This window comes from Micromonospora sp. CPCC 205558 (genome assembly GCF_036902955.1).
Classification (GTDB): Bacteria; Actinomycetota; Actinomycetes; order Mycobacteriales; family Micromonosporaceae; genus Micromonospora.
Genome location: NZ_JBAKHR010000047.1, coordinates 1 through 45,149 on the forward strand (window position 1 = coordinate 1; position 45,149 = coordinate 45,149).

A 45,149-nucleotide genomic window follows, 5' to 3' on the forward strand; every position below is an offset into this window, starting at 1 on the left:
ATATCCGCTGGTGAATACCAGTCGGGACGGCCGGATTCGAACCGACGACCCCTTGACCCCCAGTGAACTAGCGGGCCTGTCGGGGCTTGCCGGACGATGCCGGCTCGTGCCGACCACGCAGGTCGATGGACGATCGGAGGTCCGCGTCACGTCAGGCTGTGTCGGGCCTTGCCACACCGTCCGTGAGACGGTTGTGAGATCTCACGGGAGCCCTGGCCGGGAGATGCGTTGGAGGTCATCAGCCAGCGCCTCTCCACACGTTGATGATCGGATCCTGTTCACAGATTCGCACCGCCGTAACGGTGCATGCCATCGTCGGCAACGAGCCTGCGATGTCGGCGGACGGGGATGCCCCAGTCCGCGGCGATCAGATGCCGCGTCACTCTTTCGTTAGGCGGCCGTGCGCAAGTCGTCGCCCTTCTCAGTAGGCGCTCACCGCGGCTGCGCGTCGGACCAGCGCCGCAACGTCATCGAGAATCTCGTACGGCTGCCTCAACAGATCGAGCGGGTGATGAATGATCTCTATCGTCGTATTTCGGATGTGCTTGCGCTCCGGCGGAGTCGTTCCCTTCGCGTATACCAGCCATCCAGTTCGCACATCGAGGGCAGCACAGTAGGCAAGCATCTGGTAGGTGTCTCCGTTCGGAAAACCCGACGTCGGATGCTCAAGCTTGTACTTTGCATCGAACACCGCGACGGGCCGGCCGTCGACCAGATAGACCAGGTCTGGCCGAATCGGGATGCTGTGCTCGGCATCCAGATACGTCCGATACTGCTCCTCCACCACTCCCGGACAGGATCCGAGCGCCTCGCGGATCGCGACGGCGACAAAGTTTTCGAAGACTGTGGCCATGTTGACGGCAAAGGCGGCGATTGCGATGCCGCCGGCATCGGGCTCAGCGGACTGGTTATCGAGGATCACCTCGGCCAGCCGGAGTGCGGGCACATACCTCATGTTGATCCGACTGGGGCTCCACAGGGGAACCGGCGCATGGGGTGGAAGGATGGATACCCCGGCAAGGCGTGCGTCCAGCCGCTCCAGCCGCTCCCGTGCGGACGGCAGGAGCCGGGGCACGGCCAACATTCGGCGTACAGCGGTGCGGAGCAGGCGGTTCTCGACGATGTCGACGGTCCAGTCGTCGAACTGCACCTCAATCGGCAGCGGTATGGCCGGCCGCCGGGCGAACTGCTCGGCGAATCGAACGCGCCCCCGGATCAGCGGAAGCGCCTCCTCGAACGAGGTATACCCCTGCAGAAGACCACCAGCGAGGGCCCGCTCGGCCTGCCGGATCAATGACTCGGCCACTGCCGGCCATAGTCCTGACGCTGGTGCCGCAGTCACGTCCTCCGGGCGGAACCGCGGATCTTTCGCGTACCCGAGAAAAAACAGCAGCCTCACCACGCCGACCTTCGGCTGCACCTGGACGTCGAGGTCTCCGGCGCGGACCGCACCCACCTTGCCGCCGGGTCGAATACGCCAACTCCTGCCCTCGGAGGTCAGCTTGACCAGGCCGGACGCCCGGAGTATCCGCACCTGAGCGTCGTCGAGGGGCCGCAGCACACCACTGGTATCCAGTTCCGGCAGGATGACCGCATCCACGCTGTCCACTGCTACCGCACGTCATCCGAACTATCGGCAACGTCGACGGACGCGGCTTGCGCACGGACCGCAGCCAGTCCGAATCGGCTGTGCACCTGCGCCCTGCTGAGTCGCCCGTAGTAGTGCTCCTCGAGCAGCGGCAGCAGATCGTGCCGCCAGACCCGCTGGAGCGCAGCCTCGTCGTCGAGGCCGGGCCGCATGAGATACGACGGCCCGATCTTGAAGTCGTGGTCTTGGGCACCGATCAGGGTGTTGAGTGAGACCAACAGCCCGGCACGCTCGTCGTCCTCGCGACCGTTGGTGGCAAGCCAACTCCCGAGAACATCGCGAACCGGATCCTCGTCAGGGTGCAGTTCGACGAACGCGAAGCGGCGTCGGATGGCGGCGTCGATCATCGCGATCGACCGATCAGCCGTGTTCATCGTTCCAACGATGAACACGTTGGGCGGCAAGTTGAAGGCCTCGGACGGCGAGTACTGCAGCCGCACCGTGGATTCGCGGTACTCGAGCAAGAAGTACAGCTCACCGAAGACCTTGGCCAGGTTCGCCCGATTGATCTCATCGATGATCAGCACGTACGGGCGGTGCCGGTCGTTTCTTGCCTGCGAAGCGATCTCCCGCAGTGGGCCTGGTGTCTTAACAAAGCTCACTGCGCCACCCTCGACGTTCTCGACCGGCCGGAACCCTTCGAAGAAGTCCTCGTAGGCGTACGACGGGTGGAACTGCACGAGGCGTATCGCGTCTCGCTCGGCCACGTGGCCCGCCAGCGCGCGGGCCAGGTAAGTCTTGCCGGTACCTGGTGGGCCGTACAGAATGATCTGCGACCGCTCCTGCCAGAGCTCGACCAGCCGGCTGAGCCAGTCGGTGCTCATGTGTACATGCTCCGCCAACGCCACGGTGGCGGCGTTGAGCTTCAGGGTGGTGGGGCCGACTGCTCGGTCCACGACATTCGCCGTGCTTGCCGTGCCGGTTTCCTGCTCTACCTGGCTGATTGACTCGAAGAGCTCGATCAGCACTGGCAGTGCACCGGTCAGATCAACCACGTTTCCCTGCTGATCCAGCTCCGCTGGCAGGGGCGCGGGAAGCGCGGCAGCCTCGAGCGACGCGACAGCCCACTCGGCCGGCCGGCGCAGCTCACTACCGGCTGCGGCCAGACGAAACTCCGGCCCGCCGGCGAGGATTCCCAGATACATCCGGTCGTCGATGAGGGTCGTCACGATGTCGTCGCTTTCCATCTGGCTCAGGAAAGCATGGAACTCGTTGGCGTGGCTGACACGTTGGGCGTAGTCGAGATGCTGGTATCCGCTGTCCACGGCCGACCGAATGTCGGCTCGGGACGCGCCCAGCGCGACCTCCCCGAGATGCGCGGCGCCGAGGGATACGAACGATTCTTTTAGCCAGTCAGCCAACAGGCTAGGACCACCTTGACCCGGACGGATCAGCCAGGCTCGCCGTTCACCGGAGGGCCTCTCCTTTACTCGCCACTGATTCACAAATGGCGGCAGGTAGTAGTCCACTGGCTGGCCGGTCTCGCTCTGGATTCTGGCGGTGATCCCGAGCAGATCGCGGTTGATAGATGGTGTGCGATCGCCTGGGTCGCTGAAGGCGTCGCGGATCGCCCGCTTGTGTCCAGTGTTAACGATCGGCAGGAAGTGCGTGGGAAATCGCAGATAGAGGAGCGACTCTCGCAGGGATGGAACGATGCTGGCCTCGTCCACCAAGGCCTGCCACTCCCAGGGGTCGGCCAGCGCACGATGCCGGCGGTCGGGCGAGATGGTCCACCACTCGCGCAGTAGAACGACTGCATCCGCCAGCCACTTCCAGATCATCGTGTGGCCGCCGATGCCACCATTCCAGGTTCCCTGCTCAAACGCGGCCAGCACCTTCTCGGGGATGGCAGCTGGTTCCTTCATCCAGCCGAGCACTGTGCTTACCCGCTCGCGCAGCTTGCCGGCGCTCAGGTTTACCAACGGGAGTCCCTGCAGCGTCAACAGCTCCGCTGCCAGTTGGATCGCGAGGTCGGATCCAGCGTCGAGCTGCCTGTGCAGCTTGACCATGAACGAATCCGTGCCGGTATCGACCCGTTCGTTGTACAGGTGGAACAGCTCTTTCGCTGTTTCCGCACTCCAGACTGGGCGCCCGGGCGTGAAAAGGGATCCACCTCGATTCAATCCCTGCTCGAGGAGATCCCAGCCAACACGACGGACCAATTCGTCGTCGCGCGGAGGGATAATCGCAGCACTATCGTTCATGATCCGCTTATCCCCTACCGATCGTCAGGACTGTAGGCACAAAGCCCAGGTCGGGTGAGGCTGGGTCGACCTGTGAGGGGCGACCAGCTTGACGAACCGCCTGCTCTACACCAACCTCAGGCACACAGAGAGAACCGAGGTCGAAAGAATATCCTCTGGATTCGGCCGGTCAAGCTCTACAAGAGAGCCGCCGGGACGGGCTGTTCGTTGGGCAGAGGCAACTGCCGCCACCGTGCGGGTACTGCCAAGTATGGTGGGCTCAAGATCATCCCGGCGATCACCTTCTCGCCAAGTACAAATCGATCTTGCAGCGTCAACTCCTCCCGCGCAACGAACACTGCCCGACGCAAGCTCCGGGCGGACTATTCGGCTGCTTTAGGATGAGTAGTGCCGGACGACAGGATCCCGGCTCCCCCAGGGCGATGCGGTGACGCTCTACGAGCCGAGCGTTCGCAAGGCGCTGCCACGACCTATTGATGCGGGCGCATACCCGCTACCGTAATCCTGTCGGGGATCATCGTTGGGGGGGTTGGTGCGGCCGAGTCGACGTCCACCCATCGCCCTTCAGCTGTCGCTGCTGATCATCGCCGTTTTGCTGGAGATCGCGGCGAACTTCTTCGCCAACGCCGACACTTCACCACTGACCGCCGGGATCCGTCAGGTCGCCGGTCCGGCGCTGATCGTCCTGCTGGTGGTGCTGATCGTCGGGAACGGCCTGGTGCTGTGGTGGCAGGCGCCCCGCAGTCCACGGCCGATGTGGCGTTCGGATCGCAGCCCCTATCCCGGGCTCTCCGCCTTCACCGAGCAGGACGCGTCGGTGTTCTTCGGCCGAGATGAGCAGGTCACCGAGCTGGTGCGACGCCTACACGAACTGGGCCTGGACGCGTCCGCCCGGTTCGTCTGTGTCACCGGCGCCTCCGGCAGCGGCAAATCCTCCCTGGTCCACGCCGGTATCATTCCCCGGCTGCGAGAGGGGCGGTGGCAGGTGTTGCCAGCGGTCACGCCTGCGGGAGAACCCCTCGGCGTGCTCGCGGACCTGGCGGTCACACTGGGCGCAGCCGACCGAGCCTCCGCGCTGCGGGAGGTACGGTCCCGCCCGGACAGCCTCGCCCGCCACCTGACCATCTGGCGGGCTCGAAAGGGCCATCGGCACGGACGCGTCCTGCTCATCCTCGACCAGCTCGAGGAACTGATAACCCTCTCCAGCCCTGCTGAACAGACCACGTTCCTGGAGCAGATCGCGACGGCACTCGACGCCGACCGGAGGCTCTGGGCTGTCGCGACGCTCCGCGTCGAGTTCCTCGCCGACCTGCTCGCCGGGCCGCGCCCGGAGCTCTTCGCTAGCCCGGTAACGCTGGGGACCATGCGGCCGGCGGACCTCGTCGCGGTCGTGGAGCAGCCCGCCCAGCTCGCCGGACTGCGCTTCGAAGACGGACTCGTCGACCAAATCGTCGCCGACACCGCTACACCAGACGCGTTGCCACTGCTGGCGTACCTTCTTCAGGAGCTGCACCGTGCGGCAGGGTCGGGCCAGACGGCTACCCGCCAGGCGTACCAGGCACTCGGCGGCGTCGCCGGAGCGCTGGGCCGCCAAGCCGACAGCGTCATGACGGACGTGCGCCGCGACAGCAGCACCGAGGACGTACTGGACACTCTGCTCCGCCTAGTAGCGATGGAGGGCACCGAACCGACCCGACGCCGGGTGCCATTGCGAGACCTGTCCGACAGTCAGCGTCGGGTGATCGCCGTCTTCACCGACGCCCGGCTGCTCACCACCGACGTGATCGACGGTGAGTCGTACGCACAGGTCGCCCACGAGGCGCTGTTCCGCCAGTGGGCGCCACTGCGACAGCAGGTCGAAGCGCGGGCGGAGCAACTGCGGCGGCGTACCGAGCTGGAACGGTGGGCAGCGGACTGGGTCCACGCCGGACGCAGCGCGGACTACCTGCTCACCGGGGAACGGCTTGCGCTGGCCGGGCAGTGGCTGGAAGCAATGGAGTCGGCCGGCCAGGACAGCCCCGCCGCACGCGCCTTGGTGAACGCCTCCCGCAGCCGAGACACCGCATTCCTGCACCGGGTGTCGGAGACGATTGGTCAGTTCGCGCTCGGCAACGTCGACCGGTATCCGGAGCTCGCGGTGCTGCTGACCTCGGCCGCCCTGCAGGAGTGCCCGCCAACGCCCGTCGCCCGCCGGGCCCTGATGGCAGCCTTGGCCTTCAGCCACACCGAGGCGCTACTCGCCGGACACACCGACGCCGTCCGCGGAGTCGCCTGGTCACCCGACGGCAAGCATCTGGCAACTGCGTCCCGAGACGGCACCGCGCGGATCTGGCACGCCGACACCGCCACGGTCGTCCGGGTGCTGCGCGGGCACACCGGCATGGTGGACGCCGTCGACTGGTCCCCCGACGCCACCCGGCTCGCTACCGCCTCCCGAGACGGCACGATCCGGGTGTGGGACGCGGCAACGGCGGAAACGGTCGCGGTGTTGCTCTGCGGAGACGTGGCACGCGGTGTTACCTGGTCACCCGACGGGTCCCGCCTCGCCGGGTCGAGCCGGGACCGAACGATCCAAGTCTGGGACACCGCCACCTGGGAGCTTGCTGCTCATCTGGTTGGCCACGAAGGGGACGTGTGGGGCCTGCGGTTCGCGCCCGACTCCCGCCAGCTGGCCTCCGCCTCCCACGACCGGTCCGTCATCGTCTGGGACCTCACCAGAGGTCAAGCGGAGCAGCGGCTGACGGGGCACGGTGACTTCGTCGAGGCCGTTGCCTGGTCCCCCGACGGCAGCCAGCTCGTCACCGGGTCCGGCGACCAGACCGTACGAATTTGGGATCTGACGACCGGCGAAACCCGACACGTCATCGGCGGTCAGGGTTCACCGGTTTGGTCGGTCGTCTGGTCTCCCGACGGCCGCACCGTCGTATTCGCCAGCGGCGACGGCAGCATCCGCGCCTGGGACATCCGCCGGCTGCGTGAGGTAGCCGAGCTACGCGGGCACTCCCAGGTCGCCTGGTCCATCGCACTGTCCCCGGACGGACGTCGGGTGCTCAGCGGTTCCGGTGACGGCACTGCTCGGGTGTGGATGATCCAGCCGCGTGGCGCCGAACGTCGGCTCCTCGCCGGACACGACGGACCGGTCACCGCCCTCGCGCTGGATCGGACGGCGAGGATCGTCACCGGTGGCGCGGACGGCACCGTACGAACCTGGCAGTCGGACGGCACGGCCGCCGTCACGGCGTGGCCGGAACCGGTCGTGGCCGTTGCCTGCTCACCGACAGCCGGCGTGATCGCCGTGGCCCTGCGCGACGGCTCGGTCCACCTGATCGGTGACGACAGCAACGTGCGCTTCGGCGCTGAGGTCGAATCGCTGGCCTGGTCACCGGACGGGTCCCGGTTGGCAGCAGGCTGCAAGGACAACTCAGTACGAGTCTGGGACGTCCGCACAGGCAGTTCCGCCGGCGTCCTGCGCGGACACGCCGACTGGGTAGGAGCGCTCGCCTGGTCCCCGAGCGGCCGCTACCTTGCCTCCGGCTCCGACGACCGAACCGTCCGAGTCTGGGACATCGAACACCCCGGCGACAGCACCATCCACTCCGGTCACCAGAACTACGTCGACGCGATCAGCTGGGCGCCCGACGAGCGTCGGCTCGCTACCTGCTCCGCCGACTGGACCATCCGCGTCTGGGACCTCACCGGCACGGACCAGCCGCAGGTTCTGACCGGCCACGACAAGCGCGTCCGTGCAGTGGCATGGGCACCGGACGGCCAGCGCCTCGCATCCAGCTCCGACGACCGCACCGTGCGGGTCTGGGGCAACGCGGACGACGACCACGGCGAGGTGATCGGCGTACATCGTGACGGCGTGACCAGCCTGGCTTGGCTGCCGGACGGGCGGCAGGTCGTCACTGGCTCAGCGGACGGCACTGCCCGCGTCTGGGAAGACTCCGTCGACCTGGCCAAGCTGACCGCAGTAGCACACTCGAGGGTGTTCCGCGCCCTCACCGACGACGAGCGGCAGGCGCACCTACTACCCGGCGACCCGGACTCATAGCGTCTGCTCAACCTCGCGGGTCTCCTCGCCCACCAGGTAGTCCTCCGGGTCCAAGCCGAGCGTCTTACGGCGCTCCGACGCCCAGTAAGCCGCGTTGGCCTCGTCGAACGACTCAGGGCCCTCGTGGGAGATCACCCAGATGTGTTGACTCCGCGCGCGGTCTTTCCACGACCCATGGATCTCGAAGCCGAGATCACGGCGCAGCGGAACGACCAGCCGTTGCCACCTGTCCACCCACTCGTCCAGCAGCCCCGCCCGGACCGTGTAGGTACGGATCTGCACAGTCCTTGCCATGCCTGCCACCTCACCCGTGCCGTGACCCAGGGCCTAACGCCATCGACCCTAGCCGAAGCCGCGGAACCAGGCCGGTCACACGGCCCAGCACCGGCCGACGTCGGGCAGCGCGGCGAAGTGCTCCGCTCCATCCGCCATCCGGTCTGCCGCCACCACCCTCGGAGCCGGCAGCCGCAGACGGCCTCCGGCCATCCAGGAGCCGGAGCGCCCCGCCGGAGGCGAATTGACCGCAAACCACGCGTCGCGCGACATGCCGACGCAGCCGAAGCCTCTCCCTCACATCGCGCATGGTCACACTCCCGCCCCGCCCGGAGACCGCGCCCGACCACCGGGGGCCGCACCCACGTATTGCCGCCCGTCTGGCCACGCGAGGGCCGAAGCACTGCTGACTCCGACTCGCGACATTCGGGAATGCGTTCCCACCTCACATCTCGCACCCGGCGTGCGGATTAGAACATCCGTACGCATTTGCCAGGCCATTCGCTTGCGCGTGTCGCTGGCATGAGGTCGGCGGGCGGGATATGTTGTGCGGCTCGCTGCTGGGCCGACCTTCGGCCCACCCCATTCGTTGTCCGGCACGAGACAAACGCGGCGACTGTCCACGGCCGGTATGCCGAAAGGGCTTTTCGTGGTCGCCGAACACCCGTCGCAGCGTGTCCTGCTCACCTGGGCTGATATCATCACCGCCGCCGCCGAACTCGAGCCGGATATGCGGGACCTACTTCTGGAGCTAGCCCGGGCCAAGAACCCGAATCTGGCAACGAGCGTCACCACCGCTGACGGGCCTTGGTACTTACGGAACGTGCATGTGCGGGGTCACGTCGGAGTCGGCGAGGAAGCCGTCGACCTGCCCCTGAAGCCAACTGCGGGCCTCACGATCATCACCGCGCGCAACGGCACCGGCAAGACGAGCATCGCCGACGGCGCCCGACACACCCTAAGCAGCGGAACCAAGCGGTCCTACCAGGTACTAGCGAACAACATTCATTACCCGCACCGCGACATCGTCGCCACAGTCAGCAACGGACGACGCGACATAGAGATTTTCTGCGGGGCAGATGAGGTTGTTCAATGGCGCAACCCGGACGGTTCGCTCAGTACGCCGCCTAGCGAATGGACAGAGGCATTCGAACGCTACATGCCAGTGCTGCTGTATCCGGAGATGTCCCAGGTCATTCAAGATCCGAGCAATCTGCACACGTTCCTAAAAGACGCGCTTGAGTTGACCGCACTCGAAGAACTGCAGGCCCTGCTCAAAACTGGCTCTGGCACACATTTTATGATTGATCTTGGTGGCGGTTCATGGTGTGGCGAGGACTCGTTTGCGGAGGAGGTCGAGGTTCGCTCGGCCGTACATCTGTCGTTTGATGGTTTTGATGCGGTTGACGTGGCCTTCGACGGGGCCTGAGCTCCAGTGTTGGGTGAGGCCGGCGACGACGGCGTCGCGGTCGCTGACCAGGCCGGCGGCGAAGCCGCGGAGTTCTGGGTATCCGGCGTTGCGGGCACGGTCTATCCAGGCGTCGAGGTGTTGTCCGGTGCCTTTGTGGCGGACCAGGGCGGTGAACCCGCGGGCGAGGTCGCTAATGGTGTCGAGGTCGGGGCAGCGGGTGCGGGCGTCGGCGAGGTTGGTGCGGTCGTCGTCGGTGAGTTTGTGGCCGGGTCGCATGATCCAGGCGGTGATCCGCCGGGCGGATGGCACTCGGACTGCGGTCGCGGGGGTGGGTCTGGTGCGGTTGGTGGTGAGCCAGTCTTTCAGTACGCGCAGGCTGCCCTGGTAGCCGCGGGCCAGGATCTCGGCGTGCAGGTCGGCGGTGTGGTGGACGCCGTCGGTGAGGCGTTGCCGTAGGTAGGGGTGGAACGGGGCGAGGACGCTGGGGCGGCTGCTGGCGTTCGGGCCGATCAACGCCTCGGCGGTAGCGGCGTGGGCGTACTTGCGGGCGGTTCTGACGTTCATGTCGAGTCGGCGGGCGGTCGCGCTGATCGAAAGTCCTTCGGCCCGTAGGGCGTGCACGGCCGCGTGGCGTTGGCGGGTGTTCGCCGCCCGTCGTCCGGTGGTACCTGGCTCGGCCGTGACCGGCGCGGACAGCGCGGATATCGGGTCGGTGTGCTCGCGTAGGCATCGGCGGTGTCCACGGACGATCTTCTCGATGGTGTCGCTGAGGTTCTTCAGCAGGTGCCACCGGTCGGCGACCTGGACCGCGTTAGGTGCGCCTTTGCGGGCGCCGTCGGCGTAGCTGCCGCCGCGATCCCGGCAGATGATCTGAACGCCGGGGTGTCCGCGCAACCACGCCGCGAGGGTGTCGGCGGTGCGGTCGGGTAGAACGTCGATCGGCCGGCGGGTGCACATGTCGATCAGCACCGTGGCGTATCGATGCCCACGACGTCGGGCGAAGTCGTCCACACCCAGCACCGTCGGAGTCACCGGCGGCGGGTCGGGTATCCGTCGGATCATCCGGATCAACGTCATCCGGGACACCGACACTGCCACCCGATGCGCCAACCGGCTGCCCGGTCGACCGCCCAACGCCACCGCGACCGCCTGCAGGCCACCCGCTGCCAGGACCGTGTGACGGGCATACCGGCGGGTCAGCCCGGGCACCTGCTCGACGAACGTCCGCCGCCGGCACCCGCCGTTGACGCAGGTGAACCGGCGGACCGTCAACGCGACCAGCACCTCATGGCCGCCCAGCCTGACGTCGGCCAGCCGGCGCACATAGGAACCATGCAGGGTGGTCGACCAGGTGCCGCAGGCTCCACACGCGGCCCGAACTGTCTTCGTCGCCGCGTCGATCCTGACCCCGACGCCGCGGACCACCACCGCTTCCAGCCGCAGGCCAACCAGGTGCGGAAGCAACGCCACGATGATCTCCACCCCGGCACCCCACCCGAACCCTCAGCGAGCACGACTCACAAAATGTGTGCCAGAGCCAAAGTTCAGCCGGCGTTGACATGTTGTGGCGAGACACCCTCAATGAGGAACCATCAAGGCAGTCCGTTGACGCCTTCGCAGGCGACCTCGCGCAGTGGTGGGCCGGCAACCAGCACTCGCACGTAGCGTTCGTCGCTCGACTCCTCGGCTCAGAGATCGTCGGGATGGCCTGGGTCGCACTCCTCCCTCGGGTCCCGAGACCTGGAGCGACAACTCGGCTATCCGCAGACATCCAGAGCGTCTTCGTCATGCCAGAGCACCGAGGACAGGGGATCGGCTCGGCGCTCGTGGAGGCTGCTTCGGAGTATGCGACACGCCTCGGGTCCCTTCGTGTTACGGCCCACTCTGGCCGTAAGGCAGTGCCTGTTTACGAGCGGCTGGGCTTCGAGTCGTCTCGGCAGTTGCTGCAGCGACCGGCGCGTTAGATTAGTAGAACGTCCGCTCATCGACATGAGCGGACGTTCCGTGTAGAGACCTTCGGCTGTGGAGTGGTTCGCTGCAACGTGCTGCGGCAGCGGTTTACACCTGCCCGACGCAGCGCCGACAGCCTACGTTGCGGGAGTGTCGACCGTGGAGGCGTGCCGGATCGGGCGCTCTAGCGGTTTAGGCTTCAGGAGCCCGACCGTGTGCGTGGCGGGCGTGGTGAGGATGCTGCCGTGAGGATGTGCGGGACGCCGAGTTCCTGAGCGGCGGCGCGTAGCGCCCGCTTGTGAGGCTTGTGCAGGCTCACCTCGCTAAAAGCCCGACCGGCCCAGATCAAGGCGCAGGCCACGGCGAAGGTGGCGAGGGTGTCAGCGTGCTGGCCATGGCGGGGCTGGGCCAGGTGGACCAGGTCGTCTTCCGGTGTGCGGGCAAGGTGACGGATTAGTCCGATGGAGGTATGTGCCTCGTCGGACAATTCCCGGTACATCAGGTATAGGCCGGCGCTGTAGTCCAGGTCCCGGCACATGGCCTGGATACTGCGGGCGCGATCCCTCAGCTGCGGTGGCTGAGCGAGCAGCGGCGCGGTGTCGACGGTCTCGCGGACCGCGTCGGGTACGGCGTGTCCCGCCTCGTCGAGCTGGCGCAAGATGACTTGGCTCTGTCGGGCTCGTTCGTAGAGGTATGCCTCTACGCCCCTGCGGCCGGTCTGCTGTGTCCACGCCGCGCTGACGCATGCCTCGAAGCAGGTACGCACGTTAGGCATCGACTCGACCAGGAATCCGCCGTCCCACAGGTGCACCGCACCTCTGGCCATGTTGTGCGCTGTCGCTGCCAGGACGAACACCACCCGCGCGGTTGGGATGTCGCGGGTGCGCGAGGCGTACTCGTCGAGCTGATCCCACTCCCGCAGCCGTTGGTCGATGACGCGGCGGTAGGCCGCCGCGGACAAACTCGGCGGTTGACGTACGGCGCTCACCCTGACAGTGTGCCGCACAGGCTCGATGACTGGCCGGTGTCCGGCCGGGGTGTCCTGTCCCGTACTCAGCTAATCCGCCACCGTCAGCGTCCCTGGACGTCGCCGGCCGTTGTACGCGGTGACGCGAGTCCACGGGCGACCGGCCAAGCAGCGATGTTCAAAGATCCCCTTCCGTATCGTACGAATGTTCGACAGGATAGTCTGGCGGGGAGGTGATGTGGTGGCGGACCACAGTTCCATCGAGTGGACAGAGGCGACGTGGAATCCCACCACCGGGTGTGATCGCATCTCCCGGGGCTGCGACAACTGTTACGCCCTCGCGCTGTCGAAGCGGCTGAAAGCCATGGGCTCGGCCAAGTATCAGACCGACGGCGATCCGCGAACCTCCGGCCCCGGCTTCGGGGTCGCTGTTCACGAAGCCGCGCTGGACATTCCCCGACACTGGCATGGCCCCCGGATCGTATTCGTGAACTCGATGTCGGACCTCTTTCATGCTCGGGTGCCGTTGCCGTTCGTGCAGCGGGTGTTTGAGGTGATGCGGGAGACGCCGCAGCACACCTACCAGCTGCTGACCAAGCGAGCTGCCAGGTTGGCGAAGGTGGCGCCGCAGTTGCAGTGGGCCCCGAATGTGTGGATCGGGGTTAGTGTGGAGGACGCGACGGAGTTGGCGCGCGTTGACGACCTGCGGCAGGTTCCAGCCGCAGTTCGCTTCGTCTCGGCGGAGCCGTTACTCGGACCGCTGACCGACTTGAACCTAGCCGGGATCGACTGGCTCATCGCCGGCGGCGAGTCCGGGCCGAACCATCGCCCCGTCGACCCGCAGTGGGTCCGAGACCTTCGGGACCGATGCAGCGCTGCGGGAACAGCGTTCTTCTTCAAGCAATGGGGAGGTCGCACTCCGAAGGCGGGTGGCCGCGAGTTGGACGGACGGGAGCACTCCGAGATGCCTGCTCGCCTCGTCCCTGCCGCCGTGCCTGCAAAGTGACGGCCGGGACCTGCCCGTCCACTGAGCTCAGCCAAGTTAGCGGGTTCCCTCAGGGGAACGGCGGTGCGAAACTAGCTGCTAACACTCAGTAGGCGGGGGGTGCGATGCCGGTCAAGGGTGAAGTGCCGTGGGCCTGTGCTCCACACACGGGCGCCAAACACGACATCTACCAGCGCTACCTGGAGCGGTGGTTCCCGATTCTCCTGGCCGGCTCGAACGCCTATCCGTCGGTCACCTACGCCGAGGGCTTCTCCGGTCCCGGGGTCTACAAGGGCGGTGAGCCGGGCTCTCCAGTCATTGCGATGAAGGCGCTCGTCACCAAGGTGCCTAAGACCAAGGGCATCGCCCGCTTTGCCTTCATCGACGACGACGAGCGCTGCGTAGACATGCTCGGGACCACCCTCACGAAGACGTTCCCTGAACGGCCGCGCACCGATGCTGCCATGCCCGTGAAGATCGTTAAGGGCACCTGCGCCACGCATCTGGAGGCCACCCTCGATGAGATGCGTGCGTGGGGACAGCCGATCTTCGCGAACCTCGACTCCTGGGGTAACGCTCCGGTGCCGTATCGCCTCCTGCGGCGTCTGGCCGGGAACATCTCCAGTGAGGTCATCGTCACCCTGTTTCCACAACACTTCGTCCGCTTCGTCAGCGACCTCGGCGAAGCTGGCGACGCGGTGTTCGGCGGCGACCCCACCTGGCGAACCGTGGCAGACCTGGCGCCAGAAGCGAAGAGCCGGCACATCCTCACTTGCTACCGGCAAGCTCTCCGCGCGGCAGGCTTTCCCTACCTTCTGGACTTCGAGCTGATCCCCAGGAAGGGACAACCGCTCTACCTGATCTTCGGCACCGGCCATCGCCTCGGCGTACAGAAGATGAAGGACAGCCTCTGGGAGGTGGACCGCGCCCAGGGCGTCGGCTTCCGCGATCCCCGCGACGAGCAGGCCGAGACGCTGTTCGACATCGATGAGCCACAACTCGGACCGCTGACCCGACTACTCACTCAACGGCTAAGAAACAGCGGGCCGGTCCGCGTGGAAGACCTGCGTCAGTTCGCTCTGCTGGAAACGGTGTACCGACCGGAACACGTGATCAGGGCGCTGAAGCCACTCGTGGACCGAAACGCCCTCAGCGTCGAAGGCGGCGGAGCACTTCGGCGCACCTCCATCGTCTCCCTGGTCCCGGCATCTGCCGTCTAGCGTCTCGTGATCTTGCTGTCTTGACCTGAAATCGGTAGGGGCGGGTGGGTGTGCTTCGTAGAGTCCACGTCGCATGAACCAATGAAGCTTCGGGCGTGGATCAGCAGCGCTGAGGTGTCGGCGGTGGTTGATACGCAAAGTGCTGGGGCGGGGTGACTAGCGGTGAGCCGGTCAGGGCTGCGTCGGCGTACGGCTGGTAGCGCCACGATCGGCCCCGAATCTGCGGGAACGTGGTTCGGGTTCTGCCGCATTGAGTCCACCAACAGCACGTGAGCTGGGAAGACGTGGACCAGCGTGGGCGGTACGCAAACCGTCTTGGCAAGGCGCGTGTCGCCGTGACCTGGGTAAACGTGCACGTCCCGGTGGAGCGGTCCGTGGTTGTGCGGCGACGGCCGAGCAGTCTGAGGGGACACGGTGATCGGCCGAATCAGCTAATGGCTCCGCGTTTGGCCGTGCTCGTGCGAGCGGTCCCGGAGCAGCGCTCCGGGACGGTGTCTGGCGCGACGCCGGTGGAGAGGGGAGGCCGAAAGTGTGGTAAGTCGAGACAGAACTCGCTGCCTTCGGTGTCTTGCACGACAATGCAGACACTATTGATGCTGTTGGTTTCGAGGCCGCGAAGCCGACGTGCGCCTAGGGTGAGTAGACGAGCGCACTCCGTTTCTAGGGCGTCGGCCCTGCCCTCAAGCGGTACGCCCCGACTGGCGCAGTCGTTGGCAGGGCCGCAGCTGATATTTCCGTGATTGGCTCCAGGGACTTCCGTTCCCGGATCTCAGTCTCGATCGATCTCAGGCACGCCCGCGTCGTCGAGCATGGCGAAGAACTCGGCGATGCGCCCGTGCCGGGCGTACGGGCTGGTGGTCGTGAAGATGATCCGCTGGGCAGCGCGGGACAGCCCTACGAAGAAGGTGGAGGTCGATTCGATGGGATCTCGAGCGTGTGCCCACCATTGTTGGTCATCGAGGCCAAGGAAGAACACGGTGTGGTATTCCAGGCCCTTGGCACGGTGGGCGGTCAACAGGACGACCGCGTCGGAGCACTCGAACTGATCGGCCGCATCAGTCCAGTTGATGCTCGTCGAGATTACGGTAGCAAGCCGGGCCTGGAATGCGTCGGTGACGAGGTGCAGTTGCTCGCCCGGCGTTGCTGACTTGACGTATCGGCGCAACGCGGCCACGTCGAGCATGCCGAGTAGGAAGCTGGCCACGTCGTCGGCAGCAGTCTGTTCTGGTGGATGGGCCCTGAGCCAGGCTCGCAGGCCGACGATCAACGTGGACAAGTCGTCACCGACGCGCCGTTGCGCCGTGGTGTCGCCCTCGGCGCCGTGGATCCGGGTCAGTGTCGCCAGCACCTCGCGCCACACCTTGGGTAGTCCCCGCGGCTGGTCGGCCAGCCGTAGCAGGCCCAGCAGCAGGCGGGCGATCTCGTGTTTCAGTAGATCCTGCAAGCGCATCGTGGCGACCAGGGCGTCGTCGTTGCGCACGTTGATGCCGTGGCGGGACAACTGCGTACGGAACCGGGTCTCGAAGTCGGCGATCTTCTGCCGGGCCAGCAGGGCGAAGTCCGCCGGCGCCCGGCCAGAGGCAGCGATGTCGCCGGCGATCCAGTCCGCGATGACGGCGGCCTCCCGGTCGAGGCTGGAGAAGGTCCACACCTCGGCGGGGTTGCCGTCGATGTCGTTGTCGGCCTTCGACATCACCGGTACCGCGTTGGGATCGAGTTTGGTGGCGATGACGTGCTGTACGTCGACCAGGGCTTTGGTGGACCGGAAGTTCCACGTCAGCGGGTGAGTGGTCGCGTCGAACGCTTCGGCGAACCGCTCGAGGGCCTTGGGTAGCGCGCCGGCCCAGCCCATGATGCGCTGTTTGCTGTCGCCGACAGCAGTGGCCGTGGGACCGCCGGCGAACACCGAGACGAGGAACGAGAACTGGGCGCTGGTGGTGTCCTGGAATTCGTCGACGAACACGTATGGATAGGTCATGCGCAGTGCCCGCCGCAGCTTCGGCACGCACCGGACGAGCAGTTCGGCCAGCCGGTTGAGCATGACGAAATCCACTCTTGCCGGGCCGCGCCCGAAGTAGCGTAGGCGCCACCACTGCAGCGCCGCATACACCGCGGCGTCGTCCGGGTCGGAGTCCGGCGCTGTGACCGGCAGGTCCCAGCTGCCGACGGTGTCGGCGATGAAACGGCTCGCGTGCAGCTGGGCAACCTGAAGACGTATCGGTCGCGGAGCAGCCGGGATGATGTCGCCAAAGAAAGCCTCGACCTGACGTTCGGAGGCATAAGAGATCTCGTACCCGTATGGCATCCGCCAGCTGTCGGGCAACGCGGAGGCGAACCGGTCGACTAGGCCTTTGGTGAACGCGTCGAAGGTCATGGACACGAAGCGGTCGGCGTGTTCGGGAACACGGGCAGCGACCCGCCGGCGCAGATTGGCGGCGGCGTCACGCTTGAACGAGATCGCCAGGATGCGCTGCGGCCACTGGCAGTTGCCCGTCTGCAGCAGGTAGGCGGCTTTCTGGGCGAGGAACTCGCTCTTGCCGGCACCGGGCCCGGCGACCACTGCGGTGTTCCCTTCGTGGTACAGCGCTCGCCAGGCGGCCGGTTCCAGGTCATCGATCCCGCTCGGCCGCCAGTCGACGGCCGGGATCAGCACAGTAGGCCGCGTCGTCGGCGTGCTCGCCTCGCCGGCGTCGTCGGCGTCGAGTCGGCTCATAGGCCGACCCGGCGGCGGATGTGTCTGATCAGGGCGGTGAGGACCTCCGGGGCACCGCCACGCAACTGTTCGTCGGTGAGGCGGCCTAGTGCCCGCAGATGGCTGCTCGGCTTCGAGTGGGTCAGGAAGAGGTAGCGGTACCAGCGCAGGCGAAGGGCACGATGCGGTTGTTGCCAGAATGCCTCGTCGCTGCTCTCGTCGCCGATGACGCGGGCCAGCGCGTCGTTCGGGTGCGGTCCGGTCTCGCCGGGTTCGAGCTTCGTGTACGCCGCAGGGAACTTGGCCAGCATGATGTAGTCGAGATCGAGCGGCTTGGCATAAAAGATTCCGAATGTGCGCAGGTGCTTGATGATCGGCCACAGTTCGGTGAGTTTCAGGCCATCGTCAATGTCATCAACGTCGGCGTAGTCGTCCAGGCCGGCGAGTGGATCGATGCCGTTGGCGAGGAGCCGGTTGCAGGCGTCGCGCAGCCGAGCCGGGCCTGCGCCGGTGCGGCCGTAGTCGAGGTCCAGCAGCGTCGCGTGCGGGATGCCCAGGTCGTTGAGCAGCTTCCACATGTGGTTGGTGTGCCGGCCGCCGAGCGGCACTAGCGCGACGAAGGAGGGGTCGAGGTCGACGCCTTGGGCCTGGGCGATGCGGGGGATGACTAGCTGTTCGGTGTCGCCCTCGCCGAGCACGACGAACTTGGCGAAGTACAGCTCGGGGTGTGCGCGTACCGCCTCGCGAATGTACTTGCCGGCTTCGGTGTCGTCCGGGGGGAGCGTGATAGGGCGTACCGATGATGTGGCCGCGGTCGGGTTCTTGCGGAAGTAGCGCAGGTCTTCCGGTTCGATGCGGGTCAGCACGCTGGCGGAGTGGCTCGACAGGATGGCCTGGGCCGCTCCGCCGCCGGCAAGGTCCTGCAGCTGGCTGACAATCCGAGACAGGAAGAACGGCGACACGCTGTTCTCCGGCTCCTCAACGCCGACCAGCGTCAGGTTCGGCAGCTGAGACGCATCCAGCGTGAAGTCCGCCGCGTGGGCGCGGTCACAGACTGCGGCTTCGACGTCCAAAGCGGTTGCCGTCAGCGCGAGGTGCAGCAGCGACCGTTGCCCGTCGCTGAGCAGGCGAGCGGGCCGGGCGCGTCCGGTCGGATCCGGCTCGAAAACTAGCTCAGTATCGCGGACGAGCTGGTCGAAATCGTCGTCAAGCAGGCGCAGTTTCGGGACCGCGTGCGTCCCCGCATCGTGCAGCTGGCGCCACCGCGATCCCAACGCGTCCACGACAGCCTTTACGACCGGCTCGGCTGTGAACTGCTGCGCTACCTCCGCGGCGTGCTTCCCTACCATGGTCCGCAGCTCGGCCGACCATTGCGCGGCCCGCCACAGCCTGCTGCTCAGAAACGCGGCCATCTGGCGGGCACCGTCACGCGACGCCGGGATGTAGATCATCTGGATACGGCTGCGTTCGGCCGGAGGAAGCGGTGCGTAGTCATCCTCACTGTAGTCCTCGGCCAACGTGCTCACGACGATACGGGCCTCCGTGATAGTGCCGTCCACGGTGCCGTCGTCTTCCCATGTGGCTTTCAGGACGATGCGGACCTTCAACCCGCCGTTGTCATCGGCAGCCATCCGCGAGAAGAACTCCGGAACCGCCCGCCTGCCAACGGCCGCAGGTTCTGACGTTCGGCCGTCTTCGCCTTGACCGGGATCCTCGTCGTCGATCTCCTCATCGTCGCCGAGCTCTCTGTTGACGCCCTCCTGAAGATCGGTTACCTCGTCGGCCCCGGCATCCGTATCGTCGGTCTGTCGATCGTCCTCATCGAGCTCCGGGAAGGCGAGCACCACCTCGATCGTCAAATCGCGGCTGGTGGCAGCTTCGGACTCGTCGACGGGAACGTGGAAATCATCCACGCGTACGGCACGTTCCCGGCCGGTGATCCCGAACAGCCGCAGCAGCGCTTCGCAGGCGGCGGTCTTCCCGCTGCCGTTGGTACCGATGAAGGCGGTCAGGTCCGGCCCCAGGTCGATCGTGGTGCGGCCCGGCCCGAAGCACTTGAAGTTCTCCAGCACAAGCGTCTCGATGTACATCCGTCACTTCCCGTACGACGAGATCGAAGGCGGCGCTACAGCGTCGATCAGAGTATCTGACCCGCATGATCTTCATTCCGGATGGCGACATCCTGCTGAGCCGATCGCGCCGCAATGTGCGTGGATGAGGGCTACGGGTTCACGCCAGCGACCGGCCGTGCGCGCCCACAACCGCAGCATCGTCGAGCAGCTCGCGTGGACCGCTACGACCTTCCTCCGCCAGTATCCCAGCCGCGACCAGCGCGCCAGGGACTCACGGCACAGCACGACGACGTCCACTTCCTGCGCGACCCAGAAGACAGAGATGTGTTGTCGGGGTCAGCCGACGCCCTCCTCATGCGCCAGCCGATATCGGTAGCGGCGATCCGGTGTTGTAAAGAGGTGATAAGTCCGATCCTCGTGCTCCTCGCGCCGCACCAACGTCGCATCGCTGAGCCAGATCTCGATTACGCCCAGATTCACCTGGGCACCGCCAACGACGAGGTCCAGCGGCCGTTTCATGCCGAACGTGCCGCCGTCCGGAACGTCGACTTCGGAGCCGATCTCCAACACCAGACAGTGGCCCACGGGATAGGTTGCAACGACTTCTTCCCCGCGCAAAAGCCGCGCGGCGAGAAGCCAGCTTGCTGTTCCTCGGGCGAGACGAGGCTGAGGTCTGGAACCCGGATCGGTGTGCTGGTGTGTTGCTGGGTGATCGCCAGCGCCTCAATTGTCAAGGTCAAGATGCGCAGCCTGCGCTCCATTCCTCGGGGAAGTCAGGGGCCCAGGCCTTGTCAATTCTGCCTCTTTCCGGCGGTGTGTGGCGCACGCTTATCCGCCCAGTGTTCGGCGTCTGGCAGACGTTGAGGAACTGCAGCGTCGAAAAAACGGCTGCCGGGGGTTCGCCGGTGAAGTCAGCGAACCGGAACGTACGCCTCAGGCTCGTCCCGGGCAGCCGGTAGCGGTCCTCAATCTGGAAGACGTGGTGGACCTCCTCCAGCACCACCCGGACGCCGTCGGTGCCATGGCTTCGCTCGACCCGATCGAGGTCGGCCGCAGCCAGACTCTCACCGTCGGGGTTCATGATCTCGACGTGCAACTGCGGGTTGGCCCCGAGGCCCTCGCGAGCCGGCAGCGCCATGATTCGCGCGTTGTCCAAGCGTCCGCCGAGGCCGCCGGGAGCGTCGACCTCTCCGGCATAGGCGCCGGCGGGGCTGGTGAACGGTGTTCCGAAGGCGGCGAAGTCGCGCAGTTCGTGCACGAAGTCGCTGTCGTTCTCCGCAACAAGCTGTCCGATAATCGTGATAGGACGCTCATCGGTCGTGGCGGCGCAGCGGGCGATCACGTCTACGGCCACCCAGGGACCGCCGCCGCTGTGGCCGCTGACCCAGGTCATGACCAAGCGCTGGCGCTCGACCTGCGGAGGAAAGTCGTCGCTGCCGAAGCGCAGCTCATAGCGGTAGTGCGGGTCGGCGTCGAGGGCCGGCAGTGCCGCTTGGACGCGAGCAGTAACCGACGGGATGTCGAGCGTCTCCTGCTGGTCCCCGCCGAGAGCAAAGATAGCGGCCACGGCTCTATAGGCGTTGTCGACCGCGGTCTTGCCACCGTGCAGGTAGTAGTCGACGACATCGGGATACTTCGCCGCAAGCTGCTCGACGTACGAGAGACCACGCCAGACCGTTTTCAGCCCATACCGGGCCGCGAGCTCCTGCAACCACGTCTCGGCCTCCGGGGTCGGATCCCACGGGGGACACGAACTCGTTCGCGTCACACCCGGCTCTGCGTCTGACGACTCTCTTGCGCCTGTTAGGTGTCGGTGGGCGGTGATCAGCAGGTGCCAGGTCCGAGTCCTGTCCGGCCTACGCGCGGAGGCGTCGCATGCGGGCCGTCAACGAGTCCGCGTGAGCCGCGAACTCGACCAGCCGGAAACCGATTGGAATGAGGTCGGATTGGACCACCTCCAACGCTCGAGACGGGTCAGTTCGCGGCACAGCGACCACGAGCTCGTCAACGGCGTGCAGGTGCGGTCGCATCGCGGCACCGTGCTCGTGACCGACTACGAGTACGCTGCGCACGCCGCCTTCGTAGGCGGGCGACAGCCACTGCGAGAGGCCGACGTCGATATCGGCATCGGCGGGTAGCGCGAAGTGCGCGCTAGCGTGGCGCCCTGGAATGCCCTCGTCGAGGAGCTTGCCGGCGATGACGAGGTCAGCATTCGCGCGAAGGTCGAGCAGAAGCCGTTCTTCCGCCCCCGACTGATGCTCGCCCTCCGCTGCGAACGCCCAAGTCAGATACGGCCTACGGCGCACGGTTGCGGTCAGCCACGGTTCAAGGACGGTCAGGGCTTCGTCGCGCAACACGTCGGTCTCGACCTCGACGCCTGCGGCGGCGAGCATCGAGGCGCCACCTTCGCCGCGGGACGTTGGGTCCATGACGGCGATGACCACCCGGGAGACACCGGCGTTGAGCAGCTCCTGACGACAAGCCGGCGTGACGCCGACATGGTTGCAGGGTTCAAGCGTCACGACAGCCGTACCACCGCGGGCCGCACCTCCCGCCGCTTTGAGGGCGTGTGCTTCAGCGTGCGGCTCGCCTTTACGGCGGTGAAATCCCGCGCCCACCACCGTTCCGCGCCGGTCGAGGATGACGCACCCGACGGGCGGGTTCGGGCTCGTGGTGCCCAGCCCAAGAGCTGAGAGGGTGATGGCCTGCCGCATCGCGGACAGTTCGAGGTCCGACGCCATCAGGCAGTCTCCACAAGGTCGTCGAGGAACGCACGGACGTCGGCCAGGTGACGCTGCCCGTCAACAGCGGAGCCGATCTGGCCAAGTTGGTGCAGGATCCGGCGCGAGCCTGCTTGCCGGGCGATCGGTAGCGCGATGTGGGCCGTGGCTGCAGCTTGCTCGGGTTGGCCTGCCGCTACATGGGCTGCGGCCTTGGTCAGAAGGGCTGCAGTGAAGTCCTGCCGGTGAAGCGAAGGGATCGACGGTAGCGCGGCATCGAGAACCGCGATGGCCTCGTCCGGGCGGCGCCCGATCCTTAGGCAGGTGCCTCGGTGAACCTCGATATAGCCACTTGTGCAGTAGGAGGCGTGCTCGCCTTCAGGCTTACCTGGGCGGCGGTCCGCCGCCCACTCGTGCGCGCTGTCCAGAAGCTGCATGGCCTTGCGGTGCTCGCCAACCGTCGCGAGCGCATGGGCATGCTGGACGCGAAGTGCCGCCCGCACCGGGCTGGGCACCTTCTTGTCCTGGAGCATTGCGGCCTCAGCCTCGTCCACGGCGCGGCGCGGCCTCCCAGCGAGAAGCCAGTGCTGACTGCTGCGATACGTCGCCCAGGCCTTCATGGTCGGATCAGCGATCTCTTCCGCCCAGCTGAGCGCCCTCCGAGTCCACTGCTGGGCGGCTGGGACGTCGTTTAGCGAGTGGTTCAACCATGCCGCCGACTCGGAATATTGGGCAGCGAGGCGTACGAGGCTGGGGCGGAACGGCGACGGCGCCTCGCTGAGGAGCTGGTTAAGCAGCGTGAGCTGTGCTGTGACCCCGATCAACGCGTACTGCGGCCCGAACAGCTTGTCGTTCTGCACCAGCAGGTGCCACTGGGCTCGTAGCTGATGGATCGTCTCATCCCAGCTTCCTGGCATCGGTTGACCAGTGCTGTGACTGGCGGTGCTGGTGACGTCGGTACGCCGCGGGCTGTAGAGGTCGAGTTCGCCGTCGCTGGCGGCACCGAGGACGTGGCGGAGGGCAGCACGACGCTCTTCGCTGGGCCAACGGTGTTCGCCGCGTTCGAGCTTGCCGATCCATCGCGAGTCAACGTAGTGGGCGGTGAGGACCCTGCCGGGGTAGAGCCGGTCAAGAGCGGCGTTGACAGCGTCGGCCAGCTCACTACGCGACATGGATTGACCTGCCCGCCGAGGGGAAGGTCGACGCCGCCGGGCGTCACTGAGCGCCGTGTTTGGGCTGATTACCGTATCCGGGTGGCGGGGCATTAGCGGTCCCGCGAGGTTGGCCGGTCAAGGCCGAGGCCTTCGTCCCCATCACCGCTGGGCTGGCGATCTCGTACGACAGCGGTGTCAGGATGACGTGACACTGACTCCCCCTCCCACGTTCACCCGTAGCGGGCGCATCGTTGCTGTTGACCGGCTACTCGAAACCATGTGGATTCGATGTCCAGGATGCCAACATCGGGCCCTTAGGGCCATGTTTCATCGGGAGCGAAACCACGCGTCGAAGGCGAGTCGCACCGGTAGCCGCCAGCTGCAGCGCACTCTGGTCAGGATCAGCGGCAGAATGCGCCGGCGCGGAGCCCGCCAGTGAAGGCGCTCCACGTAGCTGGGCGGAATTCCAGTATCGGGCCGGTGACGTCCTTCGAGTCGCGTACGGCGATGGTGCCATCGACGGCATCGGCGACCTCGACGCAGTTGCCATCGTCGCTGCGGCTGGACTTACGCCACTTCGTGTATTGCGGGGTCATGCGGAGACTCCTTTGCTGGGTGACAGGCCCTGCGCCGCGACACGGAGCAGGTGAACGCTGATGTCGGGCGCGAGCGCGGCGGCCTTCAGCCGGCTGTGCAGGCTCAGATAAGACTGGACCTCGTTCGGCTCTGTGTAAATCAGATCACTCGTCAGCGTGTCGGCGGCGACAGCTACGGAGTCCGGCGTGTCGCGATAGCGGTAGATCGAGTACGCGGACCTGGGCGCGCTGTGGCCCTTGATGGAGGCGCCGATCGGCAGCACGCGGACCGTGACGGTTGGGTGTGCTGCGCAGACGGCGACGATGTGCCGAATCTGGTCGGCGACGATGTGCGGGTCGGCGGCGCTGCGTTGAATCGCGATTTCGTCGAGCACGACGTCGTAGCGCGGCCCGTCGACCGCGAGCAGCAGTTGCTGCCGGTACGCCCGGGCGGCGACAGCTGCTGCGGGGTCGAAGGTGTCGGCGTGACGGGCCGGGTCGCTCCGCAACCGGGCGTCCGCAAACGCTGTCGTCTGGAGCAGGCCAGGCACCAGCGCCAGGGCGTACTCGGTAATGGTTTTGGTGCCACTCTCGAGATCGGCGTAGGTGGCTTGCCGTGGGCCCATCCGCTCCGCATCAGCCATCCACCAACCGTGTGCCCAGCCGTCGGTCGCGGCCTCCATGATGGCGCTCCGCCGATTGGCGCCGACGGCCAGGTAGTCGCAGATCGCGCTGACGAGGTCGATGTCGGGGCCGAGGTGCCCATTTTCCAGGGCGCTGAGCTGTTGTCGCGGAAAGCCGACGGCACGTGCGAGTGGTTCGGCCGTCATGCCGTGCTCGTTGCGTAGGCGCCTGATCTCGCGTCCGAGCCATCGCCGTCGGACAAGCGGACTGGGTCTGGTCACCGGCAGCCTCCACGGCGTCGTCTCGAGCCGATCGACGAGGCGACCGGCTCGGTGAGCTCAATGTAACCCCGATAAACGGCAGAAGGATCTTGGCTGCAGCCCTGTGCAGGCCCGAATGGCCAGCTCAGAGGGCGGTCGGACCGCAGGTCGGTACACGAGGTCGGACCAGAGGTCGGCATTCCCAGGTGTACAGCATTCCGTGATCGTTGGTTCGCAATCAGTTATCCGCCGGTCGGCCACAGTCCACTCGGCGGTTGCTCGATCGCCCGAGATCCACCGGGGCAGGCGCCTACCACGGCGTCATCCGGTCGAGCAGGGTGCAGGGCCCGTCACGTCCCCCCGTACGAGACGGTCCCTGCACCCGCCGGACAGGTGCGCGGCAGGGCCGGGGAGGGTCCGGCCTCGCACAACAAGTGAGGGGAGATGACGGTGGCGAAACGATTCAAATGGTTCGTCCCGGCCCAGGACGGTCGGCAGTACCGGCCGTTCGGCATCGACTGCGAAGGCGCGGCGACGCTGTTCGGTCACCGCGGCGAATGGAACCGAACCGGCGTGGGTGGCCCGGATCAGCCATCAGCTCGTGAGCTCGCCGCTGAAAACCGCGCCTTCTGGGCCGATTCTGATCTGCCGCCCGTCGATCAGCAGCTCGCTCTCGGCTCGCGCGTCGACGAGGAGGTCGCCTCGTGAGCGTCCCCCGTGCTGTGCCCGCCATCGAGCCCGGGACGCTCTTGAGGCTCGGCCCCGACGATTGGTATTTCGGGCGGGACCTGACCCCTGGCACGCCTGTCGACGTTGTCGTCGCCTGGCTTCGCACCGACCTCGCGCACCTCAGCGATGAGTGGCTGTGGGTGCGTGGCCATCGACCCGAGTGCGACTACCCGCAGGTTGATCTGCACCCGGCCTGTATGGAGCTACGTGTCAGCGTCGCCGCGCTACGGCGGATTGCGCAGACGCCGTGACCGGCACCGACGAAAGCGCCCGCCCCGTCGACCGTTTCGAGTCGGCCCGCCTGACGGTGCTCCAGCACGTGGATGACGGCACCTGCTTCCACTGCAGCGACAGCGAATGCCCACAGCACGCCTGGGCGATCGAGGAGCTCACTCACCACGCCGGCGGCCGACGCCTCCTCTGCCAACTCGGGCTCCTGCCCGCCGCCGCCAACTCAGCTCTGAGAGGCGAGCCGCGGTGAACAGAGCACCTGGCGCAGCCGATGAGCAGGCCATGCCCGCCCACAATGAGCCGGCACCGCCGCGTCGGCCGGTAAGAGCCATCGGTACCGCCGCCGCAGTCAGCCCTCGCATCGCCGACGAATTCTTCTACATGGCGCACGACGACCAGACTGGCCGGCCCCGCCTCTTCGATACGGCACTGGCCTCGGGCCTCGCTGCCGCGCTGCTGGTCGAGCTGTACTACGAACGCCGCATCACGTTCGAGCACGGGAAGGTCGAAGTCCTCCAGCGGCTCCCGCCGAAGGACTGGCTGCAACACCTCGTCCTCGACCAGTTGATCGCACAGCCACAGCACACCGACACCCGAACCTGGCTGGCGTTCCTGGCCACCACCGCCTACGAGCAGGTCGCCACACGCATGTGGCAGGTCGGGCTCCTTCAGCAGCAGCAGATCGGCCGGCTCTGGCGGCAGCGCACCGTCTACGTGCCGACCGACATCAACACTGCCGCCTGGTCGTGGGCCCGACTGTCCCAGCAGGTGCGCAACTACCGCCAGCTCGACCACTTCGACATCGCGCTGGCCGGCCTGACGCTGCACACCCAGCTGGACACAGCCCTGCTCGACGGAGCGCCGTACAGCGCTCACGCCCACCTGCGCCAACTGGTCAACCAATCGTGGCTACCGCTACGCGACCTCCTCGCCGACCTCAGCAGCGTCATCGGCGCCGGCGTTCTCAGCCACCGCACCTCCTGACGCGCGTTCACACACCCCCTTGACGAAAGAGAAGCCATGCCCCGCTCGAAACCTGACACGGTCACAGCTGTCCTGGCACGCGGCCGACTCGGCATCCCCTCCGTGGTGTTCTTCGTGATCGCCGCAGCCGCGCCACTCACCGTCATCGCCGGCGGAGCAACCACCGGGTACGCCGTTACCGGCGTGACCGGCATCCCCGTGTCGTACCTGGTCGTCGCCGCCGTGCTCGCCATGTTCGCAGTCGGCTACGTGGCCATGTCCCGGCGGATCGTTAACGCCGGTGCCTTCTACACCTACGTCACCCACGGACTCGGCCGCCCAGCCGGCGTCGCCGCGGCCATGGTCGCACTACTGGCCTACAACGCCATGCAGATCGGTCTGTACGGCGGGTTCGGCGCGGTTCTCGCCCAGTTCCTACAGAGCCGGTACGGCTGGGACACCACCTGGTGGCTGTGCGCGCTGGCTGCCTGGGCCGTCGTCGCCGTGCTCGGTCTCCTGCGCATCGACCTGAATGGCAAGGTCCTGGCGGTCATGCTCGTCGCCGAGTGCGCCGTCGCCCTCGTCTTCGACGCGGTCATGCTCGGCCACCCCGCCAGCGGAACGGTTGCTTTCGATACCCTCGCCCCGTCGCACATCTTCGCCGCCGGAATCGGCGCCGCACTGGTCACCGCAATCACGGGTTTCGTCGGCTTCGAGGGCACCGTCGTCTTCAGCGAGGAGACCAAGGACCCCCGACGGACCGTACCGCGTGCCACGTACATCGCCGTGGTGCTCACCGGCCTGCTCTACGGCCTGTCGGCGTGGGCCATGTCCGTGGCCACCGGTCCTGACAGCATCGTGGACGCTGCCCGGGCCGACGGGACCGATCTGATCTTCAACCTCGTCTCACCGCACCTCGGCACAAGCGTCGTCACGATCGGCCGGATCCTCTTCATCACCAGCCTGTTCGCCGCGCTGCTGTCGTTTCACCACACTGTGGCCAGGTACCTGTTCGCCCTCGGGCGTGAGCGGGTGCTCCCCGCCGCACTGGGTCGGACCAGCCGCCGCACCGGCGCGCCGAAGATCGGCTCGATCATCCAGAGCGTCGTCGCGGTGGTCGTACTCGTCGGCTACGCGGCGGCGAACGCCGACCCGATCGTCCACCTGTTCTTCTGGGTCACCGTGACCGGTGGTCTCGGCGTCCTGGTCCTGATGACGGTGACCTCTGCCGCGGTGGTCAGCTTCTTCGCCCGCATCAGGCACGGCGAGGGGCCGTGGCGGGCCGTCGTCGCACCGCTGATCGCCACGATCGCGCTGACCGCGATCCTCCTTGTCACCCTGGACGAGTTCGACACCCTCCTGGGCGTTCATCCGCACTCGCCGCTGCGCTGGCTCTTCCCGGCCGCGTACGCCATCGTCGCCCTCATCGGCGCGACCTGGGCGCTGATCCTCCGCGCGGCCAAACCAGACGTCTACAACGCCATCGGCCTCGGACCGGAGAGCGCCACCGCATCCCTCCGCAGTCCCACCACCGTCCGCCAGCCGGCCTGACCCCTTCCAGGAGCTTCAATGCCCGACATCAGCACCAGCGTGACGGTGCGCCAAGCAACCCGAGGCGACGCGCAAGGCTTGATCTCCGTTCTTGCCAACGCGTTCTTCGACGGGCCCGTCGCCGAGTGGCTGGTCGCTGACCTCAGCGACCGGCAGACCGTCTACCGGCGGTACTTCGAGCTGGCCCTGAACCACGGCCTCGACAACGGCCACGTCGACACCACGGCAGACCTGTCCGCCGTCGCAATCTGGTACCCGCGCACCGATCCGGAACCGAAGAGCGCACTGGAGTATTCAGCGGCGATGGAAGCGGCCACCGGGGTGTACGCGCCGAAGTTCACCCTTCTCGACACCATGTTCGAGGCGTTTCACCCAAGCGAGCCACACCACTACCTCGCCTACGTCGCCGTCGATCCCGAGCAGCAAAACCGTGGGGTCGGCGCCGCGTTGCTGAGCCACCACCACCGCCAGCTCGACGCGCTCGGCATGCCTGCGTACCTGGAGGCCAGCAACCTCCGCAACCGCGAGCTGTACGTCAGACTTGGGTACCGGGCGGGGCCGCCGATGATCCTTCCTACCACCGGGCCGACGATCTGGCGGATGTGGCGCGGGCAACCCAATGCCGCCCGGCCTGCGGGCTTCCCCGAGAGCGGATTGCTCCCACGCCGGAGTGCCAGGTGACCCCTGCGGTGTCGACCCTGCTCGCACGACCCGCTCAGCCCAGCGATGTAGCGGCGATAGCCGCTCTGCTGACCCGAGGTCTCGCCCAGGATCCGGTGGCTGAGTGGCTTGTGCCCGACCCAGCCGAACGGCAAGCCGTCTTCCAGGGACTGCTGGCGATGGAAGTCGACCACGCTGTCGAGTGGGGCGATGTTGACGTGTTACCGGATATGAGCGGCGTCGCGGTGTGGCGTAGGCATCCGGCCGACGACGTGCCCGTCTTGTCGGATCATCACCTAGGTACCTTCACGAGGCGAGGCATGCCTCGGTTCCGGCAGCTCAGCGCCCTGTTGAACAGCTATCAGTCCGACGCGCCCCATCACTGGTTGGCATGGCTCTACGTGGCGCATGACTGCCGCGGGCAGGGCGTTGGCACCGGACTGCTAGCCCGTCACCACCAGGTCGTCGACCAACGCGGGCTGCCAGTCGACGTAGTCGTGACGAACGAGCGCGCCCGGGATTTCCTGGCCGCCCACGGCTACGTCGCCGGGCTGCCGCTGTACCTGTCCAGCGGGCCACGACTCTGGCCGCTGCGCCGGTCCGGGCTGAGCAGCGCGCGGTCCGACCACGCCAGCCGGAATGAGGAGGTGTGATCTGCCGTGGCCGAGACCCCAGAATCCACCGGTACAACCGCTAGCGCGAGCGAGTGACTATGCGCCGCGAGGCCTCCGAGCTGCGTACGAGCCTCGTCGACCGGCTACGCGCCGAGGACATCGTCCGCACGTCCGCCGTCGCGGTTGCCTACGGCACCTCAATCAGCGCGGCGTCGCAGCCGCGGATCGTGGCCATGATGCTCGAACAACTCGCCGTACGCCCCGGCCAGCGGCTCCTGGAAGTCGGGACGGGCGCCGGCTACAACGCTGCCCTCCTCGCAGCCATCGTCGGTGAAGCCGGACGTGTGGTCACGATCGACGTCGACGAGGACCTCGTCAAGAAGGTGCGCAAACACCTCGCAGCCGCGGACGTCACCAACGTCGACGTGGTGCACGGCGACGGGGCACTCGGCTACGCCAAGGGCACCCCCTACGACCGAATCATCGCGACCGTCGGTGCCTACGAGACGCCGACGGCTTGGCTGGAGCAGCTAACCCCGGGCGGACGACTCGTCGTGCCGCTACGCCTACGCGGCGCGGCATCGCGTTCGATCATCTTTGAGAGGTCCGAAGGCGGCTGGCGTGACCAGGGCAGTGAACTGGCAGTGTTCATGCCGCTGGGCGACATCGGCGACGACGCCCGCCGACTCGTCCCCCTCGCGCCCGAACAGGACGTCATCCTGCAGGTGCACAACGATCAGGACGTTGATGCCGCAGCGCTCGCCGGCGTACTGGAAACCGAGCGCCGCAAGGTCTGGACCGAGGTGTTCTTCCCCCAGATGGTGCCGTACGAGTGGATGGACCTTTGGTTGGCCTGCCGCCTCGACAACGCCATCATGCGGATGAACGTGCAGCCCACGGCAGTCCAACGCGGCGCCGTCACGCCGATGTTCGGGTGGGGCGCGATGGCGACCACTCGCGGTGCGGACCTCGCCTATCTCACGACCAGGCCGACGCCGGCCATGCCTGACGGCAGCAGACTGCACGAGGTGGGCGTCATCGGCCACGGACCCAACGGGCGAGATCTCGCGGACCACGTCAGCGAGGAGATCCGCAGCTGGAATACCACCTATCGCTCACGCTCGGTTCGCTTCGAGATTCCCGCCGCTCCCGTTGAAGCGGATCCCTCGGTCGGTCGCTTCGTCCTCGCGCGCCGGCACCACCCCATCACCGTCACCTGGCAATGATCAGTACCGGACTCTGACCCATCTGTCTTCTCTGGGATTGCTCCGTCCTGCAACGCTGAGCAGGTTCAGTGTGGTCTCCGAGATTGGATTCGGCATGCGCTCGCTCTTGCTGCAATTGCCCGCCCTCATCGGTGTTCTCATCGGCGCCCTAGCTACGTACATCGCGACGGCGGCACAGGAGCGAGGTCGTTGGCGCCGGCAGCAGGCGGCCCGCTGGGATGAGCGGCGGATCACTGCCTACTCGGACTACGCACATGCCGTCAAGAAGGTCATCTCAGTCTCGGTACGCCTCGCCGCAAAACGCGGCGTATACGAGGATGACTTCTGGTTCGGTGGGGACATCAACGAAAGAGATCTGCTCACGGCGGAGGATGAACGGACGACTCGATGGGAAGCAGTGTTGATGCTGGGCGACGACGCGGTAGTCGCAGCCGCCCGGCAGTGGCATCAGGTGACCTTCCGGCTCATACGACTGGCCTTGGGTCAGCCCAGTGATCTGACGTGGAACGAGGCGGTCCGCGCTACCGGTCAGGCGCGAGGCCGCTTCTACACCGCTGCCCGTAGGGATCTCGGCGTCAAGTTCGACGAGTCCTCCGCGCCATACGAGTGGCAGATGTCCAAGTGGCTGATTGAGAGACCCGAGGATAGGAATAACGCGGTTGGCGCCGATCCGGTCGCCTAAGAGCCCCTAGCGAAATGATGTTGAGCCTGTCCTCGGGACGCGATGATCGTTCTGTCTGAACATGAAGAGGGGTGATCAGCAGGTCGGAAGGCACTGGCCAAAGTCACCGATAGCGTAAGGGTCGGCCTACCGGGGCGAGCAGCTCGTCCAGCAACTCCAGCTCCGCCCACCCGTTGACCGCGATCTGGCCGGAGGCGTCGACCGTTATCTCTACACGGTCGGGCGTCCGTCCCACAAGATTGAGCAGATGCGGAAACCGGTCGCTCAGCACGACAAACTCCTGGTTCGTCGAACCTACCCACGGTCGAACGGTATCGATCCGGTCGCGGAGAAACGGTCCGGCAACAAGCAGGTCCGTCTCGCCGAGCAGCGCGGCAACATCGCCGCGGCCCGCCTCAATGGCCTGCCGTAGCTGCGCCTCGGTGTATCCCGTAAAGGTCATGATCGATCGGCCAGCGCTCCGTACCGCGCGAGTGACCTTGGACAATGCGGCGGCTTGATCGAACGGTTCGCCGCCGAGCAGGGTAAGCCCGGCGGTGTCCGCGTCGAGGATGCGGGTCACTAGGTCGTCTGTTGCTACCTGCTCCCCGCCTCGGAAGCTCCACATGTGCGGATTGAAGCAGCCGGGGCACCGGATGGCGCACCCCTGCACCCAGACCGCGGTGCGCTCGCCCGGTCCCTCCGCTTGAGTTGAACCAAGGAACCTCGCTACTGACACCACCGCCGCGTTGCTGGTAGGTCGAAGGGCGAGTTCGCCATCAGACATCGAGCACACGGCCGTGGGGTGGTGGCGGCGTCGGGCCAGGCTGCCGCCACTGCGGAGGTGTGCAGGTCAGCAGGTTTCGGAGATGGGCGAACTCGTGCGGTGCAAGATTCGCTACCCCGGCTACCTCCTCTACGCTGCCGAACCCGCGACGCGCCTGCCGCTCGGCGATCACCCGGTGCACGCGGTCTACGTGGAGGTGCGGGAGCGCAGCGAGCTGCTCGAAGGTGGCCGTGTTGACATCAATGGCTGCCGGGCCCCCGTCCGTGGCTGGGGAGACCGTGAAGGGCTGCGGCGGCGGGCCGTACGACTGCTGCGGAGGCGCTGGTACTCCTGCTGGCCCAGCCCCGTAGTAGGCGGCCGGGTTCGGCATGATGTTGGCGATCGACGGAGGCGGGGATGTCGGCGTGTAGCGCGATGGCCCGGGGGGCGCCGGGGGGTAAGAGCTGCCTGCCCAGGCCGGCGGTGGTGCGGTTGGCTGCGCGTACCAGGGAATGTGGGTTGCCCGCCAGCGCAGCCACGCCGAGTTGATGAGGCAGGCGTGCAAGATGCTCGCCGCCCAGATGGCCAAGAGCGTGCCGACGGCCCAGCCGCCCACGGTGGTCGTCTTGTCTGGGTCGTCGAAAAAGGGGATCGTGCCTGCACCGATGACGGTGTAGGCGATGCCGGGGATCCACCAGTCCGGCCGTCGGGCGCGCAGTCCGACGTAGAGGAAGCCCGCTCCGGCGAGGCAGCCCATACCGAAAATTGGGAGCAGAAGCCACCAGCTGTGCTGGATCCGCCATTGCAGGCTCGCGCCTGGGTTGGCGGGAGGCAGTGGAGGCGTCCACGGCCCGTTAGGCACGTTCGACATTGCGCTCTTCCTGGAGGTCCTGGGTATTCACGTTCGTTCTGGTGTAGTCGGCGGTGTAGGCACTCTCAATGGTGCGTGCGTCGAGCAGATCTTCCAGGATCGTGATGTAGTCGAGGCAGCCGCTTCCCGCCAGGCCCTTGGTCTCGGCACTCACAATGCCCGCGCTCGTCACGGTCAGCACGATTCGTGGCTTCTCCGTCATGACAGCCGTCCCTCGACAGCGAACACCATCCGTACGCTCGCATCCTCGGCGACGGTCTCCGACTCGAGCCGAAGTCCAGCGGCCGGTGCGCGTTCCCGCAGCTGCTCGAGCACCGCACGCTGCACCTGCCGTCCGTACTCGGCGTCGATGGCCCGAACGATGTCGACGGCTCCCTGCTCGTCGACGTCACCCGTGAGGTGCGCAGACCACACCGCGTCCGGCCCGCGCTGGAAAGTCGCCTGTACGCGGTCCCAGGACGCCACGATCTCCTGATGGTCGGCGGTGACTACGGCGTTGGTTTGGCGCAGCGCTGCCGAGAGCAACGCCTCATCCCGCATCCGCGTCTGTACCTGGCAGATGACGCGGCCACGCTCATCACGGCTGGCCGTGGCCCCGCGCACGGCGGCGACCGTGGCCACGGCCAGCGGCACCAGTATCAGTGAGACACTCAACGTGGCACTCCCCTCGGTCCCGTCGTCGACATCAAAACTCGACCGATCTTCCACCACTGTGAGGGGGTGGTGCATCGCCGGATTGGGTAGGAGCCGTGGACGCAATGGTGGTCCCGGGACGGCCAGGAAGGTCCCAGTCTTCTGCGGCCGTCGCCGCCACTGCACGCATATTCGCCCAGGCGCGGATGGCGCTGATCCGCTCCGCCTGGGTCACGCTGAGCGGCACCATGTTGACCACGCCGTGGACCAGATCGTCCTTGTGCAACGGGCGTCTTTCCGAGAAGGCATCGAAAAGACCGGCGACGACCGCCTGCTCGAGCTCGGCTCCCGAATAGCCCTCGCTCAGCCCCGAGAGTTCCTTCAGCAGTGCGTCGTCGACGGTGAGGTCTCTGGCGACAGCAGGGTGCGTCATCCGCTTTGCGATGTGCACGGCCCAGATCGACGCGCGCTCCGCAATAGTCGGGAGATCGACGAAAAAGATCTCATCGAAGCGCCCCTTACGCAGCATCTCAGGCGGGAGGCTTTCAATGTTGTTCGCGGTAGCGATGACGAAGACGGGCTCTGTCTTCTCCTGCAGCCAGGTGAGGAAGGTGCCGAAAACGCGAGATGACGTTCCCGAGTCACCACCGGCGCCGCCGCTGGCGAAGCCCTTCTCGATCTCGTCGACCCAAAGAACGCACGGTGAGGTGGCCTCGGCGGTGCGGATAGCGTTGCGCACGTTCTGCTCGCTGGATCCGACCAGTCCGGAGAAGACCCGACCGATGTCGAAGCGCAGCAGCGGCAAACCCCAGCTAGCGGCGACGGCCTTTGCGGTGAGCGACTTGCCGCAGCCAGGCACACCAGTGATCAGCACACCGCGCGGCGCGGGAAGCCCGTAATCCGCCGCCTCTGCCAACCAGGAACTATCCCTTTTAGCCAGCCACCGCTTCAGATTTTCCAGACCACCGACGTCGGCTAGGTCGACGTCGACATCGACGAACTCCAGCAGTCCCGACTTGCGGACCGTCTGCCGCTTCTCCTCGTGGACCACCGCGATGTCGTCAAGGTCGAGCACACCGTCGTTGACCATCGCGCGAGCGAACGCGTTCTCCGCCTCCTGCAGCGTGAGACCGAGAGCTGCCTTCGCCAACCGCTCTCTCCCAACCTCATCCAGGCCGATGCGGATCCGACCGCTGGCGGAGTTGGCCGCGATCATCCCTTCAAGCACCATGCGGACCTCGTGCTCACTGGGCAGCGGGAAGTCAACGATCGTGACGTCCTTCTCCAGCTCCACCGGGATCCACAGCACGGGAGAGATAAGCACCAGCGCCCGCGCTACCGGGCCGGACTTGAAGGCTGCCGCCACATCCCGCAACCGCCGAACAACACCCGGACTCCCATGCTTGTCGCCACCCCCGTGCGCCGTGTGCAGGTCCCTGAATATGAGCACGCTGGGCTCGTCGATCCGAAGCACGGCGTTGAGCGCATCCTCTGGGTCCGTCGTGCCTTTCCTCGGGGTACCGTCCGGCTGAACCAGCCCTTCTGTCGCGGACCAGGTCCAGACGGCGCGGGGGGTACGGACCAGGGCCGCATCGCGGGCTACGGCAGTCACCTCCGCGACCACCCGATGCTCTTCGTACGACTCCACGTAGAGGATCGGAAAGCGCGCTTTGAGTAATTGCGACAGTGCCTCGCGGAAAGGCCTCGCCATCGCCGTCTCCCCCCGCCGACCGCCACCAGGCCGGCCGACTGTAGCAGGCCGCAGGCAGGATCGGATCCAGGGAATAGGCTTAAATTCGGGGCGTTTTCGCCGGGTGTCGAACAGGCACAGCGGACGCCGCAGTTGGTGCTGCAACCGGACTTCCACGGTGTTGAGGCCAGGTCCCTTGGGAAGCGGGTTGACCTAATCGTCGCTCGCGCTCGATGCGATCACGAGCGGGTTCGAGCAATGTGCACAGTCAGCGAGAGACGCAAGCACCTCGATGGTTCGTCGACACAAGTGCGGAATTGCGGAGGCGTTATGCCGCCGGGCGGTCCGGCCGGGGAGCCCACTTGCCGCCGTCCAGCCAGGCGTTGGCTCCCACCTCGGCCTGCGGGAACGGAGTCGTGGTGTGGCCACGGGTGCCGAGGTCGGGACGTTCCTTGCGCTCCTGCTCGTCGATCTTGATTAGGTCTGACATGGCTTCGACGTGCCGGCGCTCCGCGTCCAGCAGGAACGTCACGAAGTCCTTCACCACGGCCAGGAGGGCTGCTTCGGGGTTCGAGCAGGACGAGAAGAGGCCGTTGACGGCTTCGATGTAGCCGTTGAGGGCTTCGATGAGCTTGCCGATGTGCTGGTAGCCCAGGCCGGCGTACGCGTTGCGAAGGCCTTCCAACATGCTCGCGGCCTTCTTGCCCTCCTCGGCCAGCCGGCGCGTTTGAGTCTCGAGCTGGAGCAGGTAGGCCGAGGCGCGTTCGGCGTACTGGCTGAACGCCTGTGAGGCGCTGCCCTCCCAGTACAGCTTGAGGTTCTTCAGCTCGCCGTCCATCTCGGCGCGCAGCTCGGCGTAGGTGCCGGCTGCCGAATGTACGAGGTCGGAGCGGTTCCAGATCACCTTGGGCGCGGAGCGCCAGGCATGGACCATCAGGTCACTCAGCGGGAGACGCTGGCCGGTGCCCAGCTCGATCAGGATCGCCTCCAGCTGAAGCAGCGTGTCCCGGTGCTCGTGGATGAACGTGTCGAGCTGGTCGCCCTCGCCGTTCTCGTAGTAGGTGGTCCGGCCGCCAGAGAAGCCGAGGTTGTTGCCGTCGCTGCTGCCGATGGTGATCGGCTCCTCGACGACGCGGGTCCGCGGCAGCCGCTCGTTGCGGGTGGCACCCAGCCGGTCGTTGCCGTCCGGAATGACCAACACCGGGTCGTCGCCCGGAAGGTGGCGCTCGTGGGGCTGGGACAGGATGCCAGCCCCGCCCGGACGAACCCGGATGCTGCTGCCGTAGCCGTCGCCGAGCGGCAGGTATGGGCCCAGGTCCCGGTTGAACACGTCGAAGTTCGTGGTGACGTCCAGCTCGGTGCCCTCGTAGTCGGCGGCGATCTGCATCAGCCCGTCGGCGATGCGCTCCATTTCATTACGGGCAATGTTCGCCTCCGACAGCCTGCTACCCAGGGCCGTCGCCCAGTCTCGGTTGAGCTTGTCGGATATCCCCTCGAGCGTGCCCCATGCGGCGACCGGGATGGCACCGACGTCGCCGACGTAGCGGCGAACAGCGCTGTAGGTCACCGCGTCCTCGTAGCGCTCCACCCCGAAGGCCACCAGGGCCCGCGATTCGACCCGCAGGGCCGACGTGTCCGTGGTCATCCCCCGTGCCTCTCCCCCTGTGTCGGCTCGATCGGCGTGAACAGCTGCACGCCGAGGGGCGAACCGAAGTAGTCGATGCGCAGCTGGCGGTACTGCCGCCGGTGATCCGCCACTGCCGCGAGCAGGGCCGTCCGAATCTCGGACGCCACTTGGTCTGGACTACATCGGCGCAGCATCCCGGGCCGAATCTCGACCTTCAGATCGGCGTCGTGGTTCCGGACGACAGTCACCCAACCGTTGGCGGAGACACCTTCGGCCCTGATCCGGGCCACGTCCGCGAAGTAGCGCTCCAACTTGCCCACGGCGTGCTCCTAGTCGGTCGACGTGAGCGTCATCGCCCGGTCGGTGATGCGCTGCGCGCTGGTGTTCGCGTACGCGACGACCTGCTCGACCGCAGCGCCCGGGTTGCTGAAGTCCGCGTAGACGTGCGCGTACCTGACGTCGGAGGCCACGAACACGCCCGCGAAGATCTTCTCGTTGATCTTCTCTACGCAGGAACGCGCGACCCGGTACTTGGCGGCACTCGGATACGGAACCGCCTCGCCGTTGCAGGGTCCCTCGGCCGCCGTCTGGCGCAGATACGCCTCGTCGTCGCTCTGGGTGAGGCTCACGGCAATCCTGCCCGTGTACGACCGGTCAGCTGACGAGAAATCGAACTCGCAGCTGGCCACAGACTTGCTGGACTCACGGTTCGGTTCAGCATGGGTCAGGGTCCACGTTCCCTCGACAACGCTCGGCAGGGCCTCAGCCAACTCACTGCACGAGGGGACAGCCTCATCCTCGCCGAACGGTCCCCACCTCCAGGCACCGAGCAACCCGAGGGCTACGACGACAACGCCAGCCACGACGGCCAGCATCTTCTTGCTCATCCGACCGCTCACCAACCAGACCGCTGTTCATTCACCGGAGGCTCCACGTCATGTGCGGGCGGTTGCAGTGACGCCAACGCGACCCTGGCTGCGGCCCGCACCTGCCGGGCCAGCGATTCCTCCGTATGCCGGTGCAATCCATCGACCTCTACCGCGATGTCACCCCGATGAGTAGCGGCAATGCGAACAGACCGGTCCGGCGAGTAGACGTCCACGTCAGGGCCAGTGCCGGGGTCCGGGGCATCACGCGATCCGGGGATCATCGGACCGGTCCTTTCCGGACAATATGCGGACTGTCGCCATCGGGGTGCCTGCGAGCACCCGACCGGCGCGCCCCCGTCGCAGCGCCATCATGGCGACGACCCTACCAACGGGCGTCACCGACCCGCCGCCCTCAGTTATCACCGCAGATCAATCTGCCGTTGCCGCACGAGCAGCGTCAGGTTGCGTCCCTGCTACAGCCCAACTGCCTTACCGCGGTTGCCGCGGGTAGCCCCCAGAGGAGACGTGATCAATAGGTTCGTCCCGCGCTTCTGCTCGGACATCGGCCGATCGGCGACGACGGCGACCGTTCCGGATCAAGAAGATCGCCAAGGCCAGCAGGATCAGCAGCACCACACCGATTCCGACAGCGATCACGACAACCTGCTGATCAGTAGGGCCGCCCTGATCGCCGTACTTCGTCACGTCGAAGGTGTCGTCATCAGCTGCCTGGGCAGTGGCCCCAACCGAGGCCGCAGGACCCAGCAACGGGTTCTGGGAGACCGCTGGCACATCTGCCGTCAAGGCGGCCACGGGGTCAATTCGGCCGAACCCGTACTTCGGGTCGCGGCCCGCCGGGCCGGCATCGCGGGCGGTCTGAATGATTCTGTTGATCACGTTCGCTGCGCTCAAGTCTGGATACTTCGACCGGATCAGCGCCGCAACGCCGGAGACGATCGCCGCAGAGTCCGAGGTGCCATCCCCCCACCCGTACCCATGGTCTGGGCCAATGTTGAGGATGCCATCGCCGGGGGCCGCCACCACCGCCTCCGGCCCCTGCACCGAACCGGACCAGAACGCTCCACCACGGGTCGTACCCGTTACCGCTATCACGCCGGGAATGTTGGCCGGCGAGATGACCGCGCTCTCCCCCTTAGCGGTGTTGCCGGCGGAGGCCACCACGACGACGTCGCGTTCGAGGGCGTACGCGATGGCCTGCTCCTCCTCCGGCGAGGCGGCGCCCGGCCCTCCGACGGACACGTTGACCACCGTGGCACCGCCGTCGACGGCCAATCGGATTCCCCGGGCCTGCGCCTGGTCGCTAGCCGGACCCTTACCCTTCTTGATTTTGATGGGCAGGATCTTGGCGCCTGGGGCGATTCCGTCCACGCCGTCGGTGGCAGCGTTCGTCGCTGCGATGATGCCGGCCATGTGGGTGCCGTGGCCGTCCTCGTCGACACGGCCGTCGCCGGAAGCACCGTAGCTTCGACCACCGGGCAGCACCTGGCCCTGGAGATCTGGGTGGCTGGCGTCCACGCCACTGTCCACCACGGCCACCGTGACTCCACGCCCAGTCGACAGCTTGTGAGCCTGATCGATGCGGAGTTCGTCCAGGTACCACTGCTCGGCGCGTTGAGGTGCGGCGACGGCAGGTTGTGCGACAACGCCTGTCAGGAGTACGGCCAGCACGCTCGCCGCGACAGGCCGGAGCAAACCATCGTTCACACTCATCTGCCCCTCCTCATCGCAGGATGCCCGGAGACCCGGTGTCGTCGGCACGCCACGGATCGTCGTCCTCAGTCAACCACGACGACCCGGGACCGGATTCGTCGTTGTCGTCGGCACGGCCGCCGCCAGTGCCGCCGAGCAAACCACCGGCGCTACCCCGCGAACTACCCGCACCGGCACCGGTCGCGTTACGCACCGCCCTGGCTGCACTCGTCACCGGCGGCACCCTGCCGTTGCCACCGCCGACCATGCCGGGGATGCCGCCCGCACTGATCCCGCCACCCCCGACAGGGCTGCCCGCACCTCCGGCGCCGAGACCGCCTCCAACAACCCCGCTCGGCGAGCCGGGCCCGAGCCCGAGCCCGCCACCAACTCCGAGCGGGCTTCCGAGCGGGCTTTGGCCACCAGGGCCCAGGCCCGCCGAACCGCTGTAGCCGCCTCCGACGGTGGTCGGAGCACCGGCACCGGCCAGGCTGGTGGTGCCAAGGCCGAGCTCAGCTCCGGGGCCGCCGACGCCCGGCGAGGGTGTGGTGTACGAGCCGCCTGCCACGCCGCCAGTGAGGTCGTTACCGAAGCCGCCAGCGGTGGACGGCACTGCCGCGGCCGAGTGGCTCGCCGTGAGCGGCGCTGCCACTGATGCCCGTGCTGTCGAGACCAGAGCTGCCACCGAGACCGGAGCCGGAAGCAACAGAAGCGCCTTCCGTGCCGCTGGGGGTGTAACCGGCCGGAGGAGTTCGTGGACGGTATTCGTCGTGGCCTGTGACATCGTTCGCTCCCGGCACGACGAGTCGCGGTCGCTCGACCTCTATCGCCTTGCTCAGCGGAGCGGCAGCACTGTTGGCCGCCTGTTGGTTGTCGCGGTACCAGTTGTTCAGGTGGGAGCTGGTGTCCCACAGGCCGCCCCGCTTGTTGTCGTTGGCCTGGCCGTCGACCTTCATGGTCGCTTCCAGGTCATCGGCCTTCTCACGGAACGCGCCGTCGGCGTACGACGTCGAGTCGCTCTGGTAGTCCTTGCGCAACGCGGCAAGAAAGGCTGAGGCGCTCTCGCCGTCTTGAGCGCCATCGAGCTCGCCACCGTTGGGCAGGCTCCACTCGTTGATGCCGAAGTCGTCCCCCAACGGGATCGGAATGCTCGCGACCGCCTTACGGATGTCACCCTCGATCCGCGACAACGCACCGCCGACGTCGCTCGTAGTGGTGATCAGGTCCTCGATGCTCCGGCCGATGCCGCTCAGGTGCTCCCGGTAGGCGTCTCCCCCACTGCCCTTCCAGCTGGCGAGCATGCCGGGGAGACCATCGGTATGCGGACGCTCGGCACCGGGCGCGATCGGGCCAACGAACGACCGTCCGACCAACGCGTCCCTCAGATGACCCAGCGAGGTGGAGAGGTTGTTCCACCCTCCGCTCAACGCACCAACCGTCTCCGGATCCGCCGCCAGCGTCACCTCGCGGACGCAACGCTCCCACGTCCCAGTCATGACCGCCACTCTCCGGTCATGTAAGGGTGAGTAGACATGCCTGTCGCGACGGGCCAAGCGCCTGATTCCAGCAGCTCATGGGAAGGCTCATCTGAACCCAGCGCTGCATTGCCCAGCAGCTGCCGGTCGACGTGGAGCTTCACGACTGAGTGCCCTCCCCCGAGTTGACGCGAGCTTACAGTAGCCGCCTCACCCCGAAGAGCAATGGAGCGGGTTCCATCTATGGCTGGGATGGTCGCGATCGTACGACCGTGCTTCTCGGTGCATCGGTCGCTGATCGAGCCGCCACCCCGTCCGTCGAAGGCAGCGGACACGACAGGTCCGCCGCTACACTTCCCGCACGGTCCACCGTCGTTGGCCAGTGAGGGCGTGGTGCGGTTGGTCTCCGACGGTGGTCGCAGGCCCGTTGAGGACCGGCAATTGCCCCCAAGGCGATTGAAGGGTTTAGGTCGAGGACAGTCCGCTTCGGCTCCCGCACGATGACCACCTCCGGACCCAACCCGACGCTACCCAGCCAAATCATGTGGCGTGCCGCCGTGATCACTATCCGGATTTGCCGATGTGCGCGTGTTGGACCCGACGTAGTGGACCTGACTCAGGCAGCGCAGCACGCCGGGCGTCTGCTGAATGTCCGCAAGTCAGCGCCCGGTTGGGAACAGCGCGCTGAGCCGCGGTAGGCGGCGGCCCGTCTCCGCCTCGTCGTCGAAGTCCCACTCGTCCCCGGTGGGCGCTGGGTCTTCCGGATATTCGTGGTGGAGTGCCCGCAACGCGTCGATGATGCCCTCGTTCTCGCCGGTCGCCGTGTCATACGCCTGCCGGCTGACGTAGTTCAGCGCCTCCCACTCCGGCCAGTCATCGTCGGTCCACCGGTCGATCCTCATTGCGGCCAGCCGGCGCACCTGAGGGACGTCGGCGAGCGCGTCGGGGTCGGCGACCACGCGGTCGAAGCTGTCCCGGCCGAGGCCGACCAGCCACGGTAGGAAGTACCAGAAGCCGTCAGCGGAGCACAGGCCGGACATGATCCGGTAGCCGGCGGCCCACATCGTCCACGTCTCGGCCCGGCGGCGTGCGGAGGTGAAGGCAATGTCGAACTCCACGATCTCGGTCGGCGTTCGGGCCGCGAGCCGACGCTCGATCCACCCCGCCCGGTCCGCTCGACCCGCAGATTCCTCGATCAACTCCCAGAAGCCGGTCACGTCCAGACGGTAGTTGTGATCAGGAAGCAGCACGCCGTGGGATGGTCCGAACGACGTGCAATCCGTAATCGAGTCGGCGGAATCACGGGTGGAGCTGACGACCAGGCGCACCCGGGTCGGTCCGACGTCCGCAACTGCTGATGAGCGGATATCGGCGCCCGTCGTATGCCGGTCGACAGAAGTACCGCTATTCGCCGTATCCTCACCAGGTGGCAGAGGCCGACGTTGCAAATAGTGTCATCGATCGGCTGCTTTCAGCGCTGGCTGCGCAACTTGCCCTGTCGGAGGAGCAGGCCCTGTCCGGCGGCGCGGCCGAGGCGCTCGCCGATCTGAGCAGAGCCGAGGCCGAGCACATTTTCGGCCAAGCCGGCCATCTCGTCCACTACGGCGCAGACACTGAACCGCTGGAGTCCCTCATCCACGCGATCTCGGCCGTCCTCCGCACCGAGGCTCCGGCAGACGCTCCGTTCAAGCCGGGCGACGAGGTCCGACTCGTGTGCGCACTGCCGAAAGCTCTCTCGGAATACGACGAGACGTGGCTCCGGCAGATCAGCTTCACCGTGCGCTACGCCGGCCGAGGCCCGATGATCGACGTGCAGTCGGATCTGACCGAGGACTACATAGTCGCGACTGTGCCTGCGGCTGCGGTCGAACGCATCCCGAGGTAGCCGACGCCGCATCCGCCCATGCCGCGATTCGCGCGTTCGGTCCGCTCAATCGCCGATAAACACCAGTTCGCCGTGCTGCTCTGCGCAGCGCTCCGCCAGATCGAAGCCGTATCAGCCCATGATGCTCAGCGCCTGCCTTCGCCAGGGCGAGCAGCAGATCGACCTCGGCGACGAGGTGCTGCATCTGGCTGGCGCCGAAACGGGTCTCGCCATGGGGATCGAGCCGGCCCAACAGCCCGAGTGCCGAATTCCCGTGGAACACTACGCGTTCGAAGTCGCCAGCGGCATCGAAGGACCTGCCGGCGTTTACGGCGCGTTGTCGACGGGGCCCTGGATGAGATCGAGCAGATCGGTGAAGTCCCGCATCTCGATGCCTGTATCGGTGCCGCGTTTGAATTGAAGCGGGGTATACGACCCGGTATAGATCATGATCTTGCTGGTGGCCGCGAGGGCATCCGCGGCGACGTGAAGTCCGGTCAGTGCCGTGTTCACGTCGCGCTCGGACGTTCGAACGGCGACGACGGTCGTCTGATCGCCGCGGTGCAGGACCATGTCCGCTCCCGCCTTTCTGACTTCGAAGTCGACCACCGTATGACCCGCGTCGGTGAACCGGCTTGCCACGAAATAGGCAAGATTTTCTGCATGGTAACTTTCGCGGCTTTGGCTAGCCTGCTGCGGTAGTTGCCAGGTAAGTTGCCCGATGTTTTCTGGCGGCGCAATGGCAAGATCTTCGGCCTGCTTCAAGGTCTCGTTCGAGATGTCCTCGTTCAGGTGATCCTTCGCGCCGGCAAGAAAGTCATGCAAGGTGACCATGAGTAGCTCGGCGCCGGTCTCGTCGTGCATCTCCTGGACCAGTTCTGGCCGGGCCCGCTGCGCACGGCGATCCCTGTCAAGGACCCACAGGTCCTCCTTCACATCGGTGGTGATCCAGACGACCTTCCTGGAACCATCCTCGCAGGTTCGGAGCCGGTCGAGAATCTGGTACCAGAGGATCACATCACCGGCGGCGCCGAGTTCGGTGTCCTTCTCCGCAGCGTCCTTGTAACCCGGTGGCATCTTGTTGGGGAATCTGAACTCGACTGTCTCCTGAACGATTTGCCTGATTCTCGCCGAGTCGTAGCGGGGGCCGACCTTGCCGTCCAGCAGCGCCGAGAGACGGGCGAGGATGGGATCCTGGGTCTCATCGGCGAAATCCCGGTCGGTCAGGTCATGCTCGTTCTGGATCGCCGTGAACTCAGCAGTCACAGGATGAAGCAGTTCGGACAGCTTCGCGTTGATGTCGTCCTTGGCGAGGCCGTGCTGTTCGGCATGCCACTCGTTCTTGGCGTGGTAGGTCGTTCGGTAGTCGGTGAGGGCTTTCACGGCATCGCTGAGCGCCGCGACAGCTCTGTCGCGAGAGACGTTCACCAGCTTCTTGGCGTCGCCGTGCCGCTTCTTCTGGTCCGGGAGGACACGACGGCGGTTGCGGGCGAACTCCAGGGCCGACTGGTGCGGGATCCACAGCCGGTCTCGGTGGCGCTCGAGGGTTCCCAGGAGTTGTTGACGAGCGTCCGGGCCGATCCGGTAGCAGCCGAGGAGGATGTTCGCGTCAGGGACGAAGAGGCCGTCCTTGAAGTAGTCACCCACCGAGCCGGGTGGCCCCAACCAGCCGGGAAACATCCTCCGGAATTGAGCCTTTTCACCAGTCACGCCGGTCATGGTATGGCGAGAGCTGCCTTCCGACGTCGCCCGCCTGGTGCGATGCTGGCCTGCTTCCGGCGCAGATCGCATCGAGGGGGTGTCGTTACCGTCCGGGCTTCCGCGCCCAGTGACGCGGCCTTGATCGCTGCCGGTCGGCGCGAGTTGGTATCTGGCCGGGTGGATACCGCGGTTCGGCCGTGGAGCAGGTGGCTTGTGCGAGCCAGTCCGCAGCGAGTTGCCGGACCCAGGCAACCTGCGCCTCGATGATGGACTGCTGCTCGGGAGCAGGTGATAGCCGCGATAGTAGCTCGATAGTCTCCCGGAATGAGTGCGCTCGGCCGGCTGATTGCTCAGGAGAACACCGCAAGTGACCTGCTCGCGTACCTAAGGGACGTCTCGTAACTGGGTGAAGGCGTTGCCCGGGCACCAGTCCTGCGGTCAGCCGGCGAGGATGATGTTGTGGAGGTTGGCGATGCCGGAAGCGGCATCGGCCAATGTA

Annotated in this window: 41 protein-coding genes; 15 read left to right on the plus strand and 26 right to left on the minus strand. The window is 66.4% G+C overall.

Annotated elements, in window-relative coordinates; translation table 11 throughout:
• Nucleotides 1-421: 421 nt before the first annotated feature.
• Nucleotides 422-1,609, minus strand: coding sequence for an McrC family protein (locus V6U86_RS31590; RefSeq protein ID WP_334509835.1), 1,188 nt, complete (start codon nucleotides 1,607-1,609; stop codon nucleotides 422-424).
• Nucleotides 1,610-1,611: 2 nt separating this feature from the next.
• Nucleotides 1,612-3,852, minus strand: coding sequence for an AAA family ATPase (locus tag V6U86_RS31595; protein ID WP_334509837.1), 2,241 nt, complete (start codon nucleotides 3,850-3,852; stop codon nucleotides 1,612-1,614).
• A gap of 520 nt (nucleotides 3,853-4,372) precedes the next feature.
• Between V6U86_RS31595 and V6U86_RS31600 the strand changes: the two genes are divergently transcribed.
• Nucleotides 4,373-7,906 carry an nSTAND1 domain-containing NTPase gene (locus V6U86_RS31600; protein WP_442935037.1) on the plus strand — a complete coding sequence of 1,178 codons (3,534 nt, stop codon included), beginning with the start codon at nucleotides 4,373-4,375 and terminating at the stop codon, nucleotides 7,904-7,906.
• On the opposite strand, the gene V6U86_RS31605 is transcribed toward V6U86_RS31600, so the two are convergent.
• On the minus strand, nucleotides 7,901-8,200 hold the full coding sequence (locus V6U86_RS31605; protein ID WP_334509839.1) for an NIPSNAP family containing protein: 300 nt from the start codon (nucleotides 8,198-8,200) through the stop codon (nucleotides 7,901-7,903). The two genes, V6U86_RS31600 and V6U86_RS31605, sit on opposite strands and share 6 nt — an antisense overlap.
• 628 nt (nucleotides 8,201-8,828) lie before the next feature.
• Here V6U86_RS31605 and V6U86_RS31610 point away from each other — a divergent pair.
• A complete protein-coding gene (locus V6U86_RS31610; protein WP_334509841.1) occupies nucleotides 8,829-9,608 on the plus strand; it encodes a hypothetical protein in 780 nt (259 codons plus the stop codon).
• On the opposite strand, the gene V6U86_RS31615 is transcribed toward V6U86_RS31610, so the two are convergent.
• On the minus strand, nucleotides 9,501-11,072 hold the full coding sequence (locus V6U86_RS31615; RefSeq protein ID WP_334509843.1) for an ISL3 family transposase: 1,572 nt from the start codon (nucleotides 11,070-11,072) through the stop codon (nucleotides 9,501-9,503). The two genes, V6U86_RS31610 and V6U86_RS31615, sit on opposite strands and share 108 nt — an antisense overlap.
• Nucleotides 11,073-11,149: 77 nt before the next feature.
• Between V6U86_RS31615 and V6U86_RS33460 the strand changes: the two genes are divergently transcribed.
• Nucleotides 11,150-11,554 (plus strand): GNAT family N-acetyltransferase, encoded by a 405-nt coding sequence (locus tag V6U86_RS33460; protein ID WP_442935038.1) that lies wholly within the window; start codon nucleotides 11,150-11,152, stop codon nucleotides 11,552-11,554.
• Nucleotides 11,555-11,739: 185 nt separating this feature from the next.
• Here the strand turns inward: V6U86_RS33460 and V6U86_RS31620 are convergent, their stop codons facing one another.
• Nucleotides 11,740-12,528 (minus strand): DUF5677 domain-containing protein, encoded by a 789-nt coding sequence (locus V6U86_RS31620; RefSeq protein WP_334509845.1) that lies wholly within the window; start codon nucleotides 12,526-12,528, stop codon nucleotides 11,740-11,742.
• A gap of 220 nt (nucleotides 12,529-12,748) precedes the next feature.
• Here V6U86_RS31620 and V6U86_RS31625 point away from each other — a divergent pair, with 220 nt between their 5' ends.
• Both V6U86_RS31625 and V6U86_RS31630 read left to right on the plus strand, forming a co-directional pair.
• Nucleotides 12,749-13,513, plus strand: coding sequence for a DUF5131 family protein (locus V6U86_RS31625; RefSeq protein WP_334509847.1), 765 nt, complete (start codon nucleotides 12,749-12,751; stop codon nucleotides 13,511-13,513).
• A gap of 104 nt (nucleotides 13,514-13,617) precedes the next feature.
• Entirely contained in the window at nucleotides 13,618-14,712 is a 1,095-nt protein-coding gene (locus tag V6U86_RS31630) for a three-Cys-motif partner protein TcmP (RefSeq protein ID WP_334509850.1), read from the plus strand.
• A 427-nt stretch (nucleotides 14,713-15,139) separates the two neighbouring features.
• On the opposite strand, the gene V6U86_RS33465 is transcribed toward V6U86_RS31630, so the two are convergent.
• From V6U86_RS33465 to V6U86_RS31675, 9 genes are all read right to left on the minus strand, one after another.
• Complete coding sequence (locus tag V6U86_RS33465) at nucleotides 15,140-15,442, minus strand: VOC family protein (RefSeq protein ID WP_442935039.1); 303 nt, start codon at nucleotides 15,440-15,442, stop codon at nucleotides 15,140-15,142.
• 39 nt (nucleotides 15,443-15,481) lie between these two features.
• The gene (locus V6U86_RS31640) at nucleotides 15,482-17,425 is read right to left on the minus strand and encodes an ATP-dependent helicase (protein ID WP_334509852.1); all 1,944 of its coding nucleotides are present in this window, start codon (nucleotides 17,423-17,425) and stop codon (nucleotides 15,482-15,484) included.
• Nucleotides 17,422-19,494 carry an ATP-dependent nuclease gene (locus tag V6U86_RS31645; RefSeq protein WP_334509854.1) on the minus strand — a complete coding sequence of 691 codons (2,073 nt, stop codon included), beginning with the start codon at nucleotides 19,492-19,494 and terminating at the stop codon, nucleotides 17,422-17,424. The genes V6U86_RS31640 and V6U86_RS31645 overlap by 4 nt, the downstream gene beginning before the upstream one ends.
• A gap of 318 nt (nucleotides 19,495-19,812) precedes the next feature.
• The gene (locus tag V6U86_RS31650) at nucleotides 19,813-20,043 is read right to left on the minus strand and encodes a hypothetical protein (RefSeq protein WP_334509856.1); all 231 of its coding nucleotides are present in this window, start codon (nucleotides 20,041-20,043) and stop codon (nucleotides 19,813-19,815) included.
• Nucleotides 20,044-20,212: 169 nt separating this feature from the next.
• A complete protein-coding gene (locus V6U86_RS31655) occupies nucleotides 20,213-21,187 on the minus strand; it encodes a hypothetical protein (RefSeq protein ID WP_334509858.1) in 975 nt (324 codons plus the stop codon).
• Between the two features lie 145 nt (nucleotides 21,188-21,332).
• Nucleotides 21,333-22,217, minus strand: coding sequence for a bifunctional diaminohydroxyphosphoribosylaminopyrimidine deaminase/5-amino-6-(5-phosphoribosylamino)uracil reductase RibD (gene ribD, locus V6U86_RS31660; protein ID WP_334509860.1), 885 nt, complete (start codon nucleotides 22,215-22,217; stop codon nucleotides 21,333-21,335).
• The gene (locus tag V6U86_RS31665) at nucleotides 22,217-23,368 is read right to left on the minus strand and encodes a hypothetical protein (RefSeq protein ID WP_334509863.1); all 1,152 of its coding nucleotides are present in this window, start codon (nucleotides 23,366-23,368) and stop codon (nucleotides 22,217-22,219) included. Before V6U86_RS31665 ends, ribD begins: the two co-directional genes overlap by 1 nt.
• Before the next feature lie 383 nt (nucleotides 23,369-23,751).
• Nucleotides 23,752-23,946 (minus strand): DUF397 domain-containing protein, encoded by a 195-nt coding sequence (locus V6U86_RS31670; RefSeq protein WP_334509865.1) that lies wholly within the window; start codon nucleotides 23,944-23,946, stop codon nucleotides 23,752-23,754.
• Complete coding sequence (locus V6U86_RS31675) at nucleotides 23,943-24,830, minus strand: helix-turn-helix domain-containing protein (protein WP_334509867.1); 888 nt, start codon at nucleotides 24,828-24,830, stop codon at nucleotides 23,943-23,945. The genes V6U86_RS31670 and V6U86_RS31675 overlap by 4 nt, the downstream gene beginning before the upstream one ends.
• A gap of 429 nt (nucleotides 24,831-25,259) precedes the next feature.
• Here V6U86_RS31675 and V6U86_RS31680 point away from each other — a divergent pair, with 429 nt between their 5' ends.
• From V6U86_RS31680 to V6U86_RS31720, 9 genes are all read left to right on the plus strand, one after another.
• The gene (locus tag V6U86_RS31680) at nucleotides 25,260-25,517 is read left to right on the plus strand and encodes a hypothetical protein (RefSeq protein ID WP_334509869.1); all 258 of its coding nucleotides are present in this window, start codon (nucleotides 25,260-25,262) and stop codon (nucleotides 25,515-25,517) included.
• Nucleotides 25,514-25,789 carry a hypothetical protein gene (locus V6U86_RS31685; protein ID WP_334509871.1) on the plus strand — a complete coding sequence of 92 codons (276 nt, stop codon included), beginning with the start codon at nucleotides 25,514-25,516 and terminating at the stop codon, nucleotides 25,787-25,789. The genes V6U86_RS31680 and V6U86_RS31685 overlap by 4 nt, the downstream gene beginning before the upstream one ends.
• Entirely contained in the window at nucleotides 25,786-26,019 is a 234-nt protein-coding gene (locus V6U86_RS31690; protein WP_334509873.1) for a hypothetical protein, read from the plus strand. The genes V6U86_RS31685 and V6U86_RS31690 overlap by 4 nt, the downstream gene beginning before the upstream one ends.
• 32 nt (nucleotides 26,020-26,051) lie before the next feature.
• Nucleotides 26,052-26,753: a GOLPH3/VPS74 family protein gene (locus V6U86_RS31695; RefSeq protein WP_334509875.1), complete on the plus strand. Its 702-nt coding sequence runs from the start codon at nucleotides 26,052-26,054 to the stop codon at nucleotides 26,751-26,753.
• A 36-nt stretch (nucleotides 26,754-26,789) separates the two neighbouring features.
• Entirely contained in the window at nucleotides 26,790-28,283 is a 1,494-nt protein-coding gene (locus V6U86_RS31700) for an APC family permease (RefSeq protein WP_334509877.1), read from the plus strand.
• An 18-nt stretch (nucleotides 28,284-28,301) separates the two neighbouring features.
• On the plus strand, nucleotides 28,302-28,964 hold the full coding sequence (locus V6U86_RS31705; protein WP_334509878.1) for a GNAT family N-acetyltransferase: 663 nt from the start codon (nucleotides 28,302-28,304) through the stop codon (nucleotides 28,962-28,964).
• Nucleotides 28,965-29,263: 299 nt separating this feature from the next.
• Nucleotides 29,264-29,596 carry a GNAT family N-acetyltransferase gene (locus V6U86_RS31710; RefSeq protein ID WP_334509880.1) on the plus strand — a complete coding sequence of 111 codons (333 nt, stop codon included), beginning with the start codon at nucleotides 29,264-29,266 and terminating at the stop codon, nucleotides 29,594-29,596.
• Nucleotides 29,597-29,655: 59 nt separating this feature from the next.
• The gene (gene fxlM / locus V6U86_RS31715) at nucleotides 29,656-30,783 is read left to right on the plus strand and encodes a methyltransferase, FxLD system (RefSeq protein ID WP_334509882.1); all 1,128 of its coding nucleotides are present in this window, start codon (nucleotides 29,656-29,658) and stop codon (nucleotides 30,781-30,783) included.
• 70 nt (nucleotides 30,784-30,853) lie between these two features.
• The gene (locus V6U86_RS31720) at nucleotides 30,854-31,465 is read left to right on the plus strand and encodes a hypothetical protein (protein ID WP_334509884.1); all 612 of its coding nucleotides are present in this window, start codon (nucleotides 30,854-30,856) and stop codon (nucleotides 31,463-31,465) included.
• A 103-nt stretch (nucleotides 31,466-31,568) separates the two neighbouring features.
• Here V6U86_RS31720 and V6U86_RS31725 read toward each other — a convergent pair whose 3' ends face one another.
• The 11 genes from V6U86_RS31725 to V6U86_RS31770 form a co-directional block, all read right to left on the minus strand.
• Nucleotides 31,569-32,231, minus strand: coding sequence for a 4Fe-4S single cluster domain-containing protein (locus V6U86_RS31725; protein ID WP_334509886.1), 663 nt, complete (start codon nucleotides 32,229-32,231; stop codon nucleotides 31,569-31,571).
• Nucleotides 32,224-33,081, minus strand: a complete 858-nt coding sequence (locus V6U86_RS33470; RefSeq protein ID WP_357842524.1) for a helix-hairpin-helix domain-containing protein — start codon at nucleotides 33,079-33,081, stop codon at nucleotides 32,224-32,226. Before V6U86_RS33470 ends, V6U86_RS31725 begins: the two co-directional genes overlap by 8 nt.
• Nucleotides 33,065-33,283 carry a DUF2997 domain-containing protein gene (locus V6U86_RS31730; protein ID WP_334509888.1) on the minus strand — a complete coding sequence of 73 codons (219 nt, stop codon included), beginning with the start codon at nucleotides 33,281-33,283 and terminating at the stop codon, nucleotides 33,065-33,067. Before V6U86_RS31730 ends, V6U86_RS33470 begins: the two co-directional genes overlap by 17 nt.
• Nucleotides 33,280-33,792 (minus strand): hypothetical protein, encoded by a 513-nt coding sequence (locus V6U86_RS31735; protein ID WP_334509891.1) that lies wholly within the window; start codon nucleotides 33,790-33,792, stop codon nucleotides 33,280-33,282. The genes V6U86_RS31730 and V6U86_RS31735 overlap by 4 nt, the downstream gene beginning before the upstream one ends.
• The gene (locus tag V6U86_RS31740; protein WP_334509894.1) at nucleotides 33,767-35,425 is read right to left on the minus strand and encodes an AAA family ATPase; all 1,659 of its coding nucleotides are present in this window, start codon (nucleotides 35,423-35,425) and stop codon (nucleotides 33,767-33,769) included. The genes V6U86_RS31735 and V6U86_RS31740 overlap by 26 nt, the downstream gene beginning before the upstream one ends.
• Before the next feature lie 307 nt (nucleotides 35,426-35,732).
• Nucleotides 35,733-37,049 carry a hypothetical protein gene (locus V6U86_RS31745; protein ID WP_334509896.1) on the minus strand — a complete coding sequence of 439 codons (1,317 nt, stop codon included), beginning with the start codon at nucleotides 37,047-37,049 and terminating at the stop codon, nucleotides 35,733-35,735.
• Complete coding sequence (locus V6U86_RS31750) at nucleotides 37,046-37,351, minus strand: hypothetical protein (protein WP_334509898.1); 306 nt, start codon at nucleotides 37,349-37,351, stop codon at nucleotides 37,046-37,048. The genes V6U86_RS31745 and V6U86_RS31750 overlap by 4 nt, the downstream gene beginning before the upstream one ends.
• Nucleotides 37,352-37,360: 9 nt before the next feature.
• Nucleotides 37,361-37,918 carry a hypothetical protein gene (locus tag V6U86_RS31755; RefSeq protein ID WP_334509900.1) on the minus strand — a complete coding sequence of 186 codons (558 nt, stop codon included), beginning with the start codon at nucleotides 37,916-37,918 and terminating at the stop codon, nucleotides 37,361-37,363.
• Between the two features lie 471 nt (nucleotides 37,919-38,389).
• Complete coding sequence (gene mycP / locus V6U86_RS31760) at nucleotides 38,390-39,631, minus strand: type VII secretion-associated serine protease mycosin (RefSeq protein ID WP_334509902.1); 1,242 nt, start codon at nucleotides 39,629-39,631, stop codon at nucleotides 38,390-38,392.
• A gap of 563 nt (nucleotides 39,632-40,194) precedes the next feature.
• On the minus strand, nucleotides 40,195-41,106 hold the full coding sequence (locus V6U86_RS31765; RefSeq protein ID WP_334509904.1) for a hypothetical protein: 912 nt from the start codon (nucleotides 41,104-41,106) through the stop codon (nucleotides 40,195-40,197).
• A gap of 638 nt (nucleotides 41,107-41,744) precedes the next feature.
• Nucleotides 41,745-42,335, minus strand: a complete 591-nt coding sequence (locus V6U86_RS31770; RefSeq protein WP_334509906.1) for a DUF4240 domain-containing protein — start codon at nucleotides 42,333-42,335, stop codon at nucleotides 41,745-41,747.
• Nucleotides 42,336-42,511: 176 nt separating this feature from the next.
• Here V6U86_RS31770 and V6U86_RS31775 point away from each other — a divergent pair, with 176 nt between their 5' ends.
• Nucleotides 42,512-42,970: a hypothetical protein gene (locus tag V6U86_RS31775; RefSeq protein WP_334509908.1), complete on the plus strand. Its 459-nt coding sequence runs from the start codon at nucleotides 42,512-42,514 to the stop codon at nucleotides 42,968-42,970.
• 306 nt (nucleotides 42,971-43,276) lie between these two features.
• On the opposite strand, the gene V6U86_RS31780 is transcribed toward V6U86_RS31775, so the two are convergent.
• Nucleotides 43,277-44,659, minus strand: a complete 1,383-nt coding sequence (locus tag V6U86_RS31780; protein ID WP_334509910.1) for a PIN-like domain-containing protein — start codon at nucleotides 44,657-44,659, stop codon at nucleotides 43,277-43,279.
• Nucleotides 44,660-45,149: the final 490 nt, after the last annotated feature.

Coding starts and splice junctions, on each gene's coding strand:
- V6U86_RS31595 (WP_334509837.1), bottom strand. CDS start 3,852: ATGAACGATAGTGCTGCGATTATCCCTCCGCGCGACGACGAATTGGTC.
- V6U86_RS31605 (WP_334509839.1), bottom strand. CDS start 8,200: ATGGCAAGGACTGTGCAGATCCGTACCTACACGGTCCGGGCGGGGCTG.
- V6U86_RS33460 (WP_442935038.1), top strand. CDS start 11,150: ATGTTGTGGCGAGACACCCTCAATGAGGAACCATCAAGGCAGTCCGTT.
- V6U86_RS31630 (WP_334509850.1), top strand. CDS start 13,618: ATGCCGGTCAAGGGTGAAGTGCCGTGGGCCTGTGCTCCACACACGGGC.
- V6U86_RS31640 (WP_334509852.1), bottom strand. CDS start 17,425: ATGAGCCGACTCGACGCCGACGACGCCGGCGAGGCGAGCACGCCGACG.
- V6U86_RS31645 (WP_334509854.1), bottom strand. CDS start 19,494: ATGTACATCGAGACGCTTGTGCTGGAGAACTTCAAGTGCTTCGGGCCG.
- ribD (WP_334509860.1), bottom strand. CDS start 22,217: ATGGCGTCGGACCTCGAACTGTCCGCGATGCGGCAGGCCATCACCCTC.
- V6U86_RS31665 (WP_334509863.1), bottom strand. CDS start 23,368: ATGTCGCGTAGTGAGCTGGCCGACGCTGTCAACGCCGCTCTTGACCGG.
- V6U86_RS31670 (WP_334509865.1), bottom strand. CDS start 23,946: ATGACCCCGCAATACACGAAGTGGCGTAAGTCCAGCCGCAGCGACGAT.
- V6U86_RS31695 (WP_334509875.1), top strand. CDS start 26,052: ATGCCCGCCCACAATGAGCCGGCACCGCCGCGTCGGCCGGTAAGAGCC.
- V6U86_RS31700 (WP_334509877.1), top strand. CDS start 26,790: ATGCCCCGCTCGAAACCTGACACGGTCACAGCTGTCCTGGCACGCGGC.
- V6U86_RS31705 (WP_334509878.1), top strand. CDS start 28,302: ATGCCCGACATCAGCACCAGCGTGACGGTGCGCCAAGCAACCCGAGGC.
- V6U86_RS31710 (WP_334509880.1), top strand. CDS start 29,264: ATGCCTCGGTTCCGGCAGCTCAGCGCCCTGTTGAACAGCTATCAGTCC.
- fxlM (WP_334509882.1), top strand. CDS start 29,656: ATGCGCCGCGAGGCCTCCGAGCTGCGTACGAGCCTCGTCGACCGGCTA.
- V6U86_RS31725 (WP_334509886.1), bottom strand. CDS start 32,231: ATGTCTGATGGCGAACTCGCCCTTCGACCTACCAGCAACGCGGCGGTG.
- V6U86_RS33470 (WP_357842524.1), bottom strand. CDS start 33,081: ATGTCGAACGTGCCTAACGGGCCGTGGACGCCTCCACTGCCTCCCGCC.
- V6U86_RS31730 (WP_334509888.1), bottom strand. CDS start 33,283: ATGACGGAGAAGCCACGAATCGTGCTGACCGTGACGAGCGCGGGCATT.
- V6U86_RS31740 (WP_334509894.1), bottom strand. CDS start 35,425: ATGGCGAGGCCTTTCCGCGAGGCACTGTCGCAATTACTCAAAGCGCGC.
- V6U86_RS31745 (WP_334509896.1), bottom strand. CDS start 37,049: ATGACCACGGACACGTCGGCCCTGCGGGTCGAATCGCGGGCCCTGGTG.
- V6U86_RS31755 (WP_334509900.1), bottom strand. CDS start 37,918: ATGAGCAAGAAGATGCTGGCCGTCGTGGCTGGCGTTGTCGTCGTAGCC.
- mycP (WP_334509902.1), bottom strand. CDS start 39,631: ATGAGTGTGAACGATGGTTTGCTCCGGCCTGTCGCGGCGAGCGTGCTG.
- V6U86_RS31765 (WP_334509904.1), bottom strand. CDS start 41,106: ATGACTGGGACGTGGGAGCGTTGCGTCCGCGAGGTGACGCTGGCGGCG.